The sequence below is a fragment of the Amycolatopsis sp. NPDC059021 genome (assembly GCF_042739895.1).
Classification (GTDB): domain Bacteria; phylum Actinomycetota; class Actinomycetes; order Mycobacteriales; family Pseudonocardiaceae; genus Amycolatopsis.
The window spans coordinates 35,619-85,299 of sequence record NZ_JBHYIQ010000016.1 but is presented as its reverse complement, the minus strand read 5'-3'; the positions used below and the strand labels follow the sequence as shown (position 1 = coordinate 85,299).

Here is a 49,681-nt window from a genome sequence, read left to right as displayed (position 1 = left end):
GGGGGGGGGGGGGGGGCCCCCCCCCCACAAGACACTCGGAGCGAGCCAGGCGAAGACGCGAAGCGTCGAGCAGGGCTCACCCGCTCGCGCAGAACACCGGGGGGCGCCGGATTGGTTCCGGCGCGCGTCCCCGGTGCCCTGCATGCCGCCGAGCACGCGGCGATCGGCCTGCTACCGCTGTTCGCTACGTGCGACCGCTGGGACATCGGCGGGGTTTCTACCGCGTGGCACGGAGACACCGGGGAGGCGACGGTGTTCGTGCACGATGGTCATCCCGGGGGTGCGGGATTCGCCGACCGCGGTTTTGCCGCAATTGTCCCGTGGCTGGCCGCAACGCGGGAGGCGATCGTCTCCTGCGAGTGCCCGACGGGGTGCCCGTCCTGCGTCCAGTCGCCGAAGTGCGGGAACGGCAACGAGCCGCTGGACAAGGCGGGGGCAGTGGCCGTATTGGATGCCGTGCTCGGGGCTTTGCGTCAACACGGGGACCAATGCGGCCACGGTGGTACTTGATACTGCGGAATGCTGCTGCTGTCTGCCGGGGTGGGACCGTCAGGCAGCGGAGGACTCGACCAGCTGCGCGCTCGGCGTGGCCTCGCCGCGCAGGGCGCGAACCAGCACGTCGTGCACCTCGGCGGCGTCCGGCAGCTGCCAGCCGCACACCTCCGGCTTGACCCGCCAGTGCACGACACCGTGCTGGAAGGGCGACGGGGGAAGCGGGATCCAGCTGCCGGCGCCGTGCCACTGGATGGTGGCGCGTGCGGCGAGCTGGCCAGGGACGTGGTCCGCCACGGTGGTGAGGAACAGCCAGCGGCCGTTCGGCATCGCGACGATCGGAGCGGGGTGCCCGAGCGCACGCAGCAGACGTGCGGCCCGCTTGCCCAGCTCGTCGTCCACCTCGATCGCGTCGAGGACGGTGCCGGTGGCCACCAGCAGGCTGTGGGTCCGGTCGGAGAACCAGGTGGCGACCTCGTGGGCATGCGTGCCGATCCGTTCACGCCAGTCGTCGTGAACGGGCACCGGGCGGCGCCAGGTGAGGTCGTCCCCCTCTCCGGTGATCGGGGCCGGGCTCGTCCCGGGCAGCACCGGCCAGCCACGCCAGGCGAGACCGATCGCCTCCGCCCGCAGTTCGATGCGGAAGGCGCCCCGCCAGCTGTCCGGCCAATTCGCGTCCAACATTGCTTTCCTGCCTTCAAGTTCCGGTTCTCGCGCTACCCGGGGCCGTTGGCCGGTGCCGTGGTGGCGCACATCTCACTAAACGGCAACTTGCACTTTGCGGGGAGCCCCCGCGCGACAACCGGTGGTTACCGGGCGATGAACGCCCGGTAGTTCAACCGCCGAGCCGAACCCCCGAAGCCGATCATCGGCCGACGACGACCGGTCTCAGGCCGCTCGTCGCAGCCGGACTCCCGGCGCCCGGGACCCGCCGGACGACCGCGTGGTTGCCGTAGTGCCACCGTTCGGCCCACCCAGCCGCGCCTTTTGACCGCTCGTCGACAGCCAGCGACCGCTGCCCGTGCCGGGCCTCCGCTCAACGGCCGGGCCGACGGATCAGCCCGACGGCTCGGCGGTGACCGGTGGCCGGTCACGGCGGACGGTCGACCGGTCCGGCGCGCGCCCGCGCGGAGGGCGAGGGGAACCAGGCGGCGCGGCCCGCCGCGGACGAATGGACCTCGACGAGGGCATCGCGCCGCTCCCACCGGCAGCTCACCACGACGGCGGACATGTGCTCCGCCACCCATCGCGCGCGCTCGCACGCGCGCGCGGGCCCCTCCGCCGCGTGCGAGGCCGCCGCGAGTGCGCCCAGATCGGCGGCCGCTTCGAGCCGATGCCGGGCCGTCGTCGCCGCGCCGAGGAGGAAGACCAGCGCCGCCACGCTGACGAGGGCGGCGACCGCCACCGCCGTCCATACGGTCGCCACCCCCGCATCGGCGCGGCCGGTCCCGCCGGGCCGGTCAACGACCCGCATGCGCGGCCTCCGTCCCCGGCTCGGCCACCGCGTAGGCCGTCGCGCTGAGGTGGACACCGGGCAGCAGGCCGCCCAGCGCCTCGGCACCGACCTCGACGGTGATGCCGTCGCCCGAACGCCGGACAGCGAGCCGCGCGCCGCCGGGCGCGATCGTGTGGACGGCGGCCTCGGCCTCGTGGGGCTGGCCTCTGGCAAGCAGCCTGGCCGCCTCCCTCGCGGCGTCGGTGCAACGCAGTTGACCGGACAGCGCGCCGATCCCGGCGAAGAGACACGCGAGCACGATGGTCAGCCCGCCGAGGCCGATCGCCGACTCCACGGTGACGTAGCCGCGATCGCCGGCACGCCGGATGCCGGCGTCCATCAGAACGCCACGGTGAGTGCTCGCTGGACGAGACCGCCCAAGAGCGCGAACACCGATTGCCCGGTCAGCAGGCCGTAGAGAACGGCGGCGAACGCGGCCGCCGCGACCGTGCCGATCGCGTACTCGGCCGTGGTGGTTCCGGCGTCGGAACGGCGGAACCGGGAGAAGTAACGCATCAGGGTACCTTTCTGTCCATTGTGGATGGTTAGAGCGCGCCACCGAGCCTGGTGGCGAGGCCGAGCACGACCGGCACCACACCGAGGCAGAAGAACGCGGGCAGGAAACAGAGGCCGACCGGAAGAGCCAGCACGACACCCGCGCGCTCGGCCCGCTCCTCCGCCTCGGCGCCAAGGCCCTCACGGAGCCGTTGGGCCAGCTCGGCGGCGGCCGACGCGAGTGCCGTCCCGGCACGCGCCGTCCGGATCGCGGCGGCGCCGAGCTCGCCCAGACCAGGAGCCGTCCGCACCGCTGCCCAGGCTTCGGCGGGCTCCGCGCCCAGCGCGAGGAGACCTGCCGTGGATCGCAACGCCCCAGCCGATTCCGGCGACGCTGTCCCGGATACGGCCTCCAGCGCGACCGGTACCGGCAGCCCTGTTCGCAGACCCGCCGCGAGCAGATCCAGCGTCGCCGCGGCTCTCAGCCGCTCGGCCACGCTGTCTTCTCGCCCGGCTCGCCGTGGTTCCCTGCGCAGGAGCCACCAGCTCCCCACCGCGACCGCGGCACCGATCCCGAGCCCGGCGGCGCCGTCGAGCAAGACCGCCACCGAGGCTCCGGCCGCCATGGCCGCTGCCGTGTGGAGGACCAGCCGGGTGCGGCTGCGCGGCTGTCCGCCCAGCCTCGCCGCGACCGCTCCCGCCCAGCGACGGCCGCGCGCGTGGCCGGGCCAAAGCGCGAGGGCTCCGGCGAGCAGGACCAGTCCGGCCCCGGTCAAGGACGGGCTCATCGGAACCCCGCCTTGCCGAGCAGGGCACGGCACCACGACGTGCCCGCCCAGATCAGCGCGCTGCCGGCGACCAGGAGGAGCTGGCCCGGCACCGTCGCGGTCAGCACGTGCACGGGATCCGCGCCCATCGACTGGCCGAGCAGTACGCACACCGCGGGAAGCCCGGTGAGCACCGCCGCGCTCGCCCTCGGCCCCGCCATCTTGGCGCGCAACCGCCGCGCGAACGACAGCCCCGCCTCGACGTCCCGGCGTGCCGCGTCGAGCACGACGGCCATCGGCAGGCCGTACTTCCGTGCCAGCGCCCAGACATCGGCCAGTTCGGGCAGCGAAGCCGAGCGCAGCTCGCCGTCGAGCCTGGCAGCGGAAGCCAGTGCGCGAAGTTCACCGGCGAGTTCGGGCACGACGTCGGCGGCTGCTTCCGCGGCCGACACCGGATGCGCGCCTGCGCGGAGCTCCGCGACCATCGTCCGCATGACCGTCGCGGTGCGCTCGCCGGAGACCACGGCGGCGGCACTCCGGCGGCGGTCACGCCACTCCTGGCGAAAAGCCAGGGTGAGCAGACCGGCCGCGACCGCACCGCCGGGCCCGGCCACCGGACCGGCGACGACCGCGAGCAGCAACCACTTCCAGCGGTGCCACATCCGGGGCAGGCGGACGCGACGGGCCCGGGTCCGGCGACGTGCGATCCGCGGCCGCGGCGTACTCGACGGCCAGCACAACGACCCCGCACCCACGAAGATCAGGCTCCACGCGACGGTCATCGTCGCACCGCCCTGCCCGGAAGGCCCGCTTTCGGAAGCAACGCGAGCACGATTTCTTTGGCCACCAAGGAAAACTGGAGGATCAGCAGACTCAGCACGCGATCGCCCCGCCCAGCTCGGAGGGTGCGCCGAGATCGGTGAGCAGCCGGCGATCGGTGGTCCACCGCCCCGCTCGCCACACCGGCAGCACCCTCGCGCGACCGCGGTCGTCACGCAGCACACCGACCTCGGCCAGTCTGCGCCGCCCGCCCGGCCCTCGCCGCATGTGCAGGACCACCCGGATCGCCGCGACCAGCTGGCTGTGCACGGCCTCGCGGCCGAGCCCGCCGAGCGCGGCCAGCGCCTCGACGCGAGCCGGCACCTCGGCCGGGGAGTTGGCATGCAACGTGCAGGCACCACCGTCGTGCCCGGTGTTCAGCGCATTGAGCAGAGAACACACCTCCGCGCCCCGGACCTCACCGACGATCAACCGGTCGGGCCGCATGCGCAGGGCCTGGCGGACCAGCTCGGGCAGGCTCACCTCGCCCGCACCCTCCACATTGGGCGGACGGGCGATGAGGCTGACGAACTGCGGATGCGCGGGCTGCAGCTCGCCCGCGTCCTCGACGCATACGATGCGTTCGCCGGGTGGCACCGCGCCGAGCAACGCGGCCAGCAGCGTCGTCTTGCCCGCGCCGGTGCCGCCGGTGACGAGGAACGCCAGCCGTCGCGAGACGACCCGGCGCAGCAATTCGGCACCCGCCGCGTCGAAGACACCCAATGCCCGCAACGCCTCCAGATCGTGGGTGGCGGGCCGGAGCACCCGCAGCGACAAGCAGGTCCCGTTGACCGCGACCGGCGGGAGGACCGCGTGCATCCGGATCCGCCCGTGCGGCCCGGCGCCCGGCAGCCAGCCGTCCACATAGGGCTGTGCGTCGTCGAGCCTGCGGCCCGCCGTGAGCGCGAGGCGCTGGGCGAGCCTGCGCACCGCCTCCTCGTCGGCGAACCGGATCTCGGTGCGGGCCAGCCCGTCTGTCCCGTCGGCCCACACCTCGTCCGGCGCTGTCACGAGGACGTCGGTCGTCGCGGGATCCTCCAGCAGCGGAGCGAGCGGGCCCGCGCCGACGAACTCGTCGCGAGCGAGCCGGACCGCGTCGAGCACGGCGTCATGCCCCAGCGCGCCACCCGCCTCGGCCCGCACCGCTTGGGCCACCGCCACCGGATCGGCCGCCCGGTGGTCGCCCGCGAGCCGATGGCGTACGCGGTCGACGAACTCGGTGCTCATCGTGGCGCCACCCCGCCTTCGCGCCGTGCCGCCGTCAGCACGATTTCCGCCGTCTTGGCCAGCGGACCCCGGTTCTTCAGCCGGAATTCGCCGTTCTCCACGGTGACCGCGAGGCCGCGTTCCGGCGCCATGAACGCCAGCAGGGGCGGCCCCAGCAGCGCCGCCGTCTCCTGCGCGGTGAACCCGACCGGCGACCGTCCACACGCGACGATCCCGATCCGGTCGGTGTACGCGGCGAGCCTGCGCATGACCTGTTTCGCCGCCATGCAAGCGCGGGATTCCACCGGGACGACAAGCACCACGAGATCGGCGTCGGCCACCACAGCCGCCTCCTCCGCACCGAAGCCTCGAGGGAGGTCGCAGACGACCGCGCGACCGGCGCGCCTTCCGGCGGCGACTACTGCGGAGAGCGCCTCAGCCGTCGGCCCCGGCCCGTCCCGCCCGCACGAGAGCACCGGGAGACCACGCCCGCCGTGCCGGTGCTGGGGCAGGTCGCCGAGCAGCGCCGGCAACGACACCCGGCCGGTCAGCCGGACCTCCGGCCAGCGTCTGCCTTCCGCCTTTTCCAGGCCGAGCAGCAGATCCACGCCACCGCCGAGCGGATCGCAGTCGATGAGCAGCCCACCGCCCGGATCCTCGTCCGCCGCCAGCGCGACCGCCCCGGCGAGTACCGAAGCGCCCGCGCCACCGCTGCCGCCGATGACACCGATCACCCGCCCCGCCCGCTCGGCGGGTCCATCGAGGACATCGGCGAACTCCTCGGCGAGCGCCGATTCCTCGTCGGGCAGCGCGATGATCCGATCCGCCCCGGAGTTGTAGGCATGCCGCCACACGTCGCCCTCCGGTGCGCCCTTGCTGATCAAGACGACGCCCCCGCGGCGAGGAAGATCCGGGCCCGCGCGGACGGCGGCCTGGTCGAGGACGACCAGTGGCGCGCGGGCCCAGCGCACCCGGGCGGCCGCCAGATCCGGCGCGCATTCCGGTTCGCAGCCGGCGACCGCGGCGACGCGCAGTATTTCTTCGAGCACGGTCTCGTCCGTCGCGACGACGAGCGGGCGTACCTCGGTCATGCGTTCCTCCCCCTGAAATCGAGCTGGATGCCGAACCGTGTCCGGCCGGGTGGCCGAGCCGGGACGCGGCCGGAGTTCCACCGTCGCCCCGGACGCGGGCGGCGCACAACACCGCCGACCCTCTCCTGTGGACAACGGGGGTGTTGTGGACAACCGGGCCCGCAACGGGCTTTCGCGCCGTGTTTTGTCGGCGTTCTGTGGCAGGATGCGCACCGCCCGTGCGCGACGGCGTCCGGCGGACGGCGCGCCGAGGCTCGCCTTGTCGAAAATTCCCTTGCCGGACAAGAAAAGAGGGCGGCCCCTGCCAGGGGGGAGGGACAGGGGCCGCGGGGTTCAGCCCCGGGGGGTCGGACTGAACCGGCCCGGTTCCGGACCGGGCTTTCTCACTGTAACTCGGCCGTCAGCCGGATGGCGCATTCAGCCGCACCCACAATTCGATAACGGCGCGGTGTCCCGAAAGCCCCGCGCAGGCATCAATTTTCCGGCAACACACCGCCGGTGTTGTCGATCAACGCGGGCCCGCCGGCGGGACTCTCCTATCCTGGCAAGGTGCCCGAACCCAGCAGCAGCGCACCGACGCCTGCCACCCCAACGGAAAACGCCGTCGCCGCGTTCTTCGATCTGGACAAGACGATCATCGCCTCGTCGAGTGCGTTGGCGTTCAGCAAACCATTACTCAGGGAGGGATTGATCAATCGTCGCGCCGCGTTGCGGAGTGCCTACGCGCAGCTCGTGTTCTCGCTGGCAGGCGCCGACGAGGACAAGACCGAGCGCATGCGCGCGGAGGTCTCGGCGCTCTGCGCGGGCTGGGACGTCGCCCAGGTGTCGGCGATCGTCCGCGAGACCCTGCACGACGTCGTCGACCCGCTCGTCTACGTCGAGGCGACGGAGCTGATCGCCAAGCACCGCGCGGACGGCCACGATGTCATCGTGCTTTCGGCGACCGGCGAGGAAGTCGTCGCACCGGTCGCCGAAATGCTCGGCGCGACCCGGAGTGTCGCCACGCGGATGCAGATCGTCGACGGCTGCTACTCCGGCGAAGTCGACTTCTACTGCTACGGCGAGAACAAAGCCGTCGCCGCGAAGCAGCTCGCGACAACCTATGGATACAACCTCGCCGAATGCTTCGCGTACACCGACTCGAGCACGGACATCCCATTGCTCGAAGTCGTCGGCCATCCCTACGCCGTCAATCCCGACAAGCTGCTGCGCCGCGAGGCGGCCGAGCGGGACTGGCCGGTGCTCACCTTCGAACGGCCGATGTCGCTGCGAAGCCGGATCCCGTCCCGGTCCGCGGGGCTCGTCGCGCTGGGAGTCGGTGTCGGCGCTGTGGCTGCCGGAGCGACCTGGTACGGGCTCAGCCGTCGCCGACGGTCCAAGTGACCGACCGGTAACACCCACACGGCGGCTGGGGTTCTGGCTTTTCCAGGCCCAGCCCCGAATTGTCCGTCGCCGAGCGTGCCGGTGTCACCAGATCGAGCCTCTGTACCGGTGCACCCATACGCGCACTTGAAGTGACCGCCCGCACGGCGTAGAAAGTAGGTGCGGACGTTTGGTCGGCCAGGGAGCAGGTAGAAGAGAAGCCTGTTCCACCCCGGCAAATCTCCGTGCGCGGACTCCGGGTACCCACGCGCAGCGCGCCGCGGGAGGCTCGTCGTCTAGGGACTGCGTAGTGGGACGCCACACGCCGAGTCCATGTAGGTACGACCAGAGTTGCACGCTTGGTCGCCCGAGTAGCCCGCGCGAGAGGGACCGTGTTCGTAGGTCTTCGACCTACTCCCACGGTCCCTTTTCATATGTGGGGGCCGAGCCCCCACACCCCCACGGTGCGGTCGGTCGCCGACCCAGCGTGGTGACCTTCCTGGGGTCAGGAACTCCGCCTGCCCAACGTGGTCACTTTTCTCCGCCTGCCCGGTGTGGTCGCCTTCCTGGGGCAGGATTTGCTCTGAGGACGGCCTGTTCCTGGGGTGGCTTGCTGGGGTGGCTTGCTGTGGTGGTGGTGCGAGTGGACCGTTCGGGGCTGTTATGGCATCGAGGCTTCCGTTCGTGCGCATGGCTGATGGACAACCTCCGGCTCGGTGGGTAGCTTCCCGATTACTGGCGCACCTGGGTGAATTTTTCCGCCTGGCGTGCCCGAACACTGGGAGGCTCGTAGTGAAGACCCGCACCGTGCACAACCGTTTCCGGAGGCTGCATGCACTCGCCCTGCCCCTCGCGGGCGTCCTCGCCTTCGGTGTCGCGGGCACGGCGACGGCAGCGCCGCAGGTGAGCGCCGACGCGCAGGCGACGGCGGCCGCCCGGCAGACGCTGCGCGGGATGAGCCTCGCGGAGAAGGTGGGGCAGTTGTTCGTCACGTGGGTGAACGGGAAGACCGCCGACGAGGTCAACCCGCAGAACCGGATCGACTTCGGCGTCGACACCCCCGCGCAGGTCGTGCAGCGGTACCACCTCGGCGGCGTCATCTACTTCAACAACGAGTCGCACGACAACTTCGACGACCCCGTCCAGGTCGCGAAGCTGTCCAACGGCGTGCAGTGGGCGGCGTTGAGCAGTGGCGCCCACATCCCGCTGCAGGTCGGGACCGATCAAGAGGGTGGCACGGTCACCCGGATGGGGTCCCCCGCGACGGAATTCCCGAACGCGATGGCCATCTCGGCCGGGCGCAGCACGGACCGGGCCACCGCCGCCGCGACGATTCTCGGCCACGAGCTGCGGGCGGTCGGCATCAACCAGGATTACGCCCCGGACGCCGACGTCAACTCGAACCCGGCGAACCCGGTCATCGGCGTGCGCTCCTTCTCCGGGCGGCCGGACCTGGCGAGCCAGTACGTCGCGGCCGAAGTGAAGGGTTTTCAGGATTCCGGCTGGCCCACGGAGACGGTTTCCTCGACCGCGAAGCACTTCCCCGGTCACGGCGACGCGGCCACGGACAGCCATCACAGCCTGCCCCGGATCGACCGCACCGAACAGCAGTGGCGCGAGACCGACGTACCGCCGTTCAAGGCCGCGATCAAGGCCGGCATCGATTCGATCATGAGCGCGCACATCCAGTTCCCGAGCCTCGACCCGTCCGGCGAACCCGCGACGCTCTCGAAGCCGATCCTCACCGGCAAACTCCGTGACGAACTCGGCTACCAGGGTGTCGTCATCACCGACTCGCTGATGATGGACGGGGTCCGCGAACGGCACAGCGACGCCGAGATCCCGGTGCTGGCGTTGAAGGCGGGCGTCGACCAGCTGCTCATGCCCGCGAACCTCGACCTCGCGATCAACTCGGTCCTGACCGCGGTCCGCTCCGGAGAGCTCACCGAGCAGCGCATCGACGAGAGCGTCCTGCGCGTCCTGAAGCTGAAGTTCAAGCGCGGCATCATGTTCTCGCCGTTCGTGAACCCGGCGAAGGTCACCTCGCGGGTCGGCACGCCGGAGCACCTGGCGACCGCGCAGGACATCGCCGACCGGTCGATCACCGCGATCGCCAACGACGCGGGAGTGCTGCCGCTGAAGCAGAAGCCGTCGACGGCGCTGATCACCGGCTGGGGCGAGAGCACCGGGAAGACCCTCGCGACGAGGTTCACCGCGCACGGCACCAAGGCCACCGCGCTGCCCACCGGCCAGACGCCGACCGCGGACCAGATCGCGCAGGCGGCCGCGGCGGCGAAGAACGTCGACGTGGTCGTCGTCCTCACCAACAACCTCGGCGGATTCCCCTTGCAGGGCAACCTGTTGCAGGCACTGGCGGCTACCGGGAAACCGGTCGTCGCGGTGGCTTCGCAGATCCCGTACGACGCCGGATACGCGAACCCGATCCCGACGTGGCTGGCAACGTACGGCTACATCACTCCCTCGCTGGAGGCGTTGACGAAGGTCGTCCTCGGCGAGACGAAGCCGGGCGGGAAGCTGCCCGTCGACATCCCGGCGGGCGCCGACGTGCACACCGTGAAGTATCCGTTCGGGCATGGGCTGACCTGGTGAACCTGAACCGGCGTCACTTCCTCGCCACCGGCGCGCTCGCCGTTCCCGCGCTGGCGACGTCGTCGGCGAGCGCGGCGGAAAACGGGAGCAAAGGTCCCTTGCTCGCGGCCGAGCCCGAGGCCGGAAGCGAAAGCAAAGGTCCCTTGCTCCGCACCGGCGCGGAGGTACTGGCCGCGCAGGGCTGGCGGCGGCTGGCCGGACGGCGGGTCGGCGTGCTGTCCAATCCGACCGGGGTGCTGGCGGGCGGCGAGCACATCGTCGACTCGATGGTCGCCGCCGGGATCCGGCCGGTGGCCGCGTTCGGGCCCGAGCACGGGTTCCGCGGCAGCGCGCAGGCGGGTGGCTCCGAGGGCGACTACACCGATCCCCGCACGGGAATACCGGTGTACGACGCGTACGGTGTCGACGCCACGAAGCTCGCCGGGATGTTCACCAAGGCGGGCGTGGACACCGTGGTGTTCGACATCGCGGACGTCGGCGCGCGCTTCTACACCTACATCTGGTCGCTCTACACCGCGCAGGTCGCCGCCGCCCGTACCGGCGCCGCGCTCCTCGTGCTGGATCGGCCAAACCCCTTGGGGGGCAAGGTTTCCGGCCCAGTGCTCGACCCGAAGTTCGCCTCCGGCGTCGGCCGGAAGCCGATCGCTCAGCAACACGGGATGACGGTCGGCGAACTCGCCCGGTTCTTCGCCGCGGAGTTCCTGCCCGGCGAAGGCGTCAAACCGGGCCAACTCGACGTCGTCGAGGTCCGCGGCTGGCGACGCGACACGGTGTTCGCGCGGACCGGCCTGGGCTGGGTGCCGCCGAGCCCCAACATGCCGACCCCGGACACCGCGCTCGTCTACCCCGGCACCGGGATGTTCGAGGGCACGGTGTTCTCCGAGGGCCGGGGCACGACAAGGCCGTTCGAAATCCTCGGCGCACCGGGACTCGACTGGCGCTGGCGGGAGAAGCTGGCTTCGCTGGGGCTGCCCGGTGTCCGCTTCCGGGAGACGTACTTCGTCCCGACTTTCGGGAAATTCGTCAATCAGACGTGCGGCGGAGTGCAGCTGACCGTCACCGACCCGCGCGAGTTCGACGCGATCCGCACGGCGGTGGCCATGTTCGTCACCGCGAGGGCACTGCATCCCGACAAGTTCGGCTGGCGGCCCGATCACTACATCGATCTGCTGTCCGGTTCGGACCGTTTGCGGACCATGGTCGACGCCGGCGCCGGTGCCGACGAGATCACCGCGTCCTGGCGAGCCGAGCTGGCCGAGTTCGACCGCAAGCGACGGCGTCACCTGCTCTACCGCTGAGGGGGACCGAGATGCGTGCTAGGAAGTTCGTGATCGTGGCCGCTTGTGTGCTGGTCATGGCAACAACGTCGAGTACAGCGGGAGCGAACGCCATCACCGGACACGAGGGGCCGGCCACCGGCCGGTTCGACCGTCCCCAGCACGGATTCGCGCCCCCGTGGACGACCCTGCGGGCGGGCGCCCCAGTCGACGTCGGCCTCGACCCGGCGCCGATCAAGGCGGCCGAGCAGTTCGTGGCGAGCTGGACGAAGCCCGACACGTCCGGGCATCCGCACTTCTCCGGAGCGGTGGGACTTCTCGCGCACGACGGCGTCGTCGTGGACAAGTACGCCGTGGGCGGCGCGCTGCGCTACGCCGACGCGAAAGGCACGGAGCTACCGCCCGATCAGCAGGTCCCGATGCGAAACGACACGATCTTCGACATGGCGTCGATCTCGAAGCTGTTCACGTCGATCGCCGTGCTGCAGCTCGTGGAACAGCACGAGGTCGCGCTGGACGCCCCGGTGGCGCGTTACCTGCCCGAATTCGCCGTCAACGGCAAGGAATCGGTCACCGTCCAGCAGCTGCTCACCCACACCTCGGGGTTCGACGCGGACCCCGAGCCACCGCTGTGGTCGGGGTACCCGGACATCCCGTCGCGCCGCAAGGCCGTGCTGGACAGCAAGCTGAAGAACCCGCCGGGCACCGCCTACCTCTACTCCGACATCAATCTGATGACGCTCGGTTTCCTCGTCGAGAAGCTGACCGGCGCGAGCCTCGACCAGGTGGTTCGGGACCGGATCACCGAGCCGCTCGGCATGAGCGACACCGGGTACAACCCGCCCGCGGCGAAACTGGGCCGGATCGCGGCGACCGAGTACGAGTCGACTCCGCCTCGCGGCCTCGTCCGCGGCCAGGTCCACGACGAGAACGCGTGGTCACTCGGCGGTGTCTCCGGGCACGCCGGCGTGTTCTCCACCGCCGGTGACATGGCCGTGCTGTGCCAGGCAATCCTCAACGGCGGTAGCTACCGGGGGCACCGGATCCTGCGCCAGGACACCGTCAAGGCGATGCTGACCAACTACAACCGGCAATTCCCTGACGACGCGCACGGGCTGGGTTTCGAACTCGACCAGCCCTGGTACATGGGCGCGCTGTCATCACCGGTCACCGCGGGTCACACCGGCTACACCGGGACGACGCTCGTGATCGACCCGGAATCCCGCTCGTTCGCGCTGCTGCTGACCAACCGCGTCCACCCGACACGGAACTGGGGCACGATCAACCCGGCGCGTCAGGTCTGGGCGACGTCCCTGGCGAAGGCGATGGCCGTCCGCCCGGTAGCGGGCCGTGACGCCTGGTACAGCGACATCGGAAACTCCAGTACTGCCACGCTGACCAGCCCCGTCCTGGACACCCGTGGTGGGCCGGTACGGGCGACGTTCGACGCGTTCGTCGACACCGAGGGCCCTGGCGATCCGCTCGCGCTGGAAGCGAGCACGGACGGCGTGACGTGGCAGCCGGTCTCGGTGCGCGCGGCCGGCCCCGGCGCGCCGGACGGTGACGTTCCGGCACTGTCCGGACACGGTCACCGCGCGTGGTGGCGGGTGAGCGCGGATCTGCCCCGGGGCACCCGTCTGACCGTCCGCTGGCGTTACGCGACGGACGCGAATTACACCGGACGCGGCGTTTCCGTCGATGGTGTGAAAGTCACTGAACGAGGCCGCGTACTTCTTGACGGTGAGCGGAATCCGGCCGCGTTCTCCGCTTCGGGGTGGCAGTTGAGCGCTCGGTGACCGATCGGTCGCCGAGCGCCGAGCAAACCAGCCCGTTTACCGGGAATTTGCCGCTTGCACCGCGACACTAAGTTGCCAAGTCGTTAGCTGGAGCTCGTTAACAAGGTCGACCTGGTTAGCGACTTTCTGGTCAACGATTAATCGTAATTGCATCCGCAGAAGCGGGTGGGGTTGCGATCCTGCCGAAGGGTGTGGGTAGCCTTGTCGCAAATGCCAACGGTTAGTAAATTTCCTACGGTCGGTGATGCCGAATCCGTAATCGTGGCAGCACCGTCCGACGTCGCCCCGGTTCAGGTGACCGCGCGCGACGCGGACGCCAGCCCGCTGGTGCGGATCCGGTCGCTGCTCCCTGGGCTCGCCAGAGCCGAGCAGCGCGTCGCGAAGGTCGTGCTCGACGACCCCGCCGCCGTCGCGCGACGCAGCATCACCGAGGTCGCCCTGGCGGCCAGCACCAGTGAAACCACCGTCACCCGGTTCTGCAAAGCGGTCGGGGTCGGCGGTTACCCTCAGTTAAGGATCGCGCTGGCCGCGGACACCGCGCGCACCGAGGCCCGCACCACTCGTAACCTCGGCGGGGAGATCGGCCCGAACGACGACCTCGCCGCGGTGATCGGCAAGGTCAGCTTCGCCGACGCGCGGGCCGTGGAGGAGACCGCGGACCAGCTCGAGGTGGCCACGCTGCAGCAGGTCATCGATCTGGTGGCCGGGGCGAACCGCGTCGACGTCTACGGCGTGGGCGCGAGCGCGTTCGTCGCCGCCGATCTCCAGCAGAAGCTGCACCGCATCGGCCGGGTCAGCTTCGCCTGGTCCGACACGCACATCATGCTCACCTCCGCCGCCGTGCTCACGCCCGGCGACGTCGCGGTGGGTATCTCGCACACCGGCGCGACCACCGACACGGTCGAGGCGCTGCGGGTGGCCCGTGAGCACGGCGCGATCACGGTCGCGGTGACCAACTTCCCGCGGTCCCCGATCACCGAGGTCGCCGACCACGTGCTCACCACGGCCGCGCGCGAGACCACGTTCCGGTCCGGCGCCACGGCGAGCAGGATCGCGCAGCTCACCGTCATCGACTGCCTGTTCATCGGTGTCGCGCAGCGGCACATGGAAGCCTCGGTCAGCGCGTTGGACGCGACCAGGGACGCGGTTGGCTCGCACCGGCTCGGGGTACGCCCCGACGGACGGCGCCGCCCGCGGGAAACCGGCAAATGAGCGTACAGCGCTCTGAAAAAAGAGTGAGGCGCATGATGACCGTCCCACGTCAGGTGGTGCACGTCGATTCGCCAACGGAAAAGCGCAATCCCCGTACCACCGACATCGACCTGATGCCCACCATGGCGATCCTCGGCGCGATCAACGCCGAGGACCGCCGGGTGCCCGACGCGGTCGCGGCGGTTCTGCCGCAACTGGCCCGCGCGGTGGACTACGCCGTGGAAGCGCTGCGTTCCGGGCACCGAGTGCACTACGTCGGTGCGGGTACGTCCGGCAGGCTGGCCACGCTCGACGCGGCCGAGCTGGTGCCGACGTTCAACGTGCCGGAGGACTGGTTCATCGCGCACCACGCCGGCGGGCCGCGGGCGCTGCGGCACGCCGTCGAGAACGCCGAAGACGACAAAGAGACCGGCGCGGCCGAGTTGTCCGAAGCGGTCGAGCCCGGGGACTTCGTGCTCGGCCTGACGGCGTCGGGCCGGACGCCGTATGTGCTCGGCGCGCTGGAGGCGTCGAACCGCAAGGGCGCGCACACTGCGCTCGTGTCAGGGAATCCCGCCGCCGCGATCCCGGCGGGCGTGGACGTGCTCATCGCCGTCGACACCGGTCCGGAGGTCATCGCCGGTTCGACGCGGATGAAGGCGGGGACGGCGCAGAAGATCATCCTGACCGCCTTCTCCACCGCGACGATGATCAAACTCGGCCGCACGTATTCGAACCTGATGGTCAGCGTGCGGGCGACCAACGCGAAGCTGCGCGGCCGGACGATCCGGATCCTGCAGGAAGCCACCGGCATGACCATGGCGGACTGTTCGGACGCGCTGACCGAGTCGGGCGGGGACCTGAAGACCGCACTCGTGCACTTGCTGTCCGGGCAGGACGTCCGCGCTTCGGCCGAGGCGCTGGAGGCCTCCGGCGGGCACGTCCGCAAGGCACTGGACCGGTTGCGGGTGCGGGCGAGCTAGCCCGGCGTATTGCGGTTCAGCTTTTCATCTGCCTAACCTCTCAGGTATCGCGTGACGAGAGGTGAGGTGGCGATGACCGCGGTACCCACCACCGGAGGCGACGAGACTTCCCTTTCGCGGCGCGGACTTTCGCGCCGCGAAAGGATGTCCGTAGCCGGAATGACCGGTTTCGTCCTGCTGCTCAACCTTTTCGGCTGGGGCGTGCTGGTGCTGTTCGTCGCTCCGCGGCACTACGACCTCGGCGCCTCCGGGGTGTTCGGGATCGGCCTCGGCGTCACCGCGTTCACCCTCGGCATGCGGCACGCGTTCGACGCCGACCACATCGCGGCCATCGACAACACGACACGGAAGCTGATGGCCGACGGCAAACGTCCGCTTTCGGTCGGTTTCTGGTTTTCGCTGGGACATTCGACGATCGTCTTCGCGCTGTGCCTGCTGCTTTCGCTGGGCGTGCGCGCGCTCGCCGGTCAGGTCGAGGACGACTCGTCGACGTTGCACCAAGCCACCGGCCTGATCGGGACTTCGGTGTCCGGGGTGTTCCTGTACCTCATCGCGATCATGAACCTCGTGGTGCTGGTGGGGATCGTGAAGGTGTTCCGGAAACTGCGCGGCGGCGAACTCGACGAAGCCGCGCTCGAACGGCAGCTGGACAACCGCGGCATCATGAACCGGCTGCTCAAGGGCGCGACGAAGGCCGTGCGCAAACCGTGGCACATCTACCCCGTCGGTGTCCTTTTCGGACTCGGTTTCGACACCGCGACCGAGGTCGCGCTGCTCGTGCTCGCGGCGGGCGCGGCGACGTTTTCCCTGCCCTGGTACGCGATCCTGGTGCTGCCGGTGCTGTTCGCCGCGGGCATGAGCCTGTTCGACGCGCTCGACGGGTTCTTCATGAACTACGCCTACGGCTGGGCGCTCGCGAAACCGGTCCGCAAGATCTACTACAACATCACGGTGACCGCGTTGTCGGTCGCCGTCGCGCTGATCATCGGCACCATCGAGCTGGTTTCGATCGTCACCGAAAAGCTCGGCATCACGTCCGGACCACTCGCCGCGATCGCCGGGCTCGACCTGAACTACGTCGGGTTCGCCGTCGTCGGCCTGTTCGTCCTGACGTGGGTGGTCGCGCTCGCGGTCTGGCGCTTCGGGCGCATCGAGGAGAAGTGGTCGGCGCGACTCGCGGCCGACTGACCTGCGGTTAGTCACGATCCCGCGCCATCACGGCACTTACCGGCGACCGTCAACGGTTCTGGTGAGGAGACGACATGGCGTGGTGGATCGCCGGGGTGCTGATCGCGGTGGCCCTGCTCGGCACGAAGGTACTCGTCGAGTCGCGGCGGGAACGACGCCGCGAACGGCGGTACGCCCTGTGGGCGCGAATATCCGATGGTCTACCGGAAGGCGGCCGGCTGACCGGCGTCGAACCGGACGGCCGGACGCTCGTGGAGCACCCGCGGGAGAGCCGTGAGCACCGATGACGCGCGACGAGCCGAGTTCGTGTCCTTCTGTCATGAGCAGGCCCATCGGCTGGTGGGCTTCGTGATCCGGCTGGGGGCCTCGCCCGCGGACGCGGATGACGTTGTCCAAGAGGTCCTGCTCGCACTTTTCGCTTCATGGGACTCCGTCCGTGATCCGCGAGGCTGGACCAGAAGTGTCGCCATCCGCACGTACCTCAAGAGCACTCCCTCGGCGCACCACGAGATCCCGACCGACGCGCCGCCCGAACAACCCACGCTCATCTCGCCGGAAGCCCACGCGGAAATCGTGGAAGCCGCCAAGGACATCACCGCCTTGCTGAGCACGCTGCCGTTCCAGCAGCGAATGGTCCTCGCCTGGTCGATCGACGGATTCAGCCATGAAGAGATCGCCCGTGCGTTGCGCACGACGCCGGGTGCTGTCCGCACCGCACTGCGAAGAGCCCGCGGCACGCTCAAGAAGATCATGGTGAAACCGCAGGAGGTGCGCTCATGACCGAGATTCCGGACCCCATGATGGACCTGATACTCAACTCCGCCAACGGTTCACTGGACCTGGCACTGGAGGACGGGGTCGATGTCGCAGCCTGGCTCCGCGAGAAACTCCCTCCGCGGCCGATCCGCGGACGAGGCGAACCGGCCACGATCTCCGAGAAAATCGATCTTCTCTACAAGATGCTCCACGTTGTCCGCGACCGGCTCAAGGACGACGTGGCCAGGTATCTGGACCAAGCGTGCGACCGGCTGGTCAACCTCCGGCTGGGGCTGAGGCACCGGCGAATCGATCTTCCGGCCGCGACACGGCAGGTGACGGCCATCGGCGAACTCGTCCGCACCGCTGTTGCCAAGAGCGGGCCGCATGGCTACCGGCTACAGGGCGGCGCTGTGGAAATACAGCGCATGCTGGACGAACTCGCCGAGACCCTGCGGAGGCTGTTCGAGGATTCGGACGATCGCAGCCCCCGTCCGGGCATCACCGTGGACTGACGGGTTCGGGTACCGCCTCGACAACCACCGCGCGCCGGCGGGCCGTGGCCAGTACCAGCGCGGCCACGGCCGCCGCCGCACCCACCGGCCCGAGCCAGCCGGCCCCAGCGCCGGCCAGCACCGCCCCGCCCAGCGCCGAGCCGAGTGCGATGCCGACGTAGATCGCCGAGCCGTTCAGCCCGAGTGCCACGGTGGACGCGTCCGGCGTGATCGAGAACAGCCGGTGCTGCTGCGGAACCATGAGCATTCCGCCGAAGGTCCCGCTCGCCAGCACCGCGACGAACACCGCGGGCAGCGCGAGCACGGCGACATCCATCGCCGCCAGCACCACCGCTGTCCCGGCCAGCGCCCACACCAGTACCCGCCGGGAGCCGAAACGGTCGGTCCAGCGCCCGGCGATGGTCGTTCCGATGACCTGTCCCGCTCCGGAAGCGACGAGCACCCACGACAGCGTCACGCCGGTCGCGACGGGTTCCACGAGCACCGGGAGGTACACGAAAACGGTGACGCCGGCGAGCATGCCGACGACCGTCACCAGCAGCACCCGCGCCACCGGCGGCCGGGCCACCACCGCGAGCCGGGTCCGCAGGTTCGCCGCCGGGATCCGGACGGCGGGCAGGAACGGCAGATACGCCGCGACGGCGACGCCGATCGCCGCGATCGCCCACATCACCGCGCGCCAGCCGATCCAGTGCCCGGCGAGGACACCGATCGGGACACCGAGCACCGTCGACACGCTCATCCCCGCCGCGACGGTCGCCAGCGCCCGGCCGCGCCGTTCGTCCGAGGACAACGCGCCCGCCAGCGCGTAGGCGTTCGCCTGGAACGCCGCGGCGCCGATCGCGGCGAGCGCGCGGGCGACGGCGACGACCGCGAACGTCGTCCCCAGCGCCTGCCCCGCCATGCCGACGGTGAACAGCCCGAGCCCGCCCGCCAGCAGGATCCGGCGATCCCAGCCGCCGGTGAACGCGGCGATCAGCGGCGAGGAGATCGCGTAGGTCAGCGCGAAGACCGTGGTGAGCTGGCCCGCGCCGGATTCGGAGACACGCAGATCGGCGGCGATCGTGGGGAGGAGTCCATTGAGGACCATCGCGTCCGTCCCGAGCGTGAACGTCCCCACGGCGAGCGCGATGAGGGACCCCAGTCCGAGACGATCCTTTGATGACTGTCGAATCGTCATGAGGTCATGATGGAGTTACTATTTGATGATTGTCAAACCATCTATCGATCCAGGAGAACGCGTGACCCGCACGTTGCCGCAGCCGGCCGCCGACGCCATCGAGATCGTGACGGTGCTGCAGGCGCTGGCCGACCCCGTGCGTCTCGAACTGGTCCGCACGCTCGCGAAGGAAGACGAACCTCGCCCGTGCAGCGTCGACGAATACGACGTCGACATCACCGCGCCGACGCTGTCGCACCACTGGCGGATCCTGCGCGAAGCCGGGCTGACCACGACGTTCGTCAACGGCCGCACCCGGTGGGTCGAGCTACGCCGCGACGACGTCCATTCCCGCTTCCCCGGCCTCCTGGACGCCGTTCTGGCGTAAGGAAAATCAGCCCGCGGCGGCCGAGATGCTCTTGGCCTCGCGCGCGCCCGCTTCGAACGCCTCGCACGAGAACAACAGCCACGCGCGGACGCCCTCGGGCGTGCCGCCCGCGAATCCTTCCGCCAGCTCCAGGTACTTCGGCACCCGCCGGAAGTACGCCACCTCGGGCACGGTCAGCGCCTTCGGGTCGAGCCCGGTCGCGATCATCGACAACCGCGCGGCGGCCCGCGCCACGACACCGTCCGCGGTGCCGAAGGGCCGCAGCGCCAGCAGTTCCCCGTGCACGACGGCGGTCAGGATCGGCCCCGGCACCGACGTCGCCCCGGTGACGAGCTGGGCGAGCAGTTCCAGCCGAGGCCCGCCGGAGCGCGGACGGCCGAGCGCGTCGGGGTCGGTCACCAGATCGGCCGCGGCGAGGACGTGCAGCCGCGCCAGCGCCTGCAGCGGCGCGCGGCGCCAGGTGGGCAGGATCGGCTCCAGCGCCTCGGCGACCCGCAGCGCCCCGGCGAGCGCCGGATCCGCGACCGCGCCGTCGGCGGGCAGCTCGGGATTCGCGCCGTCGATCCCGGCCGACGCCCTGGCCGCCCGGACGGACGCCTCGGCGGCGGTTTCGGCGCCACCACGCAGGTTCGCGGGCAGCCGGTGCACCGCGAACACCGCGTCCTGCGCGGACTTCGCCGCTTCCGCGACCCCGTCGAGGTCGAGCAACGGCCGCAACGGATCACTCATGCGATCGACTCGCTTCGCGAGACTGTGCCGAATCCCTTTGGCGCATGATGTCCATGATTCGCTCGCAAGCTTCGCTCATGCGTCCAGCACCTGCCCGACCCGCCGCACGACCGGTGCCTGCACCGACCACGGGAAGTTGATCCAGCGGTCGGTGTGCCGCCAAACGTACTCGCATTTGACCTCGGACCGCGGCTTCTCGTAGACGACCGCGCAGCGCACCTCGGCGACGTGGTCCGCGCAGAAGTCGCGGACGAGCTTCAACGTCGCGCCGGTGTCGGCCACGTCGTCGGCGACCAGGACCTTCTTCTGCGTCAGGTCCACGACGTTCGGCACCGGCGGCAGCATGACCGGAAGGTCGAGACGCTGGTCGACACCCGTGTAGAACTCGACGTTCATGACATGCAGGTTCTTCACGTCCAGCGCGTACCCGAGCGCGCCTGCCACGAACAGCCCGCCGCGCGCGATGGACAGGATCAGATCCGGCTCGAACCCGTCGTCCGCGATCGTCTGCGCCAGCTCCCTGCTGGCCGAACCGAACAACTCCCAGGTGAGCTCTTCCCGCTCTTCGGCCATCGCCCCTGCCCTTCCGAATCGTTCACGAGAGCATAAGCAACGGCGAAGTGGTCTTTCGATACGCTTCGGAGTGAGCCCTTTCTCATGGCCACTCACCGGACCTGAACGATCACTGGTCCTGCCTTGTTGCCCCAGCAGTGGGGCAACTGGACGCATCCTTTTACATCACGCACTAACGTCGCTAGCGTGCCGTGAGCCGCGGGTTCGCACAACAGGAGGCCTTGCACCATGACCGAGCAGTCCCCAGCACTGGACAACCTGCTCACCGAAAGCCGCACTTTCCCGCCCAGCGAGGATTTCTCCGCGCAGGCCAACGCGAAAGCCGAGCTGTACGCCGAGAGCGACGCCGATCGCGAGCAGTTCTGGGCGAAGCAGGCAGAACGGCTGCATTGGGACACGAAGTGGACCCAGGTTCTGGACTGGAGCGACGCCCCGTTCGCGAAGTGGTTCGTCGGCGGGAAGCTCAACGTCGCCTACAACTGCGCCGACCGCCACGTCGCCGACGGGCACGGCGACCAGGTCGCGATCCACTGGGTCGGCGAGCCGGGCGACACCAGGGACATCACCTACGCCCAGCTGAAGGACGAGGTCTCGAAGGCCGCCAACGCCTTGACCTCCCTCGGCGTCGGCGCGAACGACCGGGTCGCCATCCAGCTGCCGATGATCCCCGAAGCGATCTTCGCGATGCTCGCCTGCGCACGGATCGGCGCGCTGCACAGCGTCGTGTTCGGCGGCTTCTCGCCGACGGCGCTGCGTTCGCGCGTGGACGACGCTGCGGCGAAGGTCGTCATCACCTCGGACGGGCAGTACCGCCGCGGCAAGGCCGTGGCGATGAAGACCAACGTGGACGAGGCGCTCGACGGCGCGGAGTCGGTCGAGAAGGTCATCGTCATCCGGCGCACCGGTGACGAGGTGCCGATGGCCGAGGGCCGCGACGTCTGGTGGCACGACCTGGTCGACGGCCAGTCCGCCGAGCACACCCCCGAGGCGTTCGACGCCGAGCACCCGCTGTTCATCCTCTACACCTCGGGCACCACCGGACGGCCGAAGGGCATCCTGCACACCTCGGGCGGCTACCTCACCCAGGCCGCCTACACCCACCACAACGTCTTCGACCACAAGGCGGGCGAGGACGTCTACTGGTGCACCGCCGACATCGGCTGGGTCACCGGGCACACCTACATCGTGTACGGGCCGCTGGCCAACCGCGCCACCCAGGTCGTCTACGAGGGCACGCCGAACACCCCGCACGAGGGCCGGCACTGGGAGATCGTCCAGAAGTACAAGGTGTCCCTGTACTACACCGCCCCGACGCTGATCCGCACGTTCATGAAGTGGGGCGCGGAGATCCCGGAGAAGTACGACCTCTCCTCGCTGCGCGTGCTCGGCAGCGTCGGCGAGCCGATCAACCCGGAGGCGTGGATCTGGTACCGGGAGACCATCGGCGCGAACCGCACGCCCGTCGTGGACACCTGGTGGCAGACCGAAACCGGCGGGATCATGATCTCGCCACTGCCGGGTGTCACCTCGGCGAAGCCGGGTTCGGCGCAGCGCGCGCTGCCGGGCATCTCGGCGAAGGTCGTCGACGACCAGGGCGTCGAGGTCCCGCACGGCGGCGGTGGCTACCTGGTGCTCGACAAGCCGTGGCCGGGCATGCTGCGCGGCATCTGGGGCGACAACGAGCGCTACAAGGAGACGTACTGGTCGCGCTTCGCCGAGCAGGGCTTCTACTTCGCCGGTGACGGCGCGAAGTACGACGGCGACGGCGACATCTGGCTGCTGGGCCGCGTCGACGACGTGATGAACGTGTCCGGGCACCGGATCTCGACCACCGAGGTCGAGTCGGCGCTCGTCTCGCACCCGACGGTCGCCGAGGCCGCCGTCGTCGGCGCGACCGACCCGACCACCGGGCAGGGCATCGTGGCGTTCGTGATCCTGCGGGGCAGCGCGAGCGACGGCGGCGACGCGGCGGTCCAGGAACTGCGCAACCACGTCGCGAAGGAAATCGGGCCGATCGCGAAGCCGCGGCAGATCATGGTCGTGCCGGAGCTGCCGAAGACGCGTTCGGGCAAGATCATGCGCCGCCTCCTGCGCGACGTCGCGGAGAACCGGCAGGTCGGCGACGTCACCACGCTGGCCGACTCCTCGGTGATGGACCTCATCTCCGCCGGTCTGCAGTCCGGCAAATCCGAGGACTGACCTTCGACGGTCCGTGGGGGCCTCCTTGAGGGACTCTGAGTCCTCCGGGGAGGCCCCCACGGACTTTGGCCACCCCGAATCGCAGGCGTCGAACGCTTGTTCTAGGATGTGGCCGCTGTACCCATCCCATTTCCGGGCAAGGAGACGACACCAACGATGACCGTGGATGTCCTGACGCACGAAGAGGAACCGGCGACGGCCGACGCTGCGGCGGCTCCGGCGTCACAGCCCGCCGACACCTCGAAGACCGAGAACGACACGACCGAGACCGGCTCCCCGGCGGCGGACACGGCCGAAAAGACCGAGGCCGCGGACGAGAAGCCCGCCGAGGAGCCCAAGCCGAAGCGCGGCAGGCCGAAGGCGCAGACCACGGCCAAGAAGACCCGCACGGTCGAGCTGATCCTCACCGTCACCGGCACCGCCGACGGCGAGTGGCAGGCCGAGCTGAAGAACGGCAGCAAGTGGGTGGCCAAGGGCCTCGAGATCCCCGCCGCCGCCGTGTCCCGCGCGGCCAAGGAGCTGCACCAGGACCTGTCCGGCCCGATCGACGAGGTCATCAACGCCGCCCGCGAGGCGCAGGCCGCCAAGGTCGCCCAGCTCGAGGCCGAGCTGGAGCGCGCCAAGCAGGCGCTGGCCGAGCTGGACAGCTGACACCCGAGAACCATCCGGCCGCCGAGGCGGGGTCCGCGTTGTACGGCCCCCGTTCCGGCAAGGTATCACCCGCCCGGCGTCGCATCCCGCGACGCCGGGCGCTTTACCAATCCGGCCGAAAGCAGGCGGACACGGACCGCAGCCGACCCCCTCGAAGGCACCCCTCTCCGCCGTGACTGCCGCCGGATTGGTAACGAACGGCGCAGCCTATTCACGAAGCGGCGGTATTCTCCGAGAAAGGTAAGGCGATCCTGCGTAAGGATTGCCTTTCTTCACCGCATTAGCCGATTCCCGATTTTCGTGTTTCACTGAAGTAGTGACCGACACGATCCATGACGAGACGTCCTCGCACTCGGACGAGCCGCACCACGACGACATCGGCGGCAAGCTGAACTGGCTGCGCGCCGGGGTTCTCGGTGCCAACGACGGGATCGTGTCCGTGGCGGGCATCGTGGTCGGCGTCGCGGGCGCGACAACGGACCGGATAGCGATCCTCACCGCCGGAATTGCCGGGCTGGTCGCGGGCGCGTTTTCGATGGCCGGCGGTGAATACGTCTCGGTGAGCACACAGCGCGATACCGAGAAAGCGATGTTGCAGCTCGAGAAACAAGAGCTGAAAACCATGCCGGAGGCCGAGGAGGCCGAACTCGCGCAGATCTACGAGCGGAAAGGCCTCTCCCCGGAACTCGCCGCGCAGGTCGCCCGTGAACTGTCCGAAAAGGACGCGCTGCAGGCACACGCGGAGGCTGAGCTCGGCATCGACCCGGACAACCTGACAAGCCCGTGGCAGGCGGCGTGGGCCTCTTTGGTCGCGTTCACCGTCGGCGCGCTGCTGCCGCTGCTGGCGATCGCGTGGGCCGGCGTGTCCCTGCGAGTCGGCGCCTGCGCCGTCGCGGTGATCGTCGGCCTCACCCTCACCGGCTGGATCAGCGCGCGGCTCGGCGATGCCAGGGTAGGCCGGGCGATCGCCCGCAACGTCGGCGTCGGCGCGCTCACCATGCTGGTGACGTACTTCGTCGGCGTGCTCTTCGGCACCACCGTCGGCTGACCGGAACGCGGAAGGGCGGGCACCCGCTCCGGATGCCCGCCCCGCCCGATCGTGGTTCGACTGTCCCTAGTGGACACCCTTCATCAGCCTGCGGATGAACGGGGTGCCGAAGAACAGCAGCACACCGACGACGATCGCCGTGCACCCGATGATGCTGAAGTACGGCACCTCGTCGGCCGGGTCGTAGTACTCCGCGAGCTTGCCGGACAACGCCGTCCCGAGCGAGATCGACAGGAAGTTCAACGCCACCATCTGCGTGCGGAACGCGTCGGGCGCGAGCTTGGTCGACAGCGAAAGCCCCACCGGGGAAAGGAAAAGCTCCCCCATGGTGAACACGAAGAGGATGCCGATCAGCGCGAGCAGCGGGCTGCCGTTCGCCCCGGTCCCGACCATCGGCAGGAACAGCAGGAACGCGATGCCCATCAGCACCGTGCCGGAGACGAACTTCATCGGCGAGGACGGCTGCCGCGAGGAGAGCTTCGTCCAGATCGCGGCGAACACGGGAGCAAACACGATGACGAACACCGGGACGACCGAGTTGACCCACGAAACCGGCATCTCCCAGCCGAACAGGTCCCGGTCGAGGCGCTTGTCGCTGTAGGTCGCCACGACGGTGAACTGCTGCTGGTACAGCGCGAAGAACGCGGCGCTGGCGATGAACATCGGGATGAACGAGTACACCCGGCTGCGCTCGGCGGAGGTGATCTTGCTGCTGCGGAGGATGACCGCGAAGTAGAGCACCGAGGCGACGACCACCACGCCCACCACGATGTCGGCGAGGTTGCCCGCCCGGATGACACCGGTCAGCACGAGAACGACGATGACGACGACACCGGCGACGCCGACCGCGAGCATCTGCATCCGCCGCGACGCGGCCAACGGGTTGGGTACCTCCCTGGCCTTGTCGCCGAGGTTCTTGCGGCCGATCGAGTACTGGATCAGTCCCAGCGCCATCCCGATGGCGGCGAGCCCGAAGCCGTAGTGGAAGCCCAGTTCCTTCTGCGCGAGCCCGGTCAGCATCTGACCGACGAAGGCACCGAGGTTGATACCCATGTAGAACAGCGTGAACCCGCCATCGCGCCGCTCATCGTCCGCGCTGTAGAGCGTGCCGACGATGGCCGTCGCGTTGGACTTCAGCCCCCCGCTGCCGATCGCGACGCACACCAGACCGACGCCGATGCCCGCGAATCCCGGCAACAGCGCCAGGGCGATGTGCCCGATCATGACCAGGACCGCGCTGTAGAACAGGGTCCGTTCGGGACCGAGCAGCCGGTCGGCCACCCAGGCGCCGACGACCGCCGACAGATAGACCATGCCGCCGTACGCGCCGACGATGCCCAGCGCGGTTTCCTGCGCGAGGCCGAGACCGCCCTTGGTGGTCTCGTAGTACAGGTAGATCGCGAGGATCGACTGCATTCCGTAGAAGGAGAAGCGTTCCCACATCTCCACGCCGAACAGGTTCGCGAGCCCTCGTGGGTGCCCGAAGAACCTGGTGTCCTGCTGGACCTCGGTAGAGGTACTCACCACTCTCGTCCTTGTCCTAGACATCGTTGTCAATTGGCATGGTAGAAGCCGATCACGTGAGGTCACCACCGACCTAAGAAGGCCGGTGCGAGAACACCCCGTTCGGGCCACCCGGCGGGGCCCCGGAGACACCGAGGGGAGCGGCAACACCCTCGGAGACCTGCGAATTCCCGATGTGGTGACGGTCATGAACGGGCTGTCACACACCCGTCCGGGCGTTAAAATAACGTCAAGGTGCGCCGGGAAGTCTGGTCGGCAACAGTGCGAGTCGTTGCCGAAAGACCCCGGAGGATGCCCGTGACCGCTGCCAGACTGCGCCGTCCGGCGCAGGCCGTGAGCGAGTTCGCCCGTTACCTGCGCACCGAGACCACCGGCGGGATCATCCTGCTCGTGGCCACCGCGATCGCCCTGCTCTGGGCGAACTCGCCGCTCAAGGACAGCTATCACGCGCTCCGCGACTTCCGGGTCGGTCCCGAGTTCCTGCACCTGAACCTGAGCATCGGCGACTGGGCCAAGGACGGCCTGCTCGCGCTGTTCTTCTTCGTCGCCGGCCTCGAACTCAAGCGCGAACTCGTCATCGGCGAGCTGTCGCGGTTCAAGCAGGCGGTGCTTCCCGTGGTGGCGGCGATCGGCGGCATGGTCGTGCCCGCCGTGGTCGCGCTCACGATCGGCTGGGGCACCCCCGGCATGGACAAGGCGTGGGCGATCCCGGTCGCCACGGACATCGCGTTCGCGCTGGGCGTGCTCGCGCTGACCGCGTCGAACCTGCCGAGCTCCGCGCGGGTCTTCCTGCTCTCGCTCGCGGTGGTGGACGACCTGGGCGCGATCATCGTCATCGCCGTCCTGTTCACCACCGGCTTCAACCTCACCGCCGCGGCCGTCGCCGTCGCCGCGCTGGCGTTGTACGCGTGGTTGCAGCACAAGCGGGTCCGCACCGCCTGGCTGTACGTCCCGCTGGCGCTGATCACCTGGGTCGCCGTGCACACCGCCGGGATCCACGCGACCATCGCGGGCGTCGCGCTCGGCCTGCTCACCCGCGTCCGCCCTGACGAGGGCGAGGCGGAGGCACCCGCGCTGCGGCTCGAACACCGCCTCCAGCCGTGGTCGGCCGCCGTCGCCGTCCCGGTGTTCGCGTTGTTCGCCGCTGGCATCACGGTCAACGCCGACGCGCTGAGCGCGGTGTTCACCACGGCCCTGCCGCTGGCGGTGCTGGGCGGGCTGCTCGCCGGGAAGGTCGTCGGCATCCTCGGCGCGAGCATGGCCGCCGTCCGGTTCGGACTCGCCGAGAAACCCCGCGGCATGGGCTGGCGCGACCTCGGCGCGTTGTCACTGCTCGGCGGCGTCGGCTTCACGGTGAGCCTGCTGATCGCCGAGCTCGCGCTGCCCGGCGAGACGAGTGAACTGGCCAAGGCCGCGGTGCTGATCGCGTCCGCGATCGCGTCGCTGGCGGCCGCCACGCTCCTCCTTCGCCGCAACCGCGTACACGCGAATACGGATTGAGCGGCGACACTCCTGCTGGTCCGTCGCGCCCGTGATGGGCGCACGTGGCACGATGACCATCGTGAGCAGCCCCAAACACGAACGCACCGGCCCCGACGGCGTGGGGGCCGTGCCCTACCTCCCCCTGTCCAGCGCGGACGAGGCCGACGGCGAACAGTCCATCGGCAAGCTTGTCGGCGACGCCACCCAGCACCTTTCGACCCTGGTCAGGGCCGAGGTCGAGCTGGCGAAGGCGGAGATCACCGGCGAGGTGAAGAAGGGCCTCAAGGGCACGATCTTCTTCCTCGTCGCGCTGGTCGTCGCGCTGTACAGCTCGTTCTTCTTCTTTTTCTTCCTCGGAGAGCTGCTCTCCGAGTGGCTGCAACGGTGGGCCGCGTTCGGCATCGTGTTCCTGCTGATGCTGCTCTCCGCCGCGGCCGCCGGGTTCCTCGGCTATCGCAAGATGAAGAAGATCAAGGCGCCCGAGCGGACGATCAACAGCGTCAAGGAAACCGCCGCGGCGTTCACCCCGCGCCAGGAGCCCGAGGGCGTGGACGGCGACCTGACGACCGCTCCCCGGCCCTGAGCGCACCCCGTTCCGAAGACGACAAGGTGCAGGCGACGCCCGATCCTTCGATCGTCCGGATCGACGGCCCGTGGGCGCACCGCGACGTCTCCGCGAACGGCATCCTGCTGCATGTCGCCGAGCTCGGGGACGGCCCGCTGGTGGTGCTGCTGCACGGGTTCGCCGAGTTCTGGTGGACCTGGCACCACCAGCTCGTCGCGCTCGCCGACGCCGGATTCCGCGCGGTGGCGGTGGATCTGCGCGGGTACGGGGATTCCGACAAGCCGCCGCGCGGCTACGACGCCTGGACGCTGGCCGGCGACGTCGGCGGTCTGATCAAGGCGCTGGGGGCGCGCAAGGCCCATCTCGCCGGGCATGCCTGGGGCGGCATGCTCGCGTGGAGTGTGGCCGCGCTGCATCCCCGGCTGGTGTCCTCGGTGACGGCGATCGGTGCCGCGCACCCGCTCGCGCTGCGTTCGGCGGTGAGCCGGACGGCGTGGCTGCGCCGCGGCAGCCAGACCCGCGCGCTGGGACACCTGTTCCGTTTCCAGATACCGATGGCTCCGGAACGCAGGCTCGTCGAGGACGACGCCGGCGCCGTCGAGGAGCTGTTCCGCGCGTGGGCCGGTCCGGCGTGGCGCGAGTCGGCGGATTTCCGGGACAGCGCAAGGACGTTCCGGCAGGCGATGCTCGTGCCCGGCGTCGCGCACAGCGCGCTGGAGTACTACCGCTGGGCCTTCCGCGCGCAGTTCCGCGGCGAGGGCAGGCGGTTCACCGACGCCGTCGGCTCCCGCATCACCGCGCCGGTGCTCCAACTGCACGGCGAGGCCGACACGTGCATCCTCCCGGACACCGCGCGGACCTCGGTGCGCTGGGCGGGGCCGCACAGCGCACCGCGGATCTGGCCGGGCATCGGGCACTTCCCGCATCTCGAAGTCCCGGAGCGCACCAGCCATGCACTCGTGGAGTTCCTGAAGACGCAGGGGAATCAGGCCAGCTCGAAGTAGTCGCACCCGCCGGTGAGCAGCGCGATCAGCGACTTCTCCAGCAGCGACATGACGTCCGACCGCAGCAGGTTCCGTGCCTCGTCGAGGGTGACGAACGCGAGGTCCTCGATGCCCTCGCTCACCGGCCGCACCGTGTCCGCCCGCCCGGCCTCCAGGCTGCCCGCGTCGAACACGAACATGAGCTGCCCGGCCCAGCTCTCGTGCGGGCCGACCCATTCCAGCACCAGCAGCCGTCCCGGTGTGACGGCGAGCCCCAGTTTGTCGGAGAGCCTGCGCCGCGCGGCGCTCCGCGGCGACTCCGCGGGCCCGACCACGCCGCCCGGCAGGTCCCAGAACGCCTTGAGCGCCGGTTTGACCAGCAGGAGCCTGCCGTCCTCGTCGCGGAGCAGGACGTCGGCGGACACGGGTTTACGCACCTGTTCCACGCAGGCCTCGGCACTCGTCTCCCGGTGTCGGGGCTCATCACTGCGACGGGGCACGGGTCTCCTTCGGGTCGGGACCCCATTGTGCCCGCGCCACGGCCCGCCGCGCCGCCCCAGTTTTGGTGCGTTATCGGTACAGGATCAGGACAACCCCGACGGATTCAGGCCTCCGGGCCGCTCAGTCGATCCAATACCGCCGCTTGGCGGGCCGTCCGGGCTCCGTCGGCACGACGTTGTCCAGCCTGCCGCCGTTGGCCTCGATGACCGCGGCCGACCCGGCGTTGTCCTCGTCGCAGGTCACGAGAACTCGCCCCACGCCGACGGATCTGGCGATGACGAGGCTCTGCCGGAGGATTTCGGTCGCGTAGCCCCGGCGCCGGTACGGCGCGAGCACGCCGTAGCCGATATGCCCCTCGAACCGCTCGAGGTAGTCGTTGAGGACATGCCGGACCGACGTCCTCCCCACGACGCGGCCACCGACCTCGGCGACGAGGAACGTGGCCGGCACGATGCCCGGCGGCAGCTGCCTGCCGATCCGTTCGTCGCCGAGCCGCTCCAGGTACGCGCTCCACGACGTTCCTTCGTCGAAGGCCCAACCGAATTCGAACCCTTCGGGAAGCATCGCGCGATGCGCGGCCCGGAACGCATCCTCGTCCTCGAGGCGAAGCGGCCGGAGTCGCAGGCTCGTACTGGCGGTCACTGGCTCAGCGTAGGGACCGAAACACGTTCTGCCACGCGAATATTCAGGAGGCGCAGCGGCCGGTGGCGACGCCCTCCGTCTGCGAGGGCGCGGCGTCGACCTCGGCCCGGACCTGCTCCGCGGTCAGCGTGAACCCGGTTTCCGGGTCGTCCACCGCGGCGCCGAACACGACCCCGATGACCTGACCGCCCGGCGTGATCATCGGCCCGCCGGAGTTCCCGCTGCGGACCGGTGCCCGCACGGTGAACACGTCCCGCTGCACGGTGTTCGCCTCGTAGATGTCCGGCCCGCGCAGGTTGATCCGGCCGCGGATCCGCGCCGGGGTCGCCTTGTACGGACCGTCGAGCGGATAGCCGAGGATGATCGCGTTGTCGCCCGCCTTCGCCGTTTCCGGCGCGAATTCCAGTGCCGGCGCCCGCAGCCGCGGGACCGCCAGCACCGCGATGTCGACCTCCGGGTTGAAGTACACGACCTGCGCCCGGAACTCGCCCGAGGTGCTCTCGATCGCGACCTGGTCGGTACCGGCGACGACGTGCGCGTTGGTCATGACGCGCTGCGGGGAGATCACGAACCCGCTGCCCTCCAGCGAACGCGAGCACGACGGCGCGTTGCCGCGGATCTTCACGACGCTGCCGTGCACGTCCGTCACGACCCTGCTGGCCTGCAGCGCCGTGTCGGGCGGGCCGGTGTCGGCCGACGGCGCCTTCTGGAACGGATCCATGGCGGCGGGGAAACCGGAGGCGTCGAGCAGCTTCCGCAGTTCGCTCGGCAGGCCCTGCGCGGCGTCCGGCATGGCGTCGTTGACGCCGCCGAGCACCGTGGAACCGTTGATCGCCTTGGCAAGCCCGGGAATCGGCACGCTGGTCAGCGGGGTCGCGATCAGCCAGGCGACCACGAACACCACGGCGGCCTGCACGATGGCGCCGAGTGTTTTGTCCACTCCGGACAGTCGATCCGGGTTGACCTTCTGCCGGATCTTCCTGCCGACCCACACCCCGATGCCCTCGCCGAGCGCGATCAGGAAGACCACCGTGGCGAACGCGAACGCCACCTTCGCCACCGGGTTCTCGAACAGGCCGACGATGACCGGGGCGAGCTTGAGCCCGCCGATCGCGCCCAGCACCACGCCGATGAGCGACGGCACCGCGATGATCACGCCCTGGAACGCGCCGGACACCGCTGCCAGCAGTGCCAGCACGAGCACCAGCACATCGACCCAGTTCACGGCTTACTCCTCGCCAGTCACGCCTCGACCGTCCGCCGCGGCGACGCGCGCCCGGTATTCGGCCAACGCTACGTCAAGGTCCCGCACGTCGCCGGGATCCCACTCCCGCTCCCAGCCGCCGAGTCCGAGCAGCACGGACAGCAGGCCGGCGGTGAATCCCCAGACGAACAATCCGTCGACCTCGAACGCGGGTCCCTTCCACGACGCGCCCGGCTTGCGCACCATGAACCGGTTCGCCGGATCGGCGAGATCGGCCAGCGCGACCCTGGCCACCGATGCCGTCTCCGCGGGATCGACCGCGTGGACGGGCGAAGGAGTTTCCCAATGCGCGAGCACCGGCGTCACGGCGAAGCGCGACACCGGGACGTACAGCTCTGGCAGCACCGCGATGGGACGAACGCCCGACGGCACGACGCCGGTCTCTTCCTCCGCCTCGCGCAGCGCCGTCCCGACCGGGCCGTCGTCGCCCTCCTCGGCCCCGCCGCCGGGAAAGGCGACCTGGCCGGCGTGCGAGCCGAGCGTGTCGGCCCGGCGCAGCAACAGGACGTCCGGCCCCTCGTCCCGCTCCCCGAACAGGATCAGCACGGCCGCCGACCGGGTGTAGCGGTCGTCGGGCGGGTTGAACCGGGTGAACGTCCGCGAGTCGACCTCGCCACTCACCTTGACCAGGGGACGAAGCCATTCCGGGACCGAGTCGGGCTCCACGAGCGGGCCGATCATGGGGCCCCTGCTGTTGTGGCTTCGATGGCTGCACGCACCTCGCCAGTGTCCAGGAACACGCGTGGGTTCGCGATGAACCGGACCTGCCCACTCGCGGTCACCAGGTAGGACGCGGGCAGTGACGAAGGCAGTTTGAGCGCCTCGCGGACCGGACCGGTCTGCCCCGGCCCGTCGTAGACCGACGGCAGGTGGACGCCGAGCTGGGCGAGCAGGCCGAGTCCGTCCTCGGCAGGGCTCGCCACCTGGACGCCGAGCACCTTCACCGCGCCGGGCTGACGCGCGTAGTCCTGGAGCACGGGCAGCTCCGTCCGGCACGGCTGACACCACGACGCCCAGACGTTGACCAGCACCGGACCGCCGGAAAGCGCTTGCCCGAGGTCGACCTTGGCGCCGTCACCGAGACACTCTGCCAAGACTCCGCGCAGTGCTTCGACTTCGCCGCCCGAAGGGCTCGGACAGGGCGTGAGCGCGGCCTTCGCACGCGCGTCGGCGAGTCCGGGCGAGGGCGGAGCCTGCTTCGAATCACCGCCCTTGGGCAACAGCGCGACCAGCAACGCGACGGCGAGCACCGCCACCACGAGCGCCCACTTGGTGACCTTGGTCACTGGGGCGCCGCGAGCGCCAGGATGTGCTCGCGCTCCTCACCCTTGACGAGTTTGGCGGCCTCTTCGAACCCGGTCGGCCCGGTGCCGTACGCGGGGCAGTCCTTGGCCAGCGGGCACGCGCCGCACGCCGGTTTGCGGGAGTGGCACACGCGGCGGCCGTGGAAGATCACCCGGTGCGAGAGCATCGTCCACTCCTTGCGGGGGATCAGCTCGCCGACGGCGTGCTCGACCTTGACCGGGTCCTCCTCGGTCGTCCAGCCCCAGCGGCGGACGAGCCGCCCGAAGTGGGTGTCCACCGTGATGCCGGGGACGTCGAAGGCGTTGCCCAGCACGACGTTCGCGGTCTTGCGGCCGACGCCGGGCAGCGTGACGAGGTCCTCGAGCTTGCCGGGTACCTCGCCGTCGAACCGCTCCACCAGCGCCGCGCCCAGCCCCATCACGGAATTCGCCTTGGCCCGGTAGAAGCCGGTCGAGCGGAGGTACTCCTCCAGCTCGGTGCGGTCGGCACCGGCGTAGTCCGCCGCCGTGCGGTAGCGCTTGAAGAGCGCGGGGGTGACCATGTTCACCCGGACGTCGGTGGTCTGCGCGGAAAGCACGACGGCGACCAGCAGTTCCAGCGGCGTGGTGAAGTCCAGCTCGCAATGAGCGCCCGGATACACCTCGTCGAGGCAACGCTTCATGCGCCGCGCGCGTCTCACCAAAGCAAGCCGGCTCTCGCTGGCGTGGCCCTTGCGGGGTGCGTTAGTGGCGGCAGGAGGCACCCCGATAGCCTACGGGCGTCGTCGGACGAGCCGATGGGAGCACCCACCCGGTGGACGGCCGACACGCCAGAACACCACCTCGGCGCAGTTCAGGTCGCCATGAGCGAGGATCTGGAGTCAATGCCTAGCTTTGCCATCAAGTCACGCCTAGTCACCGAGCGTAGTGGACGTCTGTCATGACCGTCTGGTTCGTCATCCTGGTGCCCCTGGTGATCATGTTCTTCGCCCTGTTCATGGAGCGGGTGGAGAGCAGGCTCAAGCACGTCGCGGTGCAGGAGAACGAGGTCGAGGAGTTCCTCGAGCAGGCACAGCCCAACGAGGTCAGGGCCCTGTACGGGCACGGAATCGGCCGCGCGCTGGAGCTGTTCCGGCTGCGGCGGCTCGGCGGGAGGGCGGCCAGGCTACGCGCGCGACGCGTGCGGAGTTAGGCTCCAGTGTCGAGCGAGATCGTTTCCGGCCGGCGCGCGTCGCGCGGCGCGCCCGAGAGGCGATCTCGCGAGCACACCCTAGACTGACGCGAAAGTGATTGGCGACACGTTTCCCGGTTACCGGGAGGCGGGTCGTTTCTCGATGAGGAGGCACCCGAGGTGGACGAAACCCTGGCCCGTGCGGGCATTTTCCAGGGGGTGGAGCCCGCGGCCGCTGAGGCACTGGCCCAGACCCTGGAATCCGTGGAGTTCCCTCGTGGCCACGTCATCTTCAACGAGGGCGAACCCGGCGACAAGCTGTACATCATCCAGTCCGGCAAGGTGAAGATCGGCCGCAAGTCGCCCGACGGCCGCGAGAACCTGCTCGGGATCTTCGGCCCCTCGGACATGTTCGGCGAACTGTCCATTTTCGACCCCGGCCCGCGGACGTCCAGCGCGACGACGGTGACCGAGGTGCGCGCGGTGACGATGGACCGCCCGGCACTGCGCCAGTGGATCTCGACCCGGCCGGAGATCGCCGAACAGCTGCTGCGCGTGGTCGCGCGCCGGCTGCGCCGGACCAACAACATGGTCGCCGAGCTGATCTTCACCGACGTCCCCGGCCGCGTGGCGCGGGCGCTGCTGCAGCTGGCGCAGCGCTTCGGCAGCCAGGAGGCAGGCCTGCTGCGGGTCACGCACGACCTGACGCAGGAGGAGATCGCCCAGTACGTCGGCGCCTCGCGCGAGACCGTCAACAAGGCGCTCGCCGACTTCGCGCACCGCGGCTGGCTGCGACTGGAAGGCAAGAGCGTCCTGATCCTGGACCCGGAGCGCCTCGCCCGCCGCGCCCGCTAGATACGAAGTTCGTGGGAGAGCCCTGTTTGCGGAAAGCGCAAACGGGGCTCTCTTCGTAGTGTCTCCTGGGGGTCGAACCCCCAGACCCCCGCCAAGGGGCTCCGCCCCCTGGACCCCCGCGCTGTGGTCACCTTGTTCGTGTACAGCGTCGGCTACTGCGTTCAGCCCATGTTGGTCGGCTGTTCACCACGTCAGGGCTACCCCGCAGGGGTGAAGACCAGGAGACTGGCTGCGCCACGCGACCCGACGAGCGTGGCCGCACCAAAACAAAGAGCCGGGCGCCACCCCCGACGTGGCGCACCGGCTCTTTGCTTGCGCGGACCATCCCCCGACGATTCGCGCTCCCCGCCCTCCGGATCAGGCCCCGACCCATATGCCGGAGGGAGCTGGGTGATTGTGTTGAGTTGTACAACCATCGCTGGCCCATACCCACGAATTCAAGGCCATTCACTCTCAAGGACGCTGACTCCCCGGTTTCGTTGCGCGAGTTCACGGAGAATCCACATAGCGTTACCGGATCGAGACCTGATCGAGGTGCCCGAGAGTTCCTGCGTCAAGCTTGACAGTGACGAAGGTGACCGTCAAACAACTGGTACTGGCGTACCAGTCCACTGCATACTGGTACATGTGTCCCAGTCTGTGTCCGCTCGCCAAGAACACACCTCCTCCCTCGCCGACTACCGCACCGCGCTGACCACGCCCGGCTCCCGCGCCGCCGCCGCGGCGTCCGTGCTCGCGCGCCTGCCGATCGCGATGATCGGCATCTCCGCCATGCTCTACGTCCAGCGGGAGACCGGTTCGTTCGCCGCGGCGGGAGTCGTGTCGGCCAGCCTGCTCGCGGGCGTCTCGCTGGGCGCGGTGGGCCAGGGCAGGCTCATCGACCGCTTCGGCCCGACCCGGCCGTTGCTGCTGACGACGCTGCTCTTCGCGCTGGCCACGACCGGACTGGTCTTCGCCATCGAGGCACACGCGCCGACGGCGGCCCTGATCACGCTGGCCGCCGCGAGCGGCCTCACTCAGCCGACCGTGGGCTCGGCGTCCCGGGCGCTGTGGACCCGGCTACTGCCGCCCGGCGGTGCCCGCAACGCCGCGTTCTCCTACGAAGCGATCAGCATGGAGGTCTTCTTCATCCTCGGTCCCGGTTTCGCCGGGCTGCTGATCGCCGCGCCGTGGGCGGGCACGGGCATCGTGACCGGGACGATCGCCATGATCATCGGTGCGACGACGTTCGCGCTGACCCCGGCCGTGCGGGCCTGGGGCCCGTCGGGCAATCCGGCCGGACGGCTGCTCGGCGCGCTGGAGAGCCCGGGGATGCGCACGCTCGCGCTGGCCGCGCTGGGCTTCGGCGCGGTGATCGGCTTCGTCGAGGTCGCGGTGCCCGCGGCGGCGACCGAGGCCGGACACGCTTCGATCGGCGGCGTGCTGCTGTCGGCCTGGTCGCTGAGCTCGGTCGCCTTCGGTGTCGTCTACAGCCTGCGGCCGTGGCCGAGGAAGCTGGGGCTGCGACTGCCGGTGCTGCTCGGCGGCTTCGGCGCGCTGGTCGCGTTGCTGGCGCTGCCGTCGTCGCTGTGGGGACTGGCCGTGACGATGCTGCTGGCCGGCGCCATGATCACGCCGCAGTCGACCACCCACTCCGCGACGATCGAACTCGTCGCGCCTGAGGGCACCGCGGCCGAGGCGTTCGGCTGGGTGCTCACCTCGGTGACGCTGGGGCTCGCGGCGGGCCAGTCGATCAGCGGTTCACTGGTCGAACACGTCGGCACCTGGGCGGCGTTCGTGGCGGCGGCATGCGTCGGCGTCGCGATCGGGGCGGTCCTGTGGCTGCTGCGCGGCACGGTCCGCCCGCCCCGCGCCCGCTCGGCGAAGCTCGCGACGGCTGAACTTGTCGGTGCTGCCCGCTAGCCCTCACCGCACCCTCCCGCGCTGAAACGAGAGCAAAGGTCCCTTGCTCACTCTCCCGCGAGTCCAGCAGTACCCATAAGGCCACCTTATGGGCGTCTGACGCCCATAAGGTGGCCTTAACAGCAAACGTGCGTGCCCGAACCTCAGGCGGCCTCGGCGGCGCGGACCGCGGCTTCGATCTCGGCGAAGCTCGGATTGACCAACGCGGTCGAGCCGATGATCACCGTGGGCACGACCTCGTTCCCGTCCGCCACCGCGCGGACCCTGGCGGCCGCGTCCGGATCCTCCCAGATGTTGAACTCGCGGATGTTCAGGTCGCTGGCCCGCAGCGGACGCTCCAGCGCCATGCAGAAGGGGCAGCCCGGCCGCCAGTAGTACTCGACCTCGACGTCACTCACTCGCCAACCTCCGTAGGCTCCGAACGCAGATAGTCCAGCTGCGCCTGCACGCTCAGCTCCGCGGGCGCCCACAACGCGCGGTCGACGTCGGCGTAGACGACTTCGACCACCTGGCGCGGCGTCGCGTCCGCACCGAGCACCCGCAGGGCGGAACGCACCTGCTCCAGCCGCTGTTCCCGATGCGCAAGGTACGCACGCGCGGTCGAGGCCAGATCGGGGAGCTCGGGGCCGTGCCCCGGCAGGCCCAGCGTGGCCGGGGGCAGCTCGACCAGTTTGCGCAGCGAGCGCAGGTAGTCGCCGAGGTCGTGCAGCACGGTCGTGCCGCGGCCGAGGATCGTGTCCCCGGTCAGGATCTGGCCGTCCATGCGCAGCGACACCGAGTCGTCGGTGTGACCCGGCGTGTGCACGACGCCGATCTCCAGCCCGGCCGCCGCGACGGTCTCACCGTCCACAAGGGACTCTCCACCGAGGCACAGCGACGGGTCGAAGGCCCGCACCGGAGCGCCGACCCGCTCGGCGAACCACGGCGCGCCCTCGGCGTGGTCGGGATGGTGGTGGGTGAGCAGCACCAGTTCGACCGCCCCGGCGTCCGCGAGCAGTTCGAGATGTTCGAGATCCCGGTAGCCGGGGTCGACCACGACCGCGGCCTTCGCGCCCGGCGCGCGCAGTACCCAGCTGTTGGTGCCTTCCAGCGTCATCGACGAGGGGTTGTTCTCCAGCAGCACCGACGCCGACTCGGAAACCTGGCGCAGCACGCCGTACGCGGGGGCACTCACACTTCCTCCAACACGACACGGACCTTGTCGCCCTCGCGGACCAAGGTCGGGGCGATCCGGGTGATGGTGCGCTCGGCCGCAAGCGCTTCCTCGGCGGTGTCGAACGTGGTCAGCTCGTTGAGCGTCACCCAGGTCGGCGGCATCAGCGTGCGCTTGCCCGCCCTGGCGTCTTCGAGAGCTTCGCCGGGACGCTGCCAGCCCGAGCTCGACGCCTCCGACGTCGCCCCGTCCGCTTCCTGCCCCTCGGGCAGCTTCGCGATGAAGAACCGGGTGTCGTAGCGACGCGGCTCAGCGGCGGGCGTGACCCAGTGCGCCCACGGCCGGACCAGATCGGCCCGCAGCGTCAGCCCCGCACCGGACAGGAATTCCGCGAGCGAAACCTTGCGCGCCAGCAGATCCTGCCGGGCTTCGGCGAACGGTGTGACGTCGGTCACCGGGGCGTCGGCGGTCCCAGCCAATAGGACGCCGCACTCCTCGAACGTCTCTCGCACCGCCGCGCACACCAGCGCGCAGGCGCCGTCCTCGGTGGCGCCGAACAACTCGCCCCACCAGGCCGCGTCCGGACCGGCCCAGCGCACGGACGCGTCGGCGTCGCGGGGATCGACCCCACCGCCGGGGAACACGGTCATGCCCGCGGCGAAGGCCATGCCCCGGACCCGGTGCTGGAGAAAGACCTCGAGGCCGGCGTCCCCGTCACGCAGAAGGATCACCGTGGCGGAGTCCTTCGGCGTGACGGGCGGACCGTCCGCGTTGGCCCGGGTACCGACCCCGGCGCCGACCGGGATGTCGAAGATCAGCTCGTCAGGAGAATCAGGCACCCCGGCAACATACCTTTGGATTTCGCTGGTGGATCAAGCGTTCCAGCGATCTCCGCCACTCCGCGAGGCGCCGTTGAGCCGGATCTTCGCCGCTTCGGCGCGCTCCCGCTCGGCCAGCTCGGCGTGCAGCTCACGCAGCAACGCCCGGTCACGTTCGCTCAGGCTCGGATCGTCGAGATCCAGCGCGGGCAGCTCGACGACCTCGTGCATGCTCGGCTTGCCCGCGGCGATCTCGCGGCCCTTCTCCGGGTCCTCGGCCAGCGCCCGGCGCAGCTGCGCCACCTCCGCCGAAGTCAGGTCCGAGGTGCGCTCGGCCCGCGTCTCCGACCGCGACTTGCGTGCCGGCTGCTCAGCGGGTGCGGGTGCGGCAGGCGGAGCCGTCGGCTGCGGCGGTGACGCCTGGACGATCGGCACCACCGGGGCCGACGCCGACGTCGGTTCCGGCGCCGGAGTGCGGATGCCGTGCCTGCTCGGGGTCTCCGCCACCGGCTCGGGAGCCGGCACCGGGGCGGGCGGCGGCGTCGGCGCGACCGGCTCAGGCCGGTAGCTCGGCGCCTGCGTGCTGCCCGCCACCCAGACCGGGGTGGCCGCGGCACCCGCGGACTGGTGATACGCCGAGCGCGCGACGCCGGGGCCGCTGACCTCGACGACCGAACGCAGACCCGCGCGGCGCAGCGCGGAGTCGACGCGGAACGCCACCGCGGGCGGGTTGCCCTCGGGGCCCAGCTCCACGAGCACCACCCGCTGCGGCAACGCGCCCGGCACACTGCCCGCCGGGGTGATGCGCCACACCGCGTGCACGGAACGGACGTCCGGGAGCACCTGCAGGGTCCGGTCGAGCGCCTCGGCGAGCCCGAACTCCGGCTGGTTCTCCCCGCTGAACCGGTGGCTGTGCACCTGTTCGGCTTCGTCGACGAGCAGGTCGTTCGCGAGTGTCGCGTCCGAACGGCTCATCTCCAGCACGAGCGCCAGCTCGCGCTGTTCGGCCGAACTCACCGTGATCTTCCCGGCGATCAGGGTGCCGGTGGTGAGCTCGACGGCTTCGTCGATGTGGGCATGGGCGATCAGTTCACGCGCTTCGGTCAGCGCGCTGTCGTCGATCCGGCCGGCCAGTGCCAGCAGCAGATTGTGCAGACGCAGCGGTACCGAAAACCCGTCCATCGGCGGGGCGTCGTGGACCTCCACCATGTGCTTGCTCCCTCCCAGCTCGCTGGCGGAGCGAGCGCTATGCGGCTACCAGACGATTCCCGGTGCCCACGGCACCGAGACACACCAGCTCGGAACTCGCGAGCGCTGCCCGGTGGTATCCGGGCAGGTCGAAGCGCGGCGGGATGACCTCGACGCTGGGCTCTTCGTCGCCCAGCACCCGCAGCACCCGCTGCAGCTCGCCGGTCAGCCTCGGCAGGCCGGACAACGCCGTGACCAGCAGCACGCGCTTGGTCCCGGTCTCGCCGACCACGTCGAGGTGACGCCAGCTCTGTCGCACTTCACCCACGTCCGGGCGACCACGCAACGTTGCGTGCATCAAAACGGACACGGAATCGACAGAGTTCACCCATTCGGGCGCACTCTGCGTGAATGTGTACCGGGTCTCGGTGACGTCGTCTACCCCCAGTGTGGAACTCACCTGGTGCCAGTCGGCGCCGTGCGGAATGAGGCCCGCGACGAGCAGGCGGTACTCGGTTTGATCAAGGTCAATCCTGTGCTTTAGCAAAGACCTCGGGAGTGTCCTGGCGAGCGTGCCCATCGCACCCTCGCCCAGCCAGTCCCGGAACCGCCAGAGCAGCTGGTCGGGCAGCCGCCCGGCCAGCCGGAGCAGCAGTTCGTGGGTGGCCTGTTCGATGTCGGGGTCCATCACCGCACCTCCACGATCAGTTCGATCTCGACCGGCGAGCCGATCGGCAGCTCCGCGACGCCGACGGCCGAGCGCGCGTGGATACCCGCCTCGCCGAACACCTCGCCCAGCAGCTCGGACGCGCCGTTGATCACCGCGGGCTGGCCGGTGAAGCCCTCCGCGGAAGCGACGAAGCCGACGACCTTGACGACCCGGACGATCTCGTCGACGCCGACGAGCGCGTGCACCGCGGCGAGCGCGTTGAGCACGGACGTGCGGGCGTGTTGTTTCGCCTCTTCGGGGCTGACCTCCGCGCCGACCTTGCCCGTCGCGGCGAGGACGCCGTCGACGAAGGGCAGCTGGCCGGAGGTGTAGACGTGCGAACCGCTGCGCACGGCGGGCACGTAGGCCGCCAGCGGCGCGGCCACACCGGGCAGTTCGATACCGAGCTCGGCTAGCCGATCGCTCCAGGTCATCGAGGGTTTCCCCTTAGCTCTTGGCTCGTTTGAGATACGCGACGTGCTGCTCGCCCGTCGGGTTCGGCAGCACGGTGACCAGCTCCCAGCCGTCCTCGCCCCACTGGTCGAGGATCTGCTTCGTCGCGTGGATCAGGAGCGGGACGGTCGCGTACTCCCATTTGGTGGCGCTCATAGCCGGGGAGCGTAGCCAAGCGGGCAAGCCCCGCGGGGGCGTGTCCGGAAAACCGCCGTGCGTGACCGGCTCGCGACTCGCCGAAACCGGCGCACTTGTGGTTCACTTCACACCTACTCACGAGTAGATAGGACGTGACCATGCGGACAACGAAGTCCCTCGCCGCCGCCATCCTGGCCGCGGTCCTCGCGCTGATCTTCGCCCCCGCCGCCAGTGCGTCGAGCGACCTTCCCGTGCCGTGGACCGCCGCCGACGCCGTCGCGGCCCAGCTGCGCAACCCGGACGGTTCACCGCCCGGCGCCAACGACTTCTCGTGCAAGCCGAGCGCGGCGCACCCGCGCCCGGTCGTCATGCTGCACGGGCTCAGTGCCAACCAGACCGTCAACTGGAACACCTACAGCCCGCTGCTGAAGAACAACGGGTACTGCGTGTTTTCCCTCACCTACGGCAAAAACGGCCTCGGACTGCCGATCTACCAGCCGGGCGGGCTCAACCCGATGGAGGAATCCGCGCGGCAGATCTCGGCGTTCACCGACAAGGTGCTCGCCGCCACCGGGGCGTCCAAGGTGGACATCCTCGGTCATTCCGAGGGCACGCTGATGCCTTCCTACTACGTGAAGTTCCTCGGCGGCTCGTCCAAAGTGGACAAGTACGTGAGCCTGACCCCGCTGTGGGAGGGCACCACGCTGTACGGCCTTTCCCAGCTCTACCAGGCGGGACAGCTGATCGGGCTGAGCCAGCTCATCAACGGCGTGCTGAGCCCGGCGTGCGGATCGTGCACGCAGTTCCTGTCCGGTTCGGACTTCCTGAAGAAGCTGCACAGCGGCAACGGGGTCTTCCAGCCCGGCGTGAGCTACACGAACATCCTCACGCGCTACGACGAGCTCGTCATTCCCTATACGAGCGGCCTCGGCTCCGGTCCGAACGTGCGCAACATCGTCCTGCAGGACACCTGCGCGCTCGACACCGCCGAGCATCTCGGGCTGGCCTTCGACCGCAACGCCGCGGGCCACATCCTCAACGCCCTCGACCCGGCGCACGCCCAGCCCGTGCCCTGCCACCCCGCGTCCATCTTCGGCAGCTGACGTGCCGTGAAGGCCTCCTTCACAGCGCTCAACGCCGTGAAGGGGGCCTTCCCGGACCGCTAACGTTGACCCCGTGGAGACCTGGCGGATCGTCGCGACGGTGCTGCTGGCCGCGGCCGGGCTGCCGCTCGTGCTGGCCGTGATGGCGAAGACCAGGGACCGGACGAACAGTTCCGGCCAGGTCGCGCTGTCGGGCGTCGTCACACTGACCGTGCTCGCGGTGCTGGCTGTGCTGATGCTCACGGTGCTGCCCGGGGTGGCGACCTGGGTAATCGTCGCCGTCGTGGCGGCAGCGGTCAGCGTCATGATGCTCGCGAGTTAACGCCTGTTTTAGGGTGATCCGGTGACAACTCCCACCACCGGCTGGTCCGACGAGCTTGCCCGAGCCCGGCTGCACTTCGTCACCGGCAAGGGCGGGACGGGCAAGACCACGCTCGCCGCCGCGCTGGGTCTCGCGCTGGCCCGCGAAGGCAGGCGTGTCCTGCTCATCGAGGTCGAAGGCCGCCAGGGCATCGCGCAGCTCTTCGACACCGAACCGCTGCCGTACGCCGAGCAGCGCATCGCCGCGGTCCCCGGCGGGGGCGAGCTGCGCGCGCTGCACATCGACGTCGAAGCGGCGCTGCTCGAGTACTTCGAGATGTTCTACAACCTGGGCTTCGCCGGCCGGACGCTGCGCCGGATGGGCGCGATCGAGTTCGCCACGACGCTCGCGCCGGGTCTCCGGGACGTCCTGCTCACCGGGAAGATCAAGGAGTGCGTCGGCCGCACCGAGTCCGACGGCCGCCACACCTACGACGCCGTCGTCGTCGACTCGCCGCCGACCGGCCGCGTGGTCAAATTCCTCGACGTCACCAAGGCATTGACCGATCTCGCCAAGACCGGCCCGATCCGCGGCCAGGCCGACGGCGTCGTCCGGCTGCTGCACTCCGGGGAGACCGCGGTGCACCTGGTCACCCTGCTGGAGGAGATGCCGGTCCGCGAGACCGTCGAGGCCGTCGCCGAACTCGACGGCGCCGACCTGCGTCCCGGCGCCGCGCTGGTGAACCGGGTCCGGCCGCCGCGGCTGCCCACGCGCTCGGTGACCGCCGCGGCCGACGGGCGGGTCGACGCCTCCCGCGTCCGCAGTGGACTCGCGTCGGCCGGGCTCAAGCTGCCCGACGAGACGCTGGACGCGCTGGTCGAGGAAACCGTGGAGCACGCCGTCCGGGTGGCCGCCGAACAACGCGCGCGCGAGCAGCTCGCCGAGGCCGACCTGCCGACGCTGGAGCTGCCGGAGATCAACGAGGGCATCGACGTCGCGGCGCTGTACGACCTGGCCGAGGCGCTGTATGACCAGGGAGTGCGCTGATATGACCGCGATCGACATCGACGCCCTGCTCGACGACCCGCAGAGCCGCGTGATCGTCTGCTGCGGCTCGGGTGGCGTCGGCAAGACGACCACCGCGGCCGCGCTCGCCCTGCGCGCGGCCGAACGCGGCCGCCAGACCGTGGTGCTCACGATCGACCCCGCGCGACGGCTCGCGCAGGCGCTCGGCCTGCGGGAACTCGGCAACCACCCGCGTCAGGTACAGGTCGCGGGGTTCGAGCCGAAGGGCGAGCTGTGGGCGATGATGCTCGACATGCGCCGCACCTTCGACGACATGGTGCGCAAGCACGCCGGCCCGGAACGCGCCGAGCAGCTGCTGCAGAACCCCTTCTACCAGACCATTTCCACGTCGTTCTCCGGCACGCAGGAGTACATGGCGATGGAGAAGCTCGGCCAGCTCGCGGCTACCGACGAATGGGACCTGATCATCGTCGACACCCCGCCGAGCCGGTCCGCGCTGGACTTCCTCGACGCGCCGACACGCCTTTCGAGCGCGCTCGACGGGCGGATGATCCGCCTGCTCACCGGGCCGGCGAAGGCGGGCGGCTGGGGCCTGCGCAAGGTGGTCAACGCCGGGTTCTCGATGTTCGCCAAGGCGGTGTCGACGATCATCGGCGGCCAGCTGCTCACCGACGCGTCGGCGTTCATGCAGGCCTTCGACACCATGTTCGGCGGCTTCCGCGAGCGTGCCCGCAAGACGGCTGAGCTGCTGCGCTCGGCCGGGACTTCGTTCCTGGTGGTGGCCGCGCCCGAGCCGGACGCGCTGCGTGAGGCGTCCTACTTCGTGGAGCGGCTGTCCGAGGAGTCGATGCCCTTGGCCGGACTGGTCGCGAACCGGACGCATCCGGTGCTCGCGCCGTTGTCCGGCACGGAGGCACTGGCCGCGGCGGAGTCGCTGCAGGAGGGCAACACGAGCGCGCCACTGGCGGAGGCCGTGCTGCGGCTGCACGCGGACCGCGTCGCGCTCGCCGACCGGGAGACCCGGCTGCTCGCGCGCTTCACCAAGGCGCATCCGGAGGTGCCGCTGGTGCGGGTGCCCGCGCTCGCCGGCGACGTCCACGACATCGAAGGCCTGCGGGACATCGGCGCCAAGCTGGCGGGCTGAAAACCGGGGTGCAGCTGTAACGCCACGCCTGGCGCGCGCCGATGTCCCCGGTGACGCGTCGGCGGCACGCCCCGGGTGGTGTGCCCGTCCGATCGCGCGCGCGAGCATGCCCTGGGCGACGCGCACGAGACGTCGAACGTCCCGGACGCGCCGTCCAGAGCTCGAAGAACGCGGCGCTACCGTGCCGTCAGCTCACGCCGACCCTGACCTCGGCCTCGCGCTTGGCCGCCTCCAGCAGGTCCGCCCAGCTGGCGACGTCCGGGCGGCGGCGCAACAGGGCACGCCGTTCCCGCTCGGTCATCCCGCCCCAGACCCCGAAGTTGATGCGGCCGTCGAGCGCCTCGGCGAGGCACTCGGTCCGGACCGGGCAGCCCATGCACACGGCCTTGGCCCGGTTCTGCTCGGCTCCCCGGACGAACAGGCCATCCGGATCGGCGTCCCGGCAGGACGCGTTGATTCGCCAGCTCTGCTGGCTGGTGCTGTCCATTTGACCCCCAGCTCCTCCCCTGGTGATCGACACACCGCGGTGGACGAAGCCCCTCGCTCCACCCCACGAGCGTGTCTCCCTCTGCTCACGTCGACTTCCGGCACCTCCCCGGCGCCGGGCCTCCGTTCGGCCGAGCGACCTCTTCCTCGCGCTCGGCCATCCGTCGGCATTCTTCGTAAGACGTTGACGGACTGTAGGGGCCCTCGGTTCCCCCCGCCAAGCCCTAGCTTGCCTCCCGCTACCAGATGTCACCTCACGGGGTCTGTTTTGTCACCGAGATCACACCTTGGCGGGTGTGAGGTCACAGCCCCACCACAAGCTCCGCGTACCCTGGCCCCGTGCGCAAAACGGATGGTCTTTTCAAGCTCCTCGGCCTCTGTCTGCTCGCGGGGGTGCTCGTCGCCGGGATCTTGTTCCCGGTCGTCGGTGCTGCCGGCGTCGTGTCGAACCAAGCCAGCGAAACAGTCGACAAGACCTCATCCGACCTCGCCGACATCCCGCCGCCGCTGGTCACGACGGTCACCGACTCGGCAGGCGCGCCGATCGCGTCGCTCTACAGCCAGTACCGGATCCCGGTCAAGACGGACCAGATCAACGACGCGATGAAGTGGGCGCTGATCTCGGTCGAGGACAAGCGCTTCTACGAGCATCACGGCGTCGACTGGAAGGGCACCCTGCGCGCCGCGGTGAGCAACGGCGCGGGCGGGGACACCCAGGGCGCCTCGACGCTGACCCAGCAGTACGTGAAGAACTACCTGATCAACGTGGTCAACCGGACCGACAAGATCGGGCAGGAGAAGGCGCAGGAGCAGTCCGTCGCGCGCAAGCTCAAGGAAGCCAGGATCGCGATCCAGCTGGAGACGAAGCTCTCCAAGGAGCAGGTCGTCGCGGGCTACCTGAACATCGTCGAGTTCTCCCGGCAGATCTACGGCGTAGGTGCCGCCGCGCAGGCGTACTTCGGTGTCCCGCCGGAGAAGCTGAGCGTGCCACAGGCCGCGCTGCTGGCGGGCATGGTGAACAACCCCATCGCGAACGACCCGTGGAACCACCCCGCCGCCGCCACCTCGCGCCGCAACCTCGTGCTCGACCGCATGGTGGAGAACCAGAAGCTCGCCAAGGCCGACGCCGACCGCTTCAAGGCCGAACCACTCGGCGTCAGCGGCGACGGGCCGCAGAAGCCCGCCGCCAACTGCATCGGCGCCGGGCCCGAGAACGGGTTCTTCTGCCAGTACGTCGAGGATTACCTGCGCCAGCAGACCGGGATGTCCAAGGACGAGCTGTACACCGGCGGCTACACCATCAAGTCCACGCTGGACAAAAGGGCCAACCACGAGGCCAAGTCCTCCGCGGAGGCCCAGGTCAAGAAGACCCAGAACAACGTCGCGAACACCTTGGCACTGGTGAAACCGGGTAAGAACCGCCACGAAGTCGTCGCGCTGGCGTCGAACCGTGACTACGGAACCGACCAGGCACAGGGCCAGACCACCTACGGCCTGCCCTACGACGTCGCCAACGTGACCGGTGCGGGATCGACATACAAGATCTTCACCGCGGCCGCCGCGATGGAACAAGGAAAGGTCGGGATCAACGACACGATCCAGACCCCGCAGAGTTACGCGTCCAAGGTCTTCATCGGCGGCGCGGCGAACTGCCCCAAGGTCGCCATCGGCACCACGGCGTATTGCCTGCAGAACTACGGCGAAAGCAATTACGGGCCGCAGATGTCGCTGCAACAGGCACTCGCCACCTCGCCGAACACCGGGTTCGTCATCCTCGAGGAAAAAACGGGGATGAAAGCCGTCACCGAGATGGCGAGCAGGCTCGGCATGCGCAACACGATGGCCTCCAACGCGGCCAATGGCGGCACGGTCGATCCCAAGTCCGAGAAGCCCGAGGAGAACCAGAACCAGCTGTCCTTCTACGGCCCCAAACCGAACTACGCCGGCGTCGGTTCGTTCACCCTCGGCGTCGGCCCGACCAGCAACCTCGAACTCGCCAACGTCGCCGCGACGATCATGAGCGGCGGGACCTGGTGCCCGCCGACGCCGATCGCGCAGGTCCTCGACCGCAACGGGAACCCGAAGCCCATCAAGGAACCCGCCTGCGAACAGGCCGTTCCGGAAGGCCTCGCGAACACCCTCGCCGTCGGGATGAGCAAGGACGACCAGCCGGGCGGCACCTCGGCCAAGGCCGCCTCCGCCGTGGGCTGGAACCGGCCGATGATCGGCAAGACCGGAACCACCGACACCAGTGCTTCCGCCGCGTTCGTCGGCGCCACCCCGCAGCTCGCGGGCGCGGCGATGGTGTTCAAGCACCCGGGCTCGCCCTACGGCGGCCTGCGGGACAACGGCCCCGGCAACGTCGTCGCGGTCGGGGATCCCAAGGCGGGCAACATGTTCGGTGGCGGCACCCCGGCACGGACCTGGTTCGGCGCGATGGTGAACATCCTCAAGGACCAGCCGGCCGAGCCCCTGCCACAACCCGATCCGAAATACCTGCGCGGCAACGACTGAGCACGCAGCGGGGGGCCGCCCCCCCCCCCCCCCCCCCCCCCCAAAAAAAAAAAAAAAAAAAAAAACCCGCCCGACCCCAAACCACAACCCCAAGCGTCCCCGCACCGGGGGGCCCCCCCCCCCCCCCCCCGCCCCCCCCCAAAACCCCTACCCCAAACACCGGCGCGCCACCGACTCACCACGCCGGGGCCCGGCCCACCACGGCCGGGCCCGCTTCGTCTTCACGAAAAAACAACCAATCCGGTTCCGACCCGTAATCCACACCACGATTCGGCCATTCGGCGGAGTCCCGCCCCGCCGCGACCGGAAAAGATCAGCGGACCGCGAGCACCGCGGCGAACACCCGGAAAAACGTTTCGGCGAGAAACTCGAACGCCACGAAAACGGCTACCCGACGTAACCGGACCACCGGTGGAGATCAATCGACGAATTTCCCGGAACCGGCCAACACCAACCACCCATGAGCACGTATCCTGGACATTGTGAGCACGCTCAGTAACGCACGTACTTCTTCCGGGGCGACGATCGGCCGCCTCGCTTTGGGGACCCTCGCGCTCGGCACCGCGACCCTCGGTTACGCCATCGGCATCGAACGCCGCCACTGGACGCTGCGCACCGCCGAACTGCCCGTCCTCGCCCCCGGCGCCCGGCCGTTCACCATCCTCCACATCTCCGACCTGCACATGCTCCCCGGGCAGCACAGCAAACAACGCTGGGTCGCCGCGCTGAACGAACTCGACCCCGACCTCGTGGTCAACACCGGGGACAACCTCTCGCACCGCACCGCCGTGCCCTCGGTCCTGCGTGCCCTCGGGCCCCTGCTCGACCGGCCGGGCCTCTTCGTCTTCGGCAGCAACGACTACTACGCGCCCAAGCCCAAGAACCCCGCGCGCTACCTCATGCCCAAGGGCAAGAAGAAGCGCATCCACGGCGTCCACCTGCCCTGGCGCGACCTCCGCGCCGCCTTCGTCGAACACGGCTGGGTCGACCTCACCCACGTCCGCCGCACCGTCGACGTCGCAGGCCAGACCGTCTTCGCCGCCGGCGTCGACGACCCCCACCTCCGCCGCGACCGCTACACCGACATCTCCGGCCCCGCCGACCAGCGCGCCGCCGTCCGCCTCGGCGTCACGCACTCACCCGAACCCCGCGTCCTCGACACCTTCGCCACCGACGGTTACGACCTCGTCCTCGCCGGCCACACCCACGGCGGCCAGCTCCGCATCCCCGGATACGGCGCACTGGTCACCAACTGTGAACTCGACCGCACCCGCGCCCGCGGCGCCTCCCGCTGGGGCGCCCGGATGTGGCTGCACGTCTCCGCCGGACTCGGCACGTCACCGTACGCACCCGCCCGCTTCGCCTGCCCGCCCGAAGCCAGCCTGTTGACGCTGGTCCCGCGCGGATCCGAGCCCCAGAAGCCCCGGAAGCAAGCCCCGCGCAAAGCCCGGAACAGCGTCCGCTAGACTTCTTGTCGACCCACTGAGCAGTACAGCGGTAATCGGGGTGTGGCGCAGCTTGGTAGCGTGCCTCGTTCGGGTCGAGGAGGTCGTGGGTTCAAATCCCGCCACCCCGACGAGTAAGTCTGTAGGGCCCCGGGGGGGGGGGGGGGGGGGCCGCCGCGGGGGTGGCGGGTGTTGTGGGGGGGGGGGGACCCCCCACCCCCGAGGGGTATAAAGATATGGC

Annotated in this window: 53 protein-coding genes and 1 tRNA gene; 28 read left to right on the top strand and 26 right to left on the bottom strand. The window is 69.8% G+C overall.

The window, feature by feature from the left end:
- Positions 1 to 510, top strand: a 510-nt coding sequence (locus tag ACFWX1_RS12595; RefSeq protein ID WP_378386664.1) for a Zn-binding domain-containing protein, incomplete at its 5' end; no start/stop codon positions are given.
- Positions 511 to 549: 39 nt separating this feature from the next.
- On the opposite strand, the gene ACFWX1_RS12590 is transcribed toward ACFWX1_RS12595, so the two are convergent.
- The 8 genes from ACFWX1_RS12590 to ssd form a co-directional block, all read right to left on the bottom strand.
- On the bottom strand, positions 550 to 1,176 hold the full coding sequence (locus tag ACFWX1_RS12590; protein WP_378386662.1) for a bifunctional DNA primase/polymerase: 627 nt from the start codon (positions 1,174 to 1,176) through the stop codon (positions 550 to 552).
- 406 nt (positions 1,177 to 1,582) lie between these two features.
- Positions 1,583 to 1,966, bottom strand: a complete 384-nt coding sequence (locus ACFWX1_RS12585; protein WP_378386660.1) for an Rv3654c family TadE-like protein — start codon at positions 1,964 to 1,966, stop codon at positions 1,583 to 1,585.
- Positions 1,953 to 2,327, bottom strand: coding sequence for a TadE family type IV pilus minor pilin (locus ACFWX1_RS12580; protein ID WP_378386658.1), 375 nt, complete (start codon positions 2,325 to 2,327; stop codon positions 1,953 to 1,955). The genes ACFWX1_RS12585 and ACFWX1_RS12580 overlap by 14 nt, the downstream gene beginning before the upstream one ends.
- Positions 2,327 to 2,503, bottom strand: a complete 177-nt coding sequence (locus ACFWX1_RS12575; RefSeq protein ID WP_378386656.1) for a DUF4244 domain-containing protein — start codon at positions 2,501 to 2,503, stop codon at positions 2,327 to 2,329. The genes ACFWX1_RS12580 and ACFWX1_RS12575 overlap by 1 nt, the downstream gene beginning before the upstream one ends.
- A 29-nt stretch (positions 2,504 to 2,532) precedes the next feature.
- Positions 2,533 to 3,270 carry a type II secretion system F family protein gene (locus ACFWX1_RS12570; RefSeq protein WP_378386654.1) on the bottom strand — a complete coding sequence of 246 codons (738 nt, stop codon included), beginning with the start codon at positions 3,268 to 3,270 and terminating at the stop codon, positions 2,533 to 2,535.
- A complete protein-coding gene (locus ACFWX1_RS12565) occupies positions 3,267 to 4,031 on the bottom strand; it encodes a type II secretion system F family protein (RefSeq protein ID WP_378386652.1) in 765 nt (254 codons plus the stop codon). Before ACFWX1_RS12565 ends, ACFWX1_RS12570 begins: the two co-directional genes overlap by 4 nt.
- A 91-nt stretch (positions 4,032 to 4,122) precedes the next feature.
- On the bottom strand, positions 4,123 to 5,295 hold the full coding sequence (locus tag ACFWX1_RS12560; RefSeq protein WP_378386650.1) for a TadA family conjugal transfer-associated ATPase: 1,173 nt from the start codon (positions 5,293 to 5,295) through the stop codon (positions 4,123 to 4,125).
- Positions 5,292 to 6,365, bottom strand: a complete 1,074-nt coding sequence (gene ssd, locus ACFWX1_RS12555; RefSeq protein ID WP_378386648.1) for a septum site-determining protein Ssd — start codon at positions 6,363 to 6,365, stop codon at positions 5,292 to 5,294. Before ssd ends, ACFWX1_RS12560 begins: the two co-directional genes overlap by 4 nt.
- Positions 6,366 to 6,914: 549 nt before the next feature.
- On the opposite strand from ssd, the gene ACFWX1_RS12550 reads away from it, so the two are divergent.
- The 10 genes from ACFWX1_RS12550 to ACFWX1_RS12505 all read left to right on the top strand — a co-directional run bounded on the left by ACFWX1_RS12550 (position 6,915) and on the right by ACFWX1_RS12505 (position 18,043).
- Positions 6,915 to 7,748, top strand: a complete 834-nt coding sequence (locus ACFWX1_RS12550) for an HAD family hydrolase (protein ID WP_378386646.1) — start codon at positions 6,915 to 6,917, stop codon at positions 7,746 to 7,748.
- 771 nt (positions 7,749 to 8,519) lie between these two features.
- Positions 8,520 to 10,337, top strand: coding sequence for a glycoside hydrolase family 3 protein (locus ACFWX1_RS12545; RefSeq protein WP_378386645.1), 1,818 nt, complete (start codon positions 8,520 to 8,522; stop codon positions 10,335 to 10,337).
- Entirely contained in the window at positions 10,334 to 11,635 is a 1,302-nt protein-coding gene (locus ACFWX1_RS12540; protein WP_378386644.1) for an exo-beta-N-acetylmuramidase NamZ domain-containing protein, read from the top strand. The genes ACFWX1_RS12545 and ACFWX1_RS12540 overlap by 4 nt, the downstream gene beginning before the upstream one ends.
- An 11-nt stretch (positions 11,636 to 11,646) precedes the next feature.
- Positions 11,647 to 13,410 carry a serine hydrolase gene (locus ACFWX1_RS12535; RefSeq protein WP_378386643.1) on the top strand — a complete coding sequence of 588 codons (1,764 nt, stop codon included), beginning with the start codon at positions 11,647 to 11,649 and terminating at the stop codon, positions 13,408 to 13,410.
- A gap of 210 nt (positions 13,411 to 13,620) precedes the next feature.
- Positions 13,621 to 14,622, top strand: a complete 1,002-nt coding sequence (locus ACFWX1_RS12530) for a MurR/RpiR family transcriptional regulator (RefSeq protein ID WP_378386641.1) — start codon at positions 13,621 to 13,623, stop codon at positions 14,620 to 14,622.
- Positions 14,623 to 14,654: 32 nt separating this feature from the next.
- The gene (locus ACFWX1_RS12525) at positions 14,655 to 15,584 is read left to right on the top strand and encodes an N-acetylmuramic acid 6-phosphate etherase (protein ID WP_378386639.1); all 930 of its coding nucleotides are present in this window, start codon (positions 14,655 to 14,657) and stop codon (positions 15,582 to 15,584) included.
- Between the two features lie 144 nt (positions 15,585 to 15,728).
- Entirely contained in the window at positions 15,729 to 16,772 is a 1,044-nt protein-coding gene (locus ACFWX1_RS12520; protein ID WP_378386729.1) for a HoxN/HupN/NixA family nickel/cobalt transporter, read from the top strand.
- Positions 16,773 to 16,846: 74 nt separating this feature from the next.
- Positions 16,847 to 17,059, top strand: coding sequence for a hypothetical protein (locus ACFWX1_RS12515; protein ID WP_378386637.1), 213 nt, complete (start codon positions 16,847 to 16,849; stop codon positions 17,057 to 17,059).
- Positions 17,046 to 17,552, top strand: a complete 507-nt coding sequence (locus tag ACFWX1_RS12510; protein WP_378386635.1) for an RNA polymerase sigma factor — start codon at positions 17,046 to 17,048, stop codon at positions 17,550 to 17,552. The genes ACFWX1_RS12515 and ACFWX1_RS12510 overlap by 14 nt, the downstream gene beginning before the upstream one ends.
- On the top strand, positions 17,549 to 18,043 hold the full coding sequence (locus ACFWX1_RS12505; RefSeq protein ID WP_378386633.1) for a hypothetical protein: 495 nt from the start codon (positions 17,549 to 17,551) through the stop codon (positions 18,041 to 18,043). Before ACFWX1_RS12510 ends, ACFWX1_RS12505 begins: the two co-directional genes overlap by 4 nt.
- On the opposite strand, the gene ACFWX1_RS12500 is transcribed toward ACFWX1_RS12505, so the two are convergent.
- Positions 18,030 to 19,223: an MFS transporter gene (locus ACFWX1_RS12500; RefSeq protein ID WP_378386631.1), complete on the bottom strand. Its 1,194-nt coding sequence runs from the start codon at positions 19,221 to 19,223 to the stop codon at positions 18,030 to 18,032. The genes ACFWX1_RS12505 and ACFWX1_RS12500 overlap by 14 nt on opposite strands.
- Positions 19,224 to 19,284: 61 nt before the next feature.
- Between ACFWX1_RS12500 and ACFWX1_RS12495 the strand changes: the two genes are divergently transcribed.
- Positions 19,285 to 19,590 carry an ArsR/SmtB family transcription factor gene (locus ACFWX1_RS12495; protein WP_378386629.1) on the top strand — a complete coding sequence of 102 codons (306 nt, stop codon included), beginning with the start codon at positions 19,285 to 19,287 and terminating at the stop codon, positions 19,588 to 19,590.
- 6 nt (positions 19,591 to 19,596) lie between these two features.
- Here the strand turns inward: ACFWX1_RS12495 and ACFWX1_RS12490 are convergent, their stop codons facing one another.
- Positions 19,597 to 20,319 carry an oxidoreductase gene (locus ACFWX1_RS12490; protein ID WP_378386627.1) on the bottom strand — a complete coding sequence of 241 codons (723 nt, stop codon included), beginning with the start codon at positions 20,317 to 20,319 and terminating at the stop codon, positions 19,597 to 19,599.
- Between the two features lie 75 nt (positions 20,320 to 20,394).
- On the bottom strand, positions 20,395 to 20,892 hold the full coding sequence (locus ACFWX1_RS12485; RefSeq protein WP_378327857.1) for a phosphoribosyltransferase: 498 nt from the start codon (positions 20,890 to 20,892) through the stop codon (positions 20,395 to 20,397).
- A gap of 228 nt (positions 20,893 to 21,120) precedes the next feature.
- Here ACFWX1_RS12485 and acs point away from each other — a divergent pair, with 228 nt between their 5' ends.
- The 3 genes from acs (at position 21,121) to ACFWX1_RS12470 (ending at position 24,790) form a co-directional block, all read left to right on the top strand.
- Positions 21,121 to 23,091 carry an acetate--CoA ligase gene (gene acs, locus ACFWX1_RS12480; RefSeq protein ID WP_378386625.1) on the top strand — a complete coding sequence of 657 codons (1,971 nt, stop codon included), beginning with the start codon at positions 21,121 to 21,123 and terminating at the stop codon, positions 23,089 to 23,091.
- Between the two features lie 156 nt (positions 23,092 to 23,247).
- The gene (locus tag ACFWX1_RS12475; RefSeq protein WP_378386623.1) at positions 23,248 to 23,742 is read left to right on the top strand and encodes a DUF6319 family protein; all 495 of its coding nucleotides are present in this window, start codon (positions 23,248 to 23,250) and stop codon (positions 23,740 to 23,742) included.
- A 316-nt stretch (positions 23,743 to 24,058) separates the two neighbouring features.
- The gene (locus ACFWX1_RS12470) at positions 24,059 to 24,790 is read left to right on the top strand and encodes a VIT family protein (protein WP_378386621.1); all 732 of its coding nucleotides are present in this window, start codon (positions 24,059 to 24,061) and stop codon (positions 24,788 to 24,790) included.
- 66 nt (positions 24,791 to 24,856) lie between these two features.
- Here ACFWX1_RS12470 and ACFWX1_RS12465 read toward each other — a convergent pair whose 3' ends face one another.
- Complete coding sequence (locus tag ACFWX1_RS12465) at positions 24,857 to 26,314, bottom strand: peptide MFS transporter (RefSeq protein ID WP_378386619.1); 1,458 nt, start codon at positions 26,312 to 26,314, stop codon at positions 24,857 to 24,859.
- Positions 26,315 to 26,611: 297 nt separating this feature from the next.
- Here ACFWX1_RS12465 and nhaA point away from each other — a divergent pair, with 297 nt between their 5' ends.
- From nhaA to ACFWX1_RS12450, 3 genes are read left to right on the top strand one after another with little or no spacing between them, the layout of a single operon-like run.
- Positions 26,612 to 27,814, top strand: a complete 1,203-nt coding sequence (nhaA, locus tag ACFWX1_RS12460; protein WP_378386618.1) for a Na+/H+ antiporter NhaA — start codon at positions 26,612 to 26,614, stop codon at positions 27,812 to 27,814.
- Between the two features lie 52 nt (positions 27,815 to 27,866).
- Positions 27,867 to 28,379, top strand: a complete 513-nt coding sequence (locus tag ACFWX1_RS12455) for a phage holin family protein (protein WP_378386616.1) — start codon at positions 27,867 to 27,869, stop codon at positions 28,377 to 28,379.
- Positions 28,380 to 28,405: 26 nt separating this feature from the next.
- Complete coding sequence (locus tag ACFWX1_RS12450; protein WP_378386614.1) at positions 28,406 to 29,365, top strand: alpha/beta fold hydrolase; 960 nt, start codon at positions 28,406 to 28,408, stop codon at positions 29,363 to 29,365.
- Here ACFWX1_RS12450 and ACFWX1_RS12445 read toward each other — a convergent pair.
- From ACFWX1_RS12445 to nth, 6 genes are all read right to left on the bottom strand, one after another.
- On the bottom strand, positions 29,347 to 29,769 hold the full coding sequence (locus ACFWX1_RS12445) for an NUDIX domain-containing protein (protein WP_378386613.1): 423 nt from the start codon (positions 29,767 to 29,769) through the stop codon (positions 29,347 to 29,349). The genes ACFWX1_RS12450 and ACFWX1_RS12445 overlap by 19 nt on opposite strands.
- A 196-nt stretch (positions 29,770 to 29,965) precedes the next feature.
- A complete protein-coding gene (locus ACFWX1_RS12440) occupies positions 29,966 to 30,487 on the bottom strand; it encodes a GNAT family N-acetyltransferase (protein ID WP_378386611.1) in 522 nt (173 codons plus the stop codon).
- 43 nt (positions 30,488 to 30,530) lie between these two features.
- Positions 30,531 to 31,712, bottom strand: a complete 1,182-nt coding sequence (locus ACFWX1_RS12435; RefSeq protein ID WP_378386610.1) for a MarP family serine protease — start codon at positions 31,710 to 31,712, stop codon at positions 30,531 to 30,533.
- A gap of 3 nt (positions 31,713 to 31,715) precedes the next feature.
- Entirely contained in the window at positions 31,716 to 32,432 is a 717-nt protein-coding gene (locus tag ACFWX1_RS12430) for an NUDIX hydrolase (protein WP_378386608.1), read from the bottom strand.
- Positions 32,429 to 33,037: a TlpA family protein disulfide reductase gene (locus ACFWX1_RS12425; RefSeq protein ID WP_378386606.1), complete on the bottom strand. Its 609-nt coding sequence runs from the start codon at positions 33,035 to 33,037 to the stop codon at positions 32,429 to 32,431. The genes ACFWX1_RS12430 and ACFWX1_RS12425 overlap by 4 nt, the downstream gene beginning before the upstream one ends.
- Positions 33,034 to 33,717, bottom strand: a complete 684-nt coding sequence (gene nth, locus ACFWX1_RS12420) for an endonuclease III (RefSeq protein WP_378386605.1) — start codon at positions 33,715 to 33,717, stop codon at positions 33,034 to 33,036. Before nth ends, ACFWX1_RS12425 begins: the two co-directional genes overlap by 4 nt.
- A 257-nt stretch (positions 33,718 to 33,974) precedes the next feature.
- Between nth and ACFWX1_RS12415 the strand changes: the two genes are divergently transcribed.
- The 3 genes from ACFWX1_RS12415 to ACFWX1_RS12405 all read left to right on the top strand — a co-directional run bounded on the left by ACFWX1_RS12415 (position 33,975) and on the right by ACFWX1_RS12405 (position 36,962).
- The gene (locus tag ACFWX1_RS12415) at positions 33,975 to 34,226 is read left to right on the top strand and encodes a hypothetical protein (protein WP_013230551.1); all 252 of its coding nucleotides are present in this window, start codon (positions 33,975 to 33,977) and stop codon (positions 34,224 to 34,226) included.
- 159 nt (positions 34,227 to 34,385) lie between these two features.
- Complete coding sequence (locus ACFWX1_RS12410) at positions 34,386 to 35,060, top strand: Crp/Fnr family transcriptional regulator (protein ID WP_003081747.1); 675 nt, start codon at positions 34,386 to 34,388, stop codon at positions 35,058 to 35,060.
- A 627-nt stretch (positions 35,061 to 35,687) separates the two neighbouring features.
- Positions 35,688 to 36,962 (top strand): MFS transporter, encoded by a 1,275-nt coding sequence (locus tag ACFWX1_RS12405; RefSeq protein WP_378386603.1) that lies wholly within the window; start codon positions 35,688 to 35,690, stop codon positions 36,960 to 36,962.
- A gap of 143 nt (positions 36,963 to 37,105) precedes the next feature.
- Here the strand turns inward: ACFWX1_RS12405 and ACFWX1_RS12400 are convergent, their stop codons facing one another.
- Genes ACFWX1_RS12400 through ACFWX1_RS12370 form a run of 7 tightly spaced genes read right to left on the bottom strand, consistent with a single transcriptional unit; the run spans position 37,106 to position 41,439 of the window.
- Positions 37,106 to 37,360, bottom strand: coding sequence for a glutaredoxin family protein (locus ACFWX1_RS12400; RefSeq protein WP_378386601.1), 255 nt, complete (start codon positions 37,358 to 37,360; stop codon positions 37,106 to 37,108).
- Positions 37,357 to 38,136, bottom strand: coding sequence for an MBL fold metallo-hydrolase (locus ACFWX1_RS12395; RefSeq protein WP_378386599.1), 780 nt, complete (start codon positions 38,134 to 38,136; stop codon positions 37,357 to 37,359). The genes ACFWX1_RS12400 and ACFWX1_RS12395 overlap by 4 nt, the downstream gene beginning before the upstream one ends.
- The gene (locus ACFWX1_RS12390; RefSeq protein ID WP_378386598.1) at positions 38,133 to 38,954 is read right to left on the bottom strand and encodes an NUDIX hydrolase; all 822 of its coding nucleotides are present in this window, start codon (positions 38,952 to 38,954) and stop codon (positions 38,133 to 38,135) included. Before ACFWX1_RS12390 ends, ACFWX1_RS12395 begins: the two co-directional genes overlap by 4 nt.
- 33 nt (positions 38,955 to 38,987) lie before the next feature.
- On the bottom strand, positions 38,988 to 40,142 hold the full coding sequence (locus ACFWX1_RS12385) for a hypothetical protein (RefSeq protein ID WP_378386596.1): 1,155 nt from the start codon (positions 40,140 to 40,142) through the stop codon (positions 38,988 to 38,990).
- Positions 40,143 to 40,179: 37 nt separating this feature from the next.
- On the bottom strand, positions 40,180 to 40,809 hold the full coding sequence (locus ACFWX1_RS12380; protein ID WP_378327891.1) for a hypothetical protein: 630 nt from the start codon (positions 40,807 to 40,809) through the stop codon (positions 40,180 to 40,182).
- Positions 40,809 to 41,264, bottom strand: coding sequence for a RidA family protein (locus tag ACFWX1_RS12375; RefSeq protein WP_378386595.1), 456 nt, complete (start codon positions 41,262 to 41,264; stop codon positions 40,809 to 40,811). The genes ACFWX1_RS12380 and ACFWX1_RS12375 overlap by 1 nt, the downstream gene beginning before the upstream one ends.
- A 13-nt stretch (positions 41,265 to 41,277) precedes the next feature.
- Positions 41,278 to 41,439 (bottom strand): DUF4177 domain-containing protein, encoded by a 162-nt coding sequence (locus ACFWX1_RS12370; protein ID WP_276364949.1) that lies wholly within the window; start codon positions 41,437 to 41,439, stop codon positions 41,278 to 41,280.
- A gap of 140 nt (positions 41,440 to 41,579) precedes the next feature.
- Between ACFWX1_RS12370 and ACFWX1_RS12365 the strand changes: the two genes are divergently transcribed.
- The 4 genes from ACFWX1_RS12365 (at position 41,580) to ACFWX1_RS12350 (ending at position 44,995) form a co-directional block, all read left to right on the top strand.
- The gene (locus ACFWX1_RS12365) at positions 41,580 to 42,524 is read left to right on the top strand and encodes an esterase/lipase family protein (protein WP_378386593.1); all 945 of its coding nucleotides are present in this window, start codon (positions 41,580 to 41,582) and stop codon (positions 42,522 to 42,524) included.
- A gap of 73 nt (positions 42,525 to 42,597) precedes the next feature.
- Complete coding sequence (locus ACFWX1_RS12360; protein WP_378337991.1) at positions 42,598 to 42,846, top strand: hypothetical protein; 249 nt, start codon at positions 42,598 to 42,600, stop codon at positions 42,844 to 42,846.
- 21 nt (positions 42,847 to 42,867) lie between these two features.
- Entirely contained in the window at positions 42,868 to 43,872 is a 1,005-nt protein-coding gene (locus ACFWX1_RS12355) for an ArsA-related P-loop ATPase (protein WP_378386591.1), read from the top strand.
- Between the two features lies 1 nt (position 43,873).
- A complete protein-coding gene (locus ACFWX1_RS12350; protein WP_378386589.1) occupies positions 43,874 to 44,995 on the top strand; it encodes an ArsA family ATPase in 1,122 nt (373 codons plus the stop codon).
- A 187-nt stretch (positions 44,996 to 45,182) separates the two neighbouring features.
- Here ACFWX1_RS12350 and ACFWX1_RS12345 read toward each other — a convergent pair whose 3' ends face one another.
- Positions 45,183 to 45,482, bottom strand: coding sequence for a WhiB family transcriptional regulator (locus ACFWX1_RS12345; protein WP_378327898.1), 300 nt, complete (start codon positions 45,480 to 45,482; stop codon positions 45,183 to 45,185).
- Between the two features lie 338 nt (positions 45,483 to 45,820).
- On the opposite strand from ACFWX1_RS12345, the gene ACFWX1_RS12340 reads away from it, so the two are divergent.
- From ACFWX1_RS12340 to ACFWX1_RS12330, 3 genes are all read left to right on the top strand, one after another.
- Positions 45,821 to 47,995 (top strand): transglycosylase domain-containing protein, encoded by a 2,175-nt coding sequence (locus ACFWX1_RS12340; protein WP_378386588.1) that lies wholly within the window; start codon positions 45,821 to 45,823, stop codon positions 47,993 to 47,995.
- A gap of 524 nt (positions 47,996 to 48,519) precedes the next feature.
- The gene (locus tag ACFWX1_RS12335) at positions 48,520 to 49,461 is read left to right on the top strand and encodes a metallophosphoesterase (RefSeq protein ID WP_378386728.1); all 942 of its coding nucleotides are present in this window, start codon (positions 48,520 to 48,522) and stop codon (positions 49,459 to 49,461) included.
- A gap of 36 nt (positions 49,462 to 49,497) precedes the next feature.
- Positions 49,498 to 49,571, top strand: a tRNA-Pro gene (locus tag ACFWX1_RS12330).
- The last annotated feature ends 110 nt before the right edge of the window (positions 49,572 to 49,681 follow it).

What these genes read in the sequence shown, in the direction of transcription:
- ACFWX1_RS12590 (WP_378386662.1), bottom strand. Translation starts at nt 1,176, where the DNA reads ATGTTGGACGCGAATTGGCCGGACAGCTGGCGGGGCGCCTTCCGCATC.
- ACFWX1_RS12585 (WP_378386660.1), bottom strand. Translation starts at nt 1,966, where the DNA reads ATGCGGGTCGTTGACCGGCCCGGCGGGACCGGCCGCGCCGATGCGGGG.
- ACFWX1_RS12580 (WP_378386658.1), bottom strand. Translation starts at nt 2,327, where the DNA reads ATGGACGCCGGCATCCGGCGTGCCGGCGATCGCGGCTACGTCACCGTG.
- ACFWX1_RS12575 (WP_378386656.1), bottom strand. Translation starts at nt 2,503, where the DNA reads ATGCGTTACTTCTCCCGGTTCCGCCGTTCCGACGCCGGAACCACCACG.
- ACFWX1_RS12570 (WP_378386654.1), bottom strand. Translation starts at nt 3,270, where the DNA reads ATGAGCCCGTCCTTGACCGGGGCCGGACTGGTCCTGCTCGCCGGAGCC.
- ACFWX1_RS12565 (WP_378386652.1), bottom strand. Translation starts at nt 4,031, where the DNA reads ATGACCGTCGCGTGGAGCCTGATCTTCGTGGGTGCGGGGTCGTTGTGC.
- ACFWX1_RS12560 (WP_378386650.1), bottom strand. Translation starts at nt 5,295, where the DNA reads ATGAGCACCGAGTTCGTCGACCGCGTACGCCATCGGCTCGCGGGCGAC.
- ssd (WP_378386648.1), bottom strand. Translation starts at nt 6,365, where the DNA reads ATGACCGAGGTACGCCCGCTCGTCGTCGCGACGGACGAGACCGTGCTC.
- ACFWX1_RS12535 (WP_378386643.1), top strand. Translation starts at nt 11,647, where the DNA reads ATGCGTGCTAGGAAGTTCGTGATCGTGGCCGCTTGTGTGCTGGTCATG.
- ACFWX1_RS12530 (WP_378386641.1), top strand. Translation starts at nt 13,621, where the DNA reads ATGCCAACGGTTAGTAAATTTCCTACGGTCGGTGATGCCGAATCCGTA.
- ACFWX1_RS12525 (WP_378386639.1), top strand. Translation starts at nt 14,655, where the DNA reads ATGATGACCGTCCCACGTCAGGTGGTGCACGTCGATTCGCCAACGGAA.
- ACFWX1_RS12520 (WP_378386729.1), top strand. Translation starts at nt 15,729, where the DNA reads ATGTCCGTAGCCGGAATGACCGGTTTCGTCCTGCTGCTCAACCTTTTC.
- ACFWX1_RS12515 (WP_378386637.1), top strand. Translation starts at nt 16,847, where the DNA reads ATGGCGTGGTGGATCGCCGGGGTGCTGATCGCGGTGGCCCTGCTCGGC.
- ACFWX1_RS12505 (WP_378386633.1), top strand. Translation starts at nt 17,549, where the DNA reads ATGACCGAGATTCCGGACCCCATGATGGACCTGATACTCAACTCCGCC.
- ACFWX1_RS12500 (WP_378386631.1), bottom strand. Translation starts at nt 19,223, where the DNA reads ATGACGATTCGACAGTCATCAAAGGATCGTCTCGGACTGGGGTCCCTC.
- ACFWX1_RS12490 (WP_378386627.1), bottom strand. Translation starts at nt 20,319, where the DNA reads ATGAGTGATCCGTTGCGGCCGTTGCTCGACCTCGACGGGGTCGCGGAA.
- ACFWX1_RS12485 (WP_378327857.1), bottom strand. Translation starts at nt 20,892, where the DNA reads ATGGCCGAAGAGCGGGAAGAGCTCACCTGGGAGTTGTTCGGTTCGGCC.
- acs (WP_378386625.1), top strand. Translation starts at nt 21,121, where the DNA reads ATGACCGAGCAGTCCCCAGCACTGGACAACCTGCTCACCGAAAGCCGC.
- ACFWX1_RS12475 (WP_378386623.1), top strand. Translation starts at nt 23,248, where the DNA reads ATGACCGTGGATGTCCTGACGCACGAAGAGGAACCGGCGACGGCCGAC.
- ACFWX1_RS12455 (WP_378386616.1), top strand. Translation starts at nt 27,867, where the DNA reads ATGACCATCGTGAGCAGCCCCAAACACGAACGCACCGGCCCCGACGGC.
- ACFWX1_RS12430 (WP_378386608.1), bottom strand. Translation starts at nt 32,432, where the DNA reads ATGATCGGCCCGCTCGTGGAGCCCGACTCGGTCCCGGAATGGCTTCGT.
- nth (WP_378386605.1), bottom strand. Translation starts at nt 33,717, where the DNA reads ATGAAGCGTTGCCTCGACGAGGTGTATCCGGGCGCTCATTGCGAGCTG.
- ACFWX1_RS12415 (WP_013230551.1), top strand. Translation starts at nt 33,975, where the DNA reads ATGACCGTCTGGTTCGTCATCCTGGTGCCCCTGGTGATCATGTTCTTC.
- ACFWX1_RS12385 (WP_378386596.1), bottom strand. Translation starts at nt 40,142, where the DNA reads ATGGTGGAGGTCCACGACGCCCCGCCGATGGACGGGTTTTCGGTACCG.
- ACFWX1_RS12380 (WP_378327891.1), bottom strand. Translation starts at nt 40,809, where the DNA reads ATGGACCCCGACATCGAACAGGCCACCCACGAACTGCTGCTCCGGCTG.
- ACFWX1_RS12375 (WP_378386595.1), bottom strand. Translation starts at nt 41,264, where the DNA reads ATGACCTGGAGCGATCGGCTAGCCGAGCTCGGTATCGAACTGCCCGGT.
- ACFWX1_RS12370 (WP_276364949.1), bottom strand. Translation starts at nt 41,439, where the DNA reads ATGAGCGCCACCAAATGGGAGTACGCGACCGTCCCGCTCCTGATCCAC.
- ACFWX1_RS12365 (WP_378386593.1), top strand. Translation starts at nt 41,580, where the DNA reads ATGCGGACAACGAAGTCCCTCGCCGCCGCCATCCTGGCCGCGGTCCTC.
- ACFWX1_RS12350 (WP_378386589.1), top strand. Translation starts at nt 43,874, where the DNA reads ATGACCGCGATCGACATCGACGCCCTGCTCGACGACCCGCAGAGCCGC.
- ACFWX1_RS12345 (WP_378327898.1), bottom strand. Translation starts at nt 45,482, where the DNA reads ATGGACAGCACCAGCCAGCAGAGCTGGCGAATCAACGCGTCCTGCCGG.